The sequence below is a fragment of the Mesorhizobium sp. WSM4823 genome (assembly GCF_055811195.1).
Map to the genome: position 1 here is coordinate 91,616 of NZ_JBVVQL010000003.1, position 46,260 is coordinate 137,875.

At 62.4% G+C, this 46,260-nt stretch carries 45 protein-coding genes and 1 tRNA gene; 27 read left to right on the plus strand and 19 right to left on the minus strand.

Features of this window, described 5'->3' with window-relative positions:
- The first annotated feature begins 749 nt into the window (after positions 1-749).
- From AC0L26_RS09090 to AC0L26_RS09110, 5 genes are all read left to right on the plus strand, one after another.
- Positions 750-962, plus strand: coding sequence for a hypothetical protein (locus tag AC0L26_RS09090; RefSeq protein ID WP_473632236.1), 213 nt, complete (start codon positions 750-752; stop codon positions 960-962).
- A gap of 209 nt (positions 963-1,171) precedes the next feature.
- The gene (locus AC0L26_RS09095; protein WP_473632237.1) at positions 1,172-2,662 is read left to right on the plus strand and encodes a DUF6895 family protein; all 1,491 of its coding nucleotides are present in this window, start codon (positions 1,172-1,174) and stop codon (positions 2,660-2,662) included.
- Positions 2,663-3,061: 399 nt separating this feature from the next.
- Positions 3,062-3,358 (plus strand): 50S ribosomal protein L28, encoded by a 297-nt coding sequence (gene rpmB, locus AC0L26_RS09100; RefSeq protein WP_006328411.1) that lies wholly within the window; start codon positions 3,062-3,064, stop codon positions 3,356-3,358.
- A 78-nt stretch (positions 3,359-3,436) separates the two neighbouring features.
- Entirely contained in the window at positions 3,437-4,117 is a 681-nt protein-coding gene (locus AC0L26_RS09105) for a queuosine precursor transporter (RefSeq protein ID WP_473632238.1), read from the plus strand.
- A gap of 108 nt (positions 4,118-4,225) precedes the next feature.
- Positions 4,226-4,927: a spermidine synthase gene (locus AC0L26_RS09110; RefSeq protein WP_473632239.1), complete on the plus strand. Its 702-nt coding sequence runs from the start codon at positions 4,226-4,228 to the stop codon at positions 4,925-4,927.
- Between the two features lie 13 nt (positions 4,928-4,940).
- On the opposite strand, the gene AC0L26_RS09115 is transcribed toward AC0L26_RS09110, so the two are convergent.
- The 4 genes from AC0L26_RS09115 to AC0L26_RS09130 all read right to left on the minus strand — a co-directional run bounded on the left by AC0L26_RS09115 (position 4,941) and on the right by AC0L26_RS09130 (position 9,618).
- Positions 4,941-5,972, minus strand: coding sequence for an esterase-like activity of phytase family protein (locus AC0L26_RS09115; protein ID WP_473632240.1), 1,032 nt, complete (start codon positions 5,970-5,972; stop codon positions 4,941-4,943).
- A complete protein-coding gene (gene cobT, locus AC0L26_RS09120) occupies positions 5,969-7,867 on the minus strand; it encodes a cobaltochelatase subunit CobT (protein WP_473632241.1) in 1,899 nt (632 codons plus the stop codon). Before cobT ends, AC0L26_RS09115 begins: the two co-directional genes overlap by 4 nt.
- An 11-nt stretch (positions 7,868-7,878) precedes the next feature.
- A complete protein-coding gene (gene cobS, locus AC0L26_RS09125; protein ID WP_473632242.1) occupies positions 7,879-8,865 on the minus strand; it encodes a cobaltochelatase subunit CobS in 987 nt (328 codons plus the stop codon).
- Between the two features lie 123 nt (positions 8,866-8,988).
- A complete protein-coding gene (locus tag AC0L26_RS09130) occupies positions 8,989-9,618 on the minus strand; it encodes a J domain-containing protein (RefSeq protein WP_095485929.1) in 630 nt (209 codons plus the stop codon).
- Positions 9,619-9,811: 193 nt separating this feature from the next.
- Between AC0L26_RS09130 and AC0L26_RS09135 the strand changes: the two genes are divergently transcribed.
- Positions 9,812-10,114, plus strand: coding sequence for a BolA family protein (locus tag AC0L26_RS09135; protein ID WP_354494293.1), 303 nt, complete (start codon positions 9,812-9,814; stop codon positions 10,112-10,114).
- Positions 10,115-10,242: 128 nt separating this feature from the next.
- On the opposite strand, the gene AC0L26_RS09140 is transcribed toward AC0L26_RS09135, so the two are convergent.
- The 4 genes from AC0L26_RS09140 to AC0L26_RS09155 are packed head-to-tail and all read right to left on the minus strand — an operon-like array spanning position 10,243 to position 13,704.
- Positions 10,243-11,046 (minus strand): alpha/beta hydrolase, encoded by an 804-nt coding sequence (locus AC0L26_RS09140; protein WP_473632243.1) that lies wholly within the window; start codon positions 11,044-11,046, stop codon positions 10,243-10,245.
- 2 nt (positions 11,047-11,048) lie between these two features.
- Positions 11,049-11,942 (minus strand): HlyC/CorC family transporter, encoded by an 894-nt coding sequence (locus AC0L26_RS09145; protein WP_473632244.1) that lies wholly within the window; start codon positions 11,940-11,942, stop codon positions 11,049-11,051.
- Positions 11,939-13,102, minus strand: coding sequence for a 3-dehydroquinate synthase (gene aroB / locus AC0L26_RS09150; RefSeq protein ID WP_473632245.1), 1,164 nt, complete (start codon positions 13,100-13,102; stop codon positions 11,939-11,941). The genes AC0L26_RS09145 and aroB overlap by 4 nt, the downstream gene beginning before the upstream one ends.
- Entirely contained in the window at positions 13,099-13,704 is a 606-nt protein-coding gene (locus AC0L26_RS09155; RefSeq protein ID WP_473632246.1) for a shikimate kinase, read from the minus strand. Before AC0L26_RS09155 ends, aroB begins: the two co-directional genes overlap by 4 nt.
- Before the next feature lie 276 nt (positions 13,705-13,980).
- Here AC0L26_RS09155 and AC0L26_RS09160 point away from each other — a divergent pair, with 276 nt between their 5' ends.
- The 5 genes from AC0L26_RS09160 to AC0L26_RS09180 all read left to right on the plus strand — a co-directional run bounded on the left by AC0L26_RS09160 (position 13,981) and on the right by AC0L26_RS09180 (position 17,908).
- On the plus strand, positions 13,981-14,133 hold the full coding sequence (locus tag AC0L26_RS09160; protein WP_095485924.1) for a histidine kinase: 153 nt from the start codon (positions 13,981-13,983) through the stop codon (positions 14,131-14,133).
- Between the two features lie 27 nt (positions 14,134-14,160).
- Positions 14,161-15,078, plus strand: a complete 918-nt coding sequence (locus AC0L26_RS09165) for a site-specific tyrosine recombinase XerD (protein ID WP_473632247.1) — start codon at positions 14,161-14,163, stop codon at positions 15,076-15,078.
- A gap of 99 nt (positions 15,079-15,177) precedes the next feature.
- Positions 15,178-16,128: an acetyl-CoA carboxylase carboxyltransferase subunit alpha gene (locus AC0L26_RS09170; RefSeq protein WP_473632248.1), complete on the plus strand. Its 951-nt coding sequence runs from the start codon at positions 15,178-15,180 to the stop codon at positions 16,126-16,128.
- 199 nt (positions 16,129-16,327) lie between these two features.
- A complete protein-coding gene (locus AC0L26_RS09175) occupies positions 16,328-17,659 on the plus strand; it encodes a L,D-transpeptidase family protein (protein WP_473632249.1) in 1,332 nt (443 codons plus the stop codon).
- A 9-nt stretch (positions 17,660-17,668) separates the two neighbouring features.
- The gene (locus AC0L26_RS09180) at positions 17,669-17,908 is read left to right on the plus strand and encodes a sulfurtransferase TusA family protein (protein ID WP_473632250.1); all 240 of its coding nucleotides are present in this window, start codon (positions 17,669-17,671) and stop codon (positions 17,906-17,908) included.
- 43 nt (positions 17,909-17,951) lie between these two features.
- On the opposite strand, the gene AC0L26_RS09185 is transcribed toward AC0L26_RS09180, so the two are convergent.
- On the minus strand, positions 17,952-19,058 hold the full coding sequence (locus AC0L26_RS09185; RefSeq protein WP_473632251.1) for a CobW family GTP-binding protein: 1,107 nt from the start codon (positions 19,056-19,058) through the stop codon (positions 17,952-17,954).
- Between the two features lie 4 nt (positions 19,059-19,062).
- On the minus strand, positions 19,063-20,235 hold the full coding sequence (locus tag AC0L26_RS09190) for a D-alanyl-D-alanine carboxypeptidase family protein (protein ID WP_473632252.1): 1,173 nt from the start codon (positions 20,233-20,235) through the stop codon (positions 19,063-19,065).
- 230 nt (positions 20,236-20,465) lie between these two features.
- Between AC0L26_RS09190 and AC0L26_RS09195 the strand changes: the two genes are divergently transcribed.
- Positions 20,466-21,629, plus strand: coding sequence for a M20 aminoacylase family protein (locus AC0L26_RS09195; RefSeq protein WP_473632253.1), 1,164 nt, complete (start codon positions 20,466-20,468; stop codon positions 21,627-21,629).
- Between the two features lie 103 nt (positions 21,630-21,732).
- Here the strand turns inward: AC0L26_RS09195 and AC0L26_RS09200 are convergent, their stop codons facing one another.
- Together AC0L26_RS09200 and AC0L26_RS09205 are read right to left on the minus strand one after the other, a co-directional pair.
- The gene (locus AC0L26_RS09200; RefSeq protein ID WP_164547102.1) at positions 21,733-21,879 is read right to left on the minus strand and encodes a glycine zipper domain-containing protein; all 147 of its coding nucleotides are present in this window, start codon (positions 21,877-21,879) and stop codon (positions 21,733-21,735) included.
- 78 nt (positions 21,880-21,957) lie between these two features.
- A complete protein-coding gene (locus AC0L26_RS09205) occupies positions 21,958-22,257 on the minus strand; it encodes a hypothetical protein (protein ID WP_473632254.1) in 300 nt (99 codons plus the stop codon).
- 148 nt (positions 22,258-22,405) lie between these two features.
- Here AC0L26_RS09205 and AC0L26_RS09210 point away from each other — a divergent pair.
- Positions 22,406-22,482: transfer RNA gene (locus AC0L26_RS09210), tRNA-Arg, on the plus strand.
- Between the two features lie 296 nt (positions 22,483-22,778).
- Here AC0L26_RS09210 and AC0L26_RS09215 read toward each other — a convergent pair.
- A complete protein-coding gene (locus tag AC0L26_RS09215) occupies positions 22,779-25,214 on the minus strand; it encodes a mechanosensitive ion channel family protein (protein ID WP_473632255.1) in 2,436 nt (811 codons plus the stop codon).
- Between the two features lie 841 nt (positions 25,215-26,055).
- On the opposite strand from AC0L26_RS09215, the gene AC0L26_RS09220 reads away from it, so the two are divergent.
- A complete protein-coding gene (locus AC0L26_RS09220; RefSeq protein ID WP_473632256.1) occupies positions 26,056-27,984 on the plus strand; it encodes a hypothetical protein in 1,929 nt (642 codons plus the stop codon).
- 114 nt (positions 27,985-28,098) lie between these two features.
- Here AC0L26_RS09220 and AC0L26_RS09225 read toward each other — a convergent pair whose 3' ends face one another.
- From AC0L26_RS09225 to AC0L26_RS09240, 4 genes are all read right to left on the minus strand, one after another.
- Positions 28,099-28,479 carry a hypothetical protein gene (locus tag AC0L26_RS09225; protein WP_473632257.1) on the minus strand — a complete coding sequence of 127 codons (381 nt, stop codon included), beginning with the start codon at positions 28,477-28,479 and terminating at the stop codon, positions 28,099-28,101.
- A 613-nt stretch (positions 28,480-29,092) separates the two neighbouring features.
- Entirely contained in the window at positions 29,093-29,404 is a 312-nt protein-coding gene (locus tag AC0L26_RS09230) for a TOBE domain-containing protein (RefSeq protein WP_473632258.1), read from the minus strand.
- Positions 29,405-29,430: 26 nt separating this feature from the next.
- Positions 29,431-30,759, minus strand: a complete 1,329-nt coding sequence (locus tag AC0L26_RS09235) for a D-tagatose-bisphosphate aldolase, class II, non-catalytic subunit (protein WP_473632259.1) — start codon at positions 30,757-30,759, stop codon at positions 29,431-29,433.
- A complete protein-coding gene (locus AC0L26_RS09240; protein ID WP_473632260.1) occupies positions 30,756-31,703 on the minus strand; it encodes a sugar kinase in 948 nt (315 codons plus the stop codon). The genes AC0L26_RS09235 and AC0L26_RS09240 overlap by 4 nt, the downstream gene beginning before the upstream one ends.
- Before the next feature lie 248 nt (positions 31,704-31,951).
- Here AC0L26_RS09240 and AC0L26_RS09245 point away from each other — a divergent pair, with 248 nt between their 5' ends.
- Positions 31,952-32,968, plus strand: coding sequence for a LacI family DNA-binding transcriptional regulator (locus AC0L26_RS09245; RefSeq protein ID WP_473632261.1), 1,017 nt, complete (start codon positions 31,952-31,954; stop codon positions 32,966-32,968).
- On the opposite strand, the gene AC0L26_RS09250 is transcribed toward AC0L26_RS09245, so the two are convergent.
- Both AC0L26_RS09250 and AC0L26_RS09255 read right to left on the minus strand, forming a co-directional pair.
- Positions 32,956-33,933, minus strand: a complete 978-nt coding sequence (locus tag AC0L26_RS09250) for an alpha/beta hydrolase (RefSeq protein WP_473632262.1) — start codon at positions 33,931-33,933, stop codon at positions 32,956-32,958. The genes AC0L26_RS09245 and AC0L26_RS09250 overlap by 13 nt on opposite strands.
- A 16-nt stretch (positions 33,934-33,949) precedes the next feature.
- On the minus strand, positions 33,950-35,098 hold the full coding sequence (locus AC0L26_RS09255; protein WP_473632263.1) for a Gfo/Idh/MocA family protein: 1,149 nt from the start codon (positions 35,096-35,098) through the stop codon (positions 33,950-33,952).
- 166 nt (positions 35,099-35,264) lie between these two features.
- On the opposite strand from AC0L26_RS09255, the gene AC0L26_RS09260 reads away from it, so the two are divergent.
- The 12 genes from AC0L26_RS09260 to AC0L26_RS09315 all read left to right on the plus strand — a co-directional run bounded on the left by AC0L26_RS09260 (position 35,265) and on the right by AC0L26_RS09315 (position 46,105).
- Positions 35,265-36,611 (plus strand): ABC transporter substrate-binding protein, encoded by a 1,347-nt coding sequence (locus AC0L26_RS09260; protein ID WP_473632264.1) that lies wholly within the window; start codon positions 35,265-35,267, stop codon positions 36,609-36,611.
- 4 nt (positions 36,612-36,615) lie between these two features.
- Complete coding sequence (locus AC0L26_RS09265; protein ID WP_473632265.1) at positions 36,616-37,545, plus strand: carbohydrate ABC transporter permease; 930 nt, start codon at positions 36,616-36,618, stop codon at positions 37,543-37,545.
- Positions 37,542-38,378, plus strand: a complete 837-nt coding sequence (locus AC0L26_RS09270) for a carbohydrate ABC transporter permease (RefSeq protein ID WP_473632266.1) — start codon at positions 37,542-37,544, stop codon at positions 38,376-38,378. The genes AC0L26_RS09265 and AC0L26_RS09270 overlap by 4 nt, the downstream gene beginning before the upstream one ends.
- A 21-nt stretch (positions 38,379-38,399) precedes the next feature.
- Positions 38,400-39,221 carry a sugar phosphate isomerase/epimerase family protein gene (locus AC0L26_RS09275; protein WP_473632267.1) on the plus strand — a complete coding sequence of 274 codons (822 nt, stop codon included), beginning with the start codon at positions 38,400-38,402 and terminating at the stop codon, positions 39,219-39,221.
- A gap of 10 nt (positions 39,222-39,231) precedes the next feature.
- Entirely contained in the window at positions 39,232-40,308 is a 1,077-nt protein-coding gene (locus tag AC0L26_RS09280; RefSeq protein ID WP_473632268.1) for a Gfo/Idh/MocA family protein, read from the plus strand.
- Entirely contained in the window at positions 40,308-41,126 is an 819-nt protein-coding gene (locus AC0L26_RS09285) for a sugar phosphate isomerase/epimerase family protein (protein ID WP_473632269.1), read from the plus strand. Before AC0L26_RS09280 ends, AC0L26_RS09285 begins: the two co-directional genes overlap by 1 nt.
- On the plus strand, positions 41,126-41,959 hold the full coding sequence (locus AC0L26_RS09290; protein ID WP_473632270.1) for an alpha/beta fold hydrolase: 834 nt from the start codon (positions 41,126-41,128) through the stop codon (positions 41,957-41,959). Before AC0L26_RS09285 ends, AC0L26_RS09290 begins: the two co-directional genes overlap by 1 nt.
- Positions 41,956-42,678 carry a ribulose-phosphate 3-epimerase gene (locus tag AC0L26_RS09295; RefSeq protein ID WP_473632271.1) on the plus strand — a complete coding sequence of 241 codons (723 nt, stop codon included), beginning with the start codon at positions 41,956-41,958 and terminating at the stop codon, positions 42,676-42,678. The genes AC0L26_RS09290 and AC0L26_RS09295 overlap by 4 nt, the downstream gene beginning before the upstream one ends.
- Positions 42,678-43,703 (plus strand): ROK family protein, encoded by a 1,026-nt coding sequence (locus tag AC0L26_RS09300; protein WP_352938242.1) that lies wholly within the window; start codon positions 42,678-42,680, stop codon positions 43,701-43,703. The genes AC0L26_RS09295 and AC0L26_RS09300 overlap by 1 nt, the downstream gene beginning before the upstream one ends.
- Positions 43,696-44,787, plus strand: coding sequence for an ABC transporter ATP-binding protein (locus AC0L26_RS09305; RefSeq protein ID WP_473632272.1), 1,092 nt, complete (start codon positions 43,696-43,698; stop codon positions 44,785-44,787). The genes AC0L26_RS09300 and AC0L26_RS09305 overlap by 8 nt, the downstream gene beginning before the upstream one ends.
- Before the next feature lie 144 nt (positions 44,788-44,931).
- Positions 44,932-45,102, plus strand: a complete 171-nt coding sequence (locus AC0L26_RS09310; RefSeq protein ID WP_473632273.1) for a hypothetical protein — start codon at positions 44,932-44,934, stop codon at positions 45,100-45,102.
- A 13-nt stretch (positions 45,103-45,115) separates the two neighbouring features.
- Positions 45,116-46,105, plus strand: a complete 990-nt coding sequence (locus tag AC0L26_RS09315) for a sugar ABC transporter substrate-binding protein (RefSeq protein ID WP_473632274.1) — start codon at positions 45,116-45,118, stop codon at positions 46,103-46,105.
- Positions 46,106-46,260 lie beyond the last annotated feature (155 nt).

Sequence of the window (46,260 nt, forward strand, 5' to 3'; positions counted from 1 at the left end):
ACGTTGCCGTCGGCAGCGCGGCGGCAAGCATGGCAGCAAGAGCATGAGACAAACGAAGCATGGCGGGGGATCGATCCTCGATTTTCGGCTGGAGAAAGGCAACTCCGGCCTGGCATCTCCCTGTGCGACCGCTTATAGGCTGAATTCCGGCCTTTATGTGAAGGCGCTGTCATACCGCGCGGAAGCCGGAGCTTGACGCAAGTCCGGACAGATGTGAGACGGGAAGAGTTGAGAAAGGGTCGCGGTCTCCGAAGCTGAAGTGCGAGGACCCGACTCCAGGAGAAAACCCGATGCAGGTTTTCGGCCTGCCGTGCGATGTATCGGAGCCGGTGCTCTGACGTCACCGATCGCGGCGGATTCCCTGGCGAATGAAGCCGCGATCCGCATGGGCGCCGTCAGGCGATGGCAAGGAGCGCCCCGCCGGCCAGTCGGCAGATGATGCGGCACAAGCCGTTGGCGTCTCGCGCGCCATGCTCTACCGCTGGGCAGAACCGCCCGAACCCAAGTCGCGGCGCTCGCCACGGCGCTCTCAGGGGCGCGCTCGCAAGCGGCTTCGCTCATGCCGAGCTACAGCAATCCAGGGGACCCAGGTCAGACCTCCATGAGCGCTGAGTGCAAGATTCTATGCCGGCAGCAAACATGTGTAAGCTACTTGTAAGTCCGTATCTGTCAGCCTTCCAAGCGATCAGTTCACAAGTGTTCTGATCGATTAACTCCTTCAGGACTCAAACCTACGAAAGGTCTCCAAAATGGCACGCTCGATCACTCCAACTGATCTAAGTCAACTCGCGAACTCGCTCCAGGAACAGGGCATTCTCGATCTTGACGTCCCATTCAAAAAGCTGCTGCAGTTGCAAGGACTTTCTGCGATCGAGGGTTCGCTCGCCGAGGACCCAGACTCAGACGAAGACGCGCGTTGGTACATCGGCGGTGGCAGCGGATACGTCGTGGTCTGCAAGTAGTTCGTTGGCAGTCATCGGAAGTTCGGGAGGATACCCGGAACCGGTCCAACACCTGTCGGCACGACAGGCCTGACTTCCTTCGCCTCGATCCGGGAGCTCGGCCGTTGCTTCTGGCTGAACATGTCAGCGGCGCGTGTAGCCCGAGTCTCTCGGATCTGATCGTTCCAATTAATCTATATATTTTCTCCCAGAGTAGCGGATCTGTATAAATGAACCAGGTAAAGATCCAAGTTAGCCCGTTACACCGGCTTGAGAGGGACGCTCTTGATTTGGCGCTGACTGAGATTCTCCGCTATGCCGGCGAAGGATTGGCGCAGCTTTCCGACCGCGCTCGCTTTTGGCGCGACAATGGCAATGGCAACGTCCTCATGACCTTTGCGGATAAGGTGGTCGCGGAGACCGCCTTGTTGATCCTCTTAACCGACCGCGTGCCTCATCGCTCGGTCGCCTTGCGCAAAGCACAGTCGGATCTCGCTCATCAGCTTGTTCCATTTGCCCGCAGTGATCGCCTGAAGTTCCTCATCCTTCGGTACCCGCAGATGGCGTGCTCACTCGGATTTGCGCATACTGCACTCACGGCCTCCGGGCACTCGGATGAGGCATTTGATGGAGTAGTTGGAAGTGCCTTTCGATCGGGGTTCGCTTACGCTACCGAGCGACTGCCCTTCCGCTTCATGGACGTGCGATGGCAGGAAACTCTTAGGTCTTCGAACCCGCTGGCTCCCAGTCAGCATCCACTGGAGGGATCAATTCTCATCGCCAACCCCTCGCCATCGCCATGCTCTTCGCTTCGCGAAGACGCCTACGCTCTCACGCACGCTGTCTTCTATGCCACCGACTTCGGTCGACGTCCGCTTCCGAAAGAGGTGGATCGAGAGCGTCTTCGATCCACTCTGGACGGCATGCTAGTATGGCGGATTGGCGTTGAAGACTTCGATCTTATTGGAGAGCTTCTGATCTCCGTTTGTTGCTGTAACATGGAATGGTCGCCTTGTTGTCAGCTCGCATGGCACGTGCTAGCCGAAGCCCGAGAAAAGCTCGCCGAGCTCCCCAGCCCGAATTTCGACCACTCGCATTTGGACGCCCTATCTCCAGCCGAGGCGAGCGCGTATACATACCAACACACGTACCATACCACATACGTTTTTGGCTTGGTCTGTGCCCAGCTGCTCGGTTGGCCAACGTCTGCGTCACCTGTCTGCTCACGGACGGCCGTTGGTGCTCAAAAGAGAGTGGCTCGACAGGACGCCGCGTCGACGGACTTCAGCAAGTGTGGCGACCCGATTGGCGGCTTACTACATTTTGCCGGCGCAGACGCGGACCGGCGTTTTCTGCGAAACGCGGCGCTTAATGCTGCGGTGGACAGAAGCGCTGTGGCCGGGATCCTGATCGATTGCGCTTTGATCAAATCAGCACGAGCCTATGAGCTCGCCGCGATTGCTCATGGACTTCTCGAGTTGGTGCGCCTCTCGCTTCCCGTGTCGAGAGTGTCTCTCGACGCATGGCAATTTCTGGCTCGACAGGAATTCGGACTGAATGCTGGCCAGCCCTCACCGACCCTGTTCCAAGCAATCCCCGACTTGCCCAAATTGAAGGAGTTTATCGCCTCGTCACTTTCTCTCTTCATTCGGTTTGTGCGTGAGAACGGCATCGCGTGGGATGTGGCCCAAATCAAAGAATCGCGGCACACCTCTGCCTAATCTTAAGGGCGATCTCGGCCGTACACCCCGGGCAATACCTCCTTGCAGCTTTGGTGGCTGCGCTGGCAGAGCACGGCTTTGTAGAGTAGTACGGAATTATGCACTCCCGGCGGCACGCCGATCATGAACGCAGAGCGCTTTTGTGGCGGCAGACGTTGCCGTCGGCAGCGCGGCGGCAAGCATGGCAGCAAGAGCATGAGACAAACGAAGCATGGCGGGGGATCGATCCCGGCCTTTATGTGAAGGCGCTGTCATGCCGCGCGGAAGCCGGAGCTTGACGCATCGGCGAAATGCAACTATGGAACGCCAACTTTTTCCATAAGGCCGCCTGACCGAAACCGCGCGCCACCCGGCGCGGGTCGAATGTTTGGCCCGACCGAGAACTGAAGGTTTAGAACCATGTCCCGCACCTGCGAACTCACTGCCAAAGCAGTCATGTCCGGCAACAATGTGAGCCACGCCAACAACAAGACCAAGCGTCGCTTCCTGCCGAATCTCGTCAATGTGACGCTGATCTCGGAAGCGCTGAACCAGAATGTGCGCCTGCGCATTTCGGCCAATGCGCTGCGTTCGGTCGAGCATCGCGGCGGCCTTGATGCGTTCCTGGCCAAGGCCGACGCCAAGGAACTGTCGCAGCGCGCGCGCCTGCTGAAGAAGCAGATCGCCAAGAAGCTGGCCGAACAGCCGGCCGCTTAATTCAGGCTGCCGCCTTCCAAGGAGTGTCGTCCGAATTCGGCATGACACCCCGCTGGTTCCATTACCCAGGATAAAAAAATGAGTTTTTCTTCTCGATATCTACCCTTTGTTGCGGCCATGGCGCTTGTCGTGGTGGCCTCGAACGTTTTCGTGCAATTCCCGGTGCAAGGCGCGATCGGCGGCCTATCGCTGGCCGACATCCTGACCTGGGGCGCCTTCACCTATCCCGTCTCCTTCCTGGTCACCGATCTTGCCAATCGCCGTCACGGTCCGGCCGTAGCGCGCCGGATCGTCTTTATCGGCTTCTCCACGGCGGTGATCTGCTCGATCCTCGTCCCGTCCCTGCTGTTCCGCCACGGCCTGATCGAATTTGAGACGGCCGCCGACCGGCTGGTACGCATTGCGGCGGCTTCAGGCGCGGCGTTCCTGATCGCGCAATTGCTCGACGTGACCGTGTTCAACTGGCTGCGCCGGCAGAGCTGGTGGCGCGCTCCGATCGTCGGCACGCTGGTCGGCTCGGTGTTCGACACCGCCGTGTTCTTCACCGTCGCCTTTTCGGCGGCGTTTGCCTTCGCTGGCCCAAACGATGGCTTCGCGCTCGAAACCGCACCGTTGATGGGCGTGCTGCCGGTCGAGACCATGCGCTGGGTGTCATGGGCGCTCGGCGACCTCGGCGTGAAGCTGATTATCGCGGTGGTGGCGCTGATCCCCTACCGGCTGCTTGCCGCACGCTGGAGCCAGCCGGCAGTGGCGGCATAGATAGGACATGGTCCCGAACCGAAGGTCCGCGTCAGCGAAAACTGGGAACCGGTTTTTGCTATCGCTGACCTTCGGTTCGGGAAAGATCATGCTCACAGGTTCTCGAGCATGATCCCATGGGTCCAGCTCGACACCGCGAAAACACCTGACGGTGGACAGGAGCTTCGCCTGAAACGGCGCGGCGCCGAATTCTCGATCATGCTCGGCTCGAACGAGCTGATGAACAGCCGCCTCAGCGGCTCCGAGGAGGCGCTGGCCAGACTGTCCTGCCAAAGGATTGCCGGCCGCCGGCAATCCAAAATCCTGATCGGCGGGCTAGGCATGGGTTTTACGCTGCGCGCGGCCCTTGCCGAGCTTGGCGCCGATGCCGGTGTCGTTGTTGCCGAGTTGGTGCCAGCCGTCGTGGCGTGGGCACGCGGCCCGATGGCGGCGGTGTTCGGCGGTTGTCTCGACGATCCGCGCGTCAGCATTCGCGAGGCGGATGTTGGGCAGCTCATCAAGTCGGGCGCGGCAAGCTATGACGCCATCCTGCTTGACGTCGACAACGGTCCCGAAGGGATCGTCCACAAGGCCAATGATGCTCTTTACAGCATAGCCGGGCTGAACAGCGCGAGAGCAGCGCTTAGGTCCGGCGGCGTTCTGGCGGTCTGGTCGCAGGGACCCGACAGCGGCTTTACCCGCAGGCTCAAGCAGGCAGGCTTCACGGTCGAGGAGGCCAAGGTGCGGGCCAACGGCAAGCGCGGGGCGCGCCACATCATCTGGCTTGCCACCAACGGAGCCCAGGCCGCAGCAGCCGGCGCGAAGCTCTAGACTGTACCGCCTCTCAGTCCTCGTGCAGGATGAACTCCAGGTAGAGGTTGCGCTGTAGCATCGAGTGGTTGTCGTCGGAGATCAGCGACACCATCACCGCGCCGTCATCGCGGGTCCAGACGTCGAGCCCTTCCATGTTGTCGATCTGGTAGGCCATGTCGGCTTCCATCAGCACCGGCCCATCGGCAACGGCGCCCTTCTCGACGCTCTCCCCATAAATGCGCCTCAGCCGCATCTTGACGCCGCCGGCCATCGAAAAGCTGCGCTCCAAAAGTAGAAGGTCGCCATCCGGCAGGAAGGCGCCGTCGGTGATGTCGAAATCACCGTTGCGCTTGACGGTGAAGACGCCTTTGCGCGGACCTTCGATGACAGCCGCATAGATGTTGCCCGATTTGTCGAGGCTCTTCTCCGAGACCACGACCAACCCGCCTTCGTGTTGGCCGTTAGGGTTAGCATAGGTGACGGTCTCGAAGCCACGATTCTGGCGGAGTTCCCAGGCCGGAACCAGGAAGTCCAGCTGCCTGAACGGCGGCTTCATGTCGTCCGGGTCGATGCTGAACTGCGCGACACGGTGGTTGCGCTCGAAGCTGACCGTGGCAATGCCGTCCTTGACCGCAAGGCCTTCGGCGTCGACCTCCCATTTCTCGTCGGCCAGATGGCCTGATGCGTCGACCATTTGCTGCATGCGGAAATTCTGGATGCCCGATGGGCGTTTTTCGGCATCGTGGGTAATCGTGCCGAAAAACCAGAAACCGGTATCGGCGACGCCGATGAAATCATTACCGGGCTTGACGAAGCGAAACGCCGACAGCGCGCCGAAATCGCGTGACGGCGACGTCATTTCCAGCCCGCCGACGAATTCGAGCGGGCCAAACTGCTTGTCGTCCCGGCCGATGTGAAACCGGTTTATCGGCCGTGCCGAGATTTCGACCGGATCGACCGAAACCGGGCCGGCGGCGATGGAAGGCCACAAGGCGATGCCGGCAACGAACAGCGCTGCGGCGGCGAAGAGCGTCTGCCGAAAGCCGCCCCGCGAAAAAATCATCCGGCGCGCCGCATGCCGCCGCGTCGCGTGTCCCGCGCGCTTTCCTCGCCGAACAGCGAAGCGAGCTGCTCGGTCATGGCGCCGGCCAGTTCCTCGGCGTCGACGATGGTGACGGCGCGCCTGTAATAGCGGGTGACGTCGTGGCCGATGCCGATGGCCAAGAGCTCGACCGGCGAGCGTGTCTCGATCAGTTCGATGACGGCGCGCAGATGCCGTTCGAGGTAGTTGCCAGGATTGACCGACAGCGTCGAATCGTCGACCGGCGCCCCGTCCGAGATCATCATCAGGATCTTGCGCTGCTCCGGCCGGGCGATCAGGCGGTTATGCGCCCACAGCAGCGCCTCGCCGTCGATGTTTTCCTTGAGCAGGCCCTCGCGCATCATCAGGCCGAGATTGCGGCGTGCCCGCCGCCACGGATGGTCGGCGGATTTGTAGATGATGTGGCGCAAATCGTTGAGCCGTCCCGGATTCGGCGGCTTGCCTTCCTTCAGCCATTTCTCGCGCGCCTGCCCGCCCTTCCAGGCACGGGTGGTGAAGCCGAGGATCTCGACCGAGACGCCGCAGCGCTCCAGCGTCCGCGCCAGAATGTCGGCGCAGGTGGCGGCGACCGTGATCGGCCGGCCGCGCATCGAGCCCGAATTGTCGAGCACCAGCGTCACCACCGTGTCGCGGAATTTGGTGTCGCGTTCCTGCTTGAAGGACAGCGGCTGCATCGGGTCGATGACGACGCGCACCAGCCGCGCCGGATCGAGATAACCCTCTTCGAGATCGAAATCCCAGGAGCGGTTCTGCTGCGCCATCAGGCGGCGCTGCAGCCGGTTGGCCAGCCGGCCGACGACGCCCGACAGGTTGGTGAGCTGCTTGTCGAGGAAGGCGCGCAGCCGATCCAGCTCTTCCTCTTCGCACAGGTCCTCCGCACCCACGGTCTCGTCGAAGGCGGTGGTGAAGACCTTGTAGTCGATTTCCTTGGACAGATTGGTGAAGGGATTGTCGTTGCGGCGCGCCTCGCCGGGCGTCTCGGCATCGGCGTCGTCATCGTCGGACAGGTCGTCGGCGGTGGCATCTGATGCCTCCGTCTCGGCCGATTGCTCGTCGTCGGATGACGCCTCGGTGTCATCGGACTGCGACTGCTCGGAGCCGGAATCGTCCTCGCCGCCCTCCTCGCTCTGCTCCTCGCCTTGCGGCTGGTTGTCGTCATTGTCCTCGGAGTCTTCGGTCTCCTGGTCGTCACCGAGTTCTTCGGCCATTTCCATGGAAGCCAGCATCTCGCGCACGACACGGGCGAATGCCTGCTGGTCGTCGAGCTTTGCCGACAGCCCGTCGAGATCGGAGCTGGCCTTTTCCTCGACCCAAGGGCGCCAGAGGTCGACCAACCGCTCGCCGCTCTTCGGCACGGCGCGGCCGGTCAGCTTTTCGCGCACCATCAAGGCCAGCGCTTCCTCGATCGGCGCGTCGGCCTTGTCCTTGACGTCGACGAGGTTGGCCTTGGCGTATTTGTCCTCGAGCATCGAGCCGATGTTGTCGGCCACGCCTTGCATGGCGCGGCTGCCTATCGCCTCGACGCGGGCCTGCTCGACCGCATCGTAGATCGCGCGGGCCTGCTTGCCCTCCGGCGCCAGCCTGGTGTGGATGCGGGTGTCGTGACAGGCGCGCTTCAGCGCCATGGAATCACCGAGGCCGCGGGTGATGGCGATATCGGCCCTCGACGCTTTCTTCGGCAGTTCCGGTAGCCGCGCCCGGCTGCCGGCGAGCGCCGGCCGATCTTTGGCGAAACCGACTTCGAGCTCCTTGTCGCCGGCAATCGCGCGCATACAAACGGTGACGGCGCGTTTGAAGCTGTCGGCTTCAGAACCCGTCTTCGACTTGTTGCGCGTGTTGTCGCCCGGACCCGCCATCGAGACTCTGCTTAGCCCAGCACCACATTGGCTGCCGATTCAGGCAGCTCTTCGCCAAAGGCGCGCTGGTAGAACTCGGCCACGAGCGAGCGTTCCAGCTCGTCGCACTTGTTGAGGAAGGTCAGCCGGAACGCCATGCCGATATCGCCGAAGATCTCGGCATTCTCAGCCCAGGTGATGACCGTGCGTGGGCTCATGACGGTCGAAAGGTCGCCGTTGATAAAGGCCGAACGCGTCATGTCGGCGACGCGCACCATCTTGTTGACGATCTCCTTGCCCTTGCCATCGCGATAGTGCTTGGCCTTGGCCAGCACGATGTTCACCTCGTTGTCGTGCGGCAGATAGTTCAGCGTGGTGACGATCGACCAGCGGTCCATCTGTGCCTGATTGATCTGCTGGGTGCCGTGATAGAGACCGGTGGTGTCGCCGAGGCCGACCGTGTTGGCGGTCGAAAACAGCCGGAACGCCGGATGCGGGCGGATGACCCGGCTCTGGTCGAGCAGCGTCAGCCGGCCGGACGATTCCAGCACGCGCTGGATGACGAACATCACATCGGGGCGGCCGGCATCGTACTCGTCGAAGCACAGCGCGACATTGTGCTGGTAGGCCCATGGCAGGATGCCGTCGCGAAATTCGGTGATCTGCAGTCCTTCCTTGACGACGATGGCATCCTTGCCGACGAGGTCGATACGACTGACATGGCTGTCGAGATTGACGCGCACCATAGGCCAGTTGAGGCGGGCGGCGACCTGCTCGATATGCGTCGACTTGCCGGTGCCGTGATAGCCCGACACCATGACGCGGCGGTTGTAGGCAAAGCCGGCGAGGATCGCCATCGTCGTGTTCTTGTCGAACAGATAGTCCGGATCGATGTCGGGCACGTGCTCTGATGTCACCGAGTAGGCCGGCACCACCATCTTGGATTCAAAGCCGAATTTCTCCTTCACCGACACGGTGGTGTCGGGCAGGTTGGCGATGTCGCGATCGACCTTGTTCATCACTATCAACGTCTCCACGGGCGAAACGCCTGATTTCGCCGGCAATCGATTTTGTTCGGGGGCGGTCTTAAAGCCTTTTCCAACCTTATGAAAGTTGGAAAACGACACGAACCGTAAGGTCGCTCAGCACAATCCTGCTTGCTTGAGCACGCGATAGGCCTGGAGCACATCGCGGAACCGGTCTTCCGAACCTCTGTCGCCGCCATTCGCATCCGGATGGTGGCGTTTCACCAGTTCCTTATAGCGCGCCTTGATGTCCTTGCCAGTCGCCTTTGTATCAAGGCCAAGCGTTTCCAGCGCCTTGGCCTCAAGCGGTTTGGCCTTGCGCTCGCGGACCTCGCGCGGATCCTTAGGACCTTTGAACAGGTCGAACGGATCGCGCATGCGGTTGTAGTAGCCGGCGCGGCCGGAACGCTGCTGGGCGAAATCGGGCGAAGAGCGCGTCGAGGCACCATTGACGCCCATCTTCCATGTCGGCCGGTGGCCGGTCATTGCTTCCTTCTGGAAGCGGGCGATCTCGGTGTCGGGGACGCCGGAGAAATAATTGAAACCCTTGTTGTACTCCCGCACATGATCGAAGCAGAACTGAAAATACTCGCCCTCCTTCATGCGCCCGACCGGCGCGCGATGGGTGCCGGCCTCCTTGCAACCGTCCCACTGACAGATCGGCGAACGCGACTTCAGCTCCGCATCCTTCTCCGGGCGGATGCGAATTTTTTCGAAATATTTGGGGTACGGTTTCATCTCACCCATTTATGGGCTGTTCGCTGGCGCGAAACAAGAATTGACATTTTCGCGATGATCGCCCTAACCGCTGAATCGCGGCATAAAGCGGGCGATCGGCGAATTTTGTCGCGGCGGCAGTATTGCGCATCCTCCTGGACGCGCAAAGGGTACCGATTTTCGGGGATCATGCGCCAGCCATATGTGGTGAAGGAAAGTAAGAATGTCCATACAGTCAACGATGGAAAGCAAGCTGAAGAAGGCGTTCTCGCCGGAGCGGCTGGCCGTCATCAACGAAAGCCACCTCCATGCCGGTCATCATCATCTGGATTCCGGCCATCACGCCACCTTCGACGGCAGCGGTGAGACGCATTTCCGCGTCCGTATCGTCGCGCCCGCCTTTGCCGGCATGAGCCGCGTCGAGCGCCATCGCGCCGTCAATGCATTGCTGGCCGAAGAGTTGAAGGCAGGTGTCCACGCGCTGGCGATCGAGCCGGCCGCGCCGGACGAAAAGACCAGGTGGTAGTCATTAGAGCAATTCCAGGAAAAGTGTGAAACGGTTTTCCCGGGAAAAGCGCTTAGCGCTTTCCCTAGGGAATTGCGCAAAACAAAGAGATAGAGCGGCTCGGCATTTCTGCGAAACGATTAACCGCTCTATCCGAGCGCTGCCTTCAGGAAAATCATCACCGCACGGGTCAAGGCATCGCCTTCGTCGCCGAAATCACGATTGATCGACATATGCGAATAGGCGCTGCCGTCGAACAAAATGACTTCCGTTCCGGTCGCCCGCAGGCGCTCGGCGAAGGCCTGTGAGGCTGCCGCACGATCCGCTGCGCGCGAATAGGCGATGAAGGTCGGTGGATGTTTGCGGCTCCCGACATGAAAGGCCGGTGACAGTGTGCGCCACTGCGCCGGATCGGGAAAGGCCCCGGCATAGGCCCGCGTCATGCCGCCGCTTCTCGCAAGCGCCTCCAAATCGTAGGCTCTGGTATCATTCAGCATCAGCGCCACGACGCCGGGCAGACCGCCGCGCAGCCCGGTCAGTGCGGCGAGATGACAGCCGGCCGAATGGCCCATGATCGCTATCCGGTTCGGATCGCCGCCGTATCTGGCGATGTTGGCGCGCACGTAGCGATATGCCTCCTCGACATCGTCGGCCTGGATGGCGACATCGGCCTTAGGCAGCATCCGGTAGTCGATGGAAACGAAGCAGAAGCCCTTGTCGAGCAGGAAGCCTGGCTTGACGTCGACGCTGGCGCGATCGCCGGCCCGCCAGGCGCCGCCATGGATGAAAAAGACCACTGGCAGGCCGCTTGCGCCATCGCGCGAATAGATGTCGAGCTTGGCCGGTCCATAGTCGAAGGTCTGCGGGGACGGCGAGCGCCGGGGCTGTGCCGCCGAAGCGCTGGCCGGCAACAAAGCCATCGACATCAAAAGCAGGGTTCGCCGACCGATCATACCTAAACGTCGCCAGCCGGCCTGATCCTCAGCCTTGCGATCCGGTTCTTATCGCGCTTCATGACGACGAAGCGCTTGCCGTGAAAGGTGAAAGCCTGCTTCTCGTCCGGGATCAATTGCGTCTCGTGGATGACGAGACCGGCTATGGTGGTGGCTTCCTCGTCCGGCAAGTCCCAGTCGAGCGCCCGGTTCAGGTCGCGGATCGGCACAGTGCCGTCGACGACGACGGAGCCGTCGGCTTCCTGCTTGACGCCCTGGATGTCGACATCGTGCTCGTCGGCGATTTCGCCGACGATCTCCTCGATGATATCCTCCAGCGTCACCAGCCCCTCGACCTCGCCATATTCGTCGACGACGATGGCGAAATGCGCCTTGCGGCGCAGGAAGGCTTTGAGCTGTTCCTGCAGCGTCGTGGTGTCGGGCACGAACCACGGTTTTGTCGCGATCTTCATCACGTCGATCTGGGAAAAGTCGTTGCCGACATCGTTCAGCGCGCGCAACAGGTCCTTGGCATGCAGCACGCCGACGATGTTGTCGAGTGAGCCCTTCCACAAGGGCATGCGGGTATGCGGGCTCTGCAGGATCTCGCGCACCAGCGCTTCCGGCGGATTGTCGGCATTGACCGAGCGCATGTTGGTGCGATGGACCATAACATCGGACACTTCGAGTTCATCGAGATCGGACAGACGGCCGATGCGGGCGCGATCTTCACGCGCCATCTGCCCGTCGCGAGGAAAATCGTCGACGGCGCCGCGCGATTCATCATGGTTCGAACGCTGCGGCTCGATGCGCCGTAGTTCATGGCCGAAGGCGGCGAGCAGGCGCTTGCGAAAGACGAAAGCGATAAGGCCGAGCCCGGCAAGGACGGCAGCGACGATCCAGCCGGCCTCGTTCATTCCGGGTGGCTTTTCTGTCGACCCGAATGGCTTTCCTGCGGATCCGGATGATTCTCCTTCAGAAACGACAGGACTTCCGACGCCGGCACGTCCCTGGCGACGAAAGCCTGACCGATGCCACGTGTCAGGATGAAGGTCAGGGTGCCGCGCGAGACCTTCTTGTCCTGGGTGATGAAGGCCAGCAGTGCCTCGGAATCAGGCAATTCGCCCGGAATGTCGGCCATGCGCCAGGGCAGGCCGACGGCGCGGAGATGCGCCTCGACGCGCGCCGCATCGTCGGGACTTGCCAGATTGAGGCGGGACGAAAAGCGATAAGCCAGCGCCATGCCGATGGCGACCCCTTCGCCGTGAACGAGACGGGCGCTGTCATAGCTGGTGGCGGCCTCGAGTGCATGGCCGAACGTGTGGCCGAGATTGAGCAGCGCGCGGTCGCCGGTCTCGAACTCGTCGCGGGCGACGACATCGGCCTTGGCGCGGCAGGCTTCGGCGATGGCCTCGGCTCGCTTCGGGCCGCCGGCAAACACTTGGCCCCAGTTTTCCTCCAGCCAGGCAAAGAAGTCGGGACGGTCGATGAGCCCATATTTGGCGAGTTCGGCATAACCGGCCCTGAATTCCCGGATCGGCAGCGTGTCGAGCACTTCGGTGTCGGCCAGCACCAGCCTCGGCTGATGGAAGACGCCGACGAGGTTCTTGCCGCGCGCACTGTTGATGCCGGTCTTGCCGCCAACCGAAGAGTCGACCTGCGCCAGCAGCGAAGTCGGGATTTGCACGAAATTCATGCCGCGGCGGACGATCCCGGCGGCAAATCCGGCCAGATCGCCAATGACGCCGCCGCCGAGTGCGATGACGACATCGCCGCGCTCAAGCCTGGCCGCCAGAACGCCGTCCACCACCTCCTCGAGATGCGTGAAACTCTTGGTCTTTTCCCCAGCCGGCAGCGTGATGACTGCAGGCTGGATGCCGCCCTTTTCAAGGCCGGCCTTCAACGCATCGAGATGTGCTGCGGCGACATTGACGTCGGTGACCACCGCGGCGCGCGTGCCAGGCAGGCGGCGCGAAATCTCGGTGCCGGCGCGCGAAAGCAGGCCGGAGCCGATCAAAATGTCATAGGCACGATCGCCGAGCCCGACTTCGACAGTGACTGTCGCATTGATGCTCACGATCGCACCTCGCCTGTCGCGGCGCCAACGCCGAAATACCCGCAAAGCGCGCCCACCACCTCGGCCGCAATGACCTCCTTGCGATCGTCGCGGGTCGGCACGGTGACATCGGCGGTTGCGTAGACCGGATAGCGTTCGGCCATCAACCGCTCGATTACGGCGCGTGGGTCGGCGCTTTTGAGGAGCGGCCGGTTCTGCTTCTTGGAAACGCGGTCCATCAAGAGGTCGATCTCGGCCTTCAGCCATACCGACACGCCATGGCCGGCAATGGCTTCCCGCGTCTGCGCGCTCATGAACGCGCCGCCACCCGTCGACAGCACCTGCGGGCCATGTTCCAGCACGCGCAGGATGACGCGCTGCTCCAGCGCCCGAAACTCGGGCTCGCCATAGCGCTCGAACAGTTCCGGGACGCTCATGCGCGACACGCTTTCGATTTCCTGGTCGCTGTCGATGAAAGGCAGCCCCAACATCGCCGACACCTTGCGGCCGATCGCCGTCTTGCCGGCACCCATAAGCCCGACAAAGACGATGGAACGGCTGCCCAGCCGATCGAGCAGCGCGGCATAGCTCTCATCAGGAGGATTTGCTGGTAGCGCGTTCATAACACCATGATGTTTCTAAGCAGGTTCGGCAAAAATATCCCGCGGTTTTGCGACAAGACCCTGCGACAAACCAAAGAATCTAAACAGGCATTCATGAACCAGTCCACGAATGCCTGCTTATGACCCTCTTTGCCGGCGTATCGACATCAAAAGCCTGTTTGCGTCAAGCGTGGCGCGCCCGGGTGTGGTGCGCGCTTCGTCCTTGAATTGGCCGGATTGGCGTCTCATAAAGGCACAGGGTTTGGAAACGCAGAACAAGAAGACGGGCGAAAATTGATGCCGACACTGTTTCGCTTTGTCGTGACGCTCACGATTCTGGCCGGCATTGTCTATGGCGCGATGTTCGCTCTGGCGATGTTTGTCGAGCCAAGAAAGGCCGAAATGAGCGTGCGCATCCCTCCCGAAAAGCTGAACCCCAAGAAAAATTGACCCAAAAGAAAAATTGACCAAAAAGAAATGAACAGCGCGGCCCGCATCGAAGCCTTTCTGGAAATGATGAGCGCCGAGCGCGGTGCGGCGGAAAACACGCTTTCCAGCTATCGCCGCGACCTCGAAGACGCGTCAGTCGAGATCGACGGCGGGCTTGCCGGTGCCGCCGCGGTCGATATCCGCGCCTATCTCGACGATATCGCCGCACGCGGTTTTGCCGCCACCTCGCAGGCGCGCAAACTGTCGGCGATCCGCCAGTTCTTCAAGTTCCTTTACGCCGAGGGCCTGCGCGGCGACGACCCGATCGGAACCCTGGACAGTCCGAAGAAGGGCCGGCCGCTGCCGAAGACGATGAGCGAGGCCGATACCGGCCGGCTGATCGACCGTGCAGCACAAGAGGCAAGTGAAGCCTCACTGAACGACGGCGACAGTCTGGCGGCGCTGCGCCTGCATGCGCTGGTCGAGATGCTCTACGCCACCGGCCTGCGCGTTTCCGAACTGGTCGGCCTGCCGGTGACGGTGGCGTTGCGCGACGATCGTTTCTTCATGGTGCGCGGCAAGGGTGACAAGGAACGCATGGTGCCGCTGTCGGCAAAGGCGCGCCTGGCGATGCGAGCCTGGCTCGCTGCCCGCGCAACAGTGCCGGCTCTCGCAGACAGCCCGTTCCTGTTTCCGGCAGCAGGCGATAGCGGCTATCTCTCCAGGCAGGTCTTCGCACGCGAGCTGAAAGGCCTTGCCGCGCGGGCCGGCATCTCAGCGGCGAAAATATCGCCGCATGTGCTGCGCCATGCTTTCGCCAGCCATCTCCTGCAGAACGGCGCCGATCTCAGGGCCGTGCAGCAGTTGCTTGGCCATGCCGATATTTCAACGACGCAGATTTACACGCATGTGCTGGAGGAGCGGCTGGTGCGGCTGGTCAACGAGCATCATCCGCTTGCCGACTAGGCGTCATATCGCTATGTGAGGACGACGTCCCGCCGCCCGGAGCCTCTATTTCCTAGGTTTCGCCAGTCATTGCCTTCCGATCTATCGGTCCGCTCAAGAATGTACAATTACCTCGATTTCGAAAAGCCGGTCGCCGATCTCGAAGGCAAGATCCTCGAGCTGAAGAAGCTCGCCGAGAATGGCGAGGCGGTCGATGTCGGCGATGAGATCAGCCGTCTCGAGAAGCGCGTGCGCGACGCGCTGCGCGACATCTACAAGGCACTGACGCCGTGGCAGAAGGTGCAGGTGGCCCGCCATCCGGACAGGCCGCATTGCGTCGACTACATCAAGGGCCTGTTCAACGATTTCACGCCGCTCGCCGGCGACCGCAATTTCGGCGAGGATCAGGCGATCGTCGGCGGCTTTGCCCGCTTTCGCGGCGAGCCGGTGGCGATCATCGGCCAGGAAAAAGGTTCGGATACGGCCAGCCGGCTGAAGCACAATTTCGGCTCGGTGCGACCGGAGGGCTACCGCAAGGCGGTGCGGCTGATGGAACTCGCCGACCGCTTCAATATCCCGTTGCTTTCGCTGGTCGATACGGCTGGCGCCTATCCTGGCGTCAACGCCGAGGAGCGCGGCCAGGCGGAAGCCATTGCCCGCTCGACATCGGCCTGTCTCGGCCTGAAAGTACCGTCCATCTCGGTGGTCATCGGCGAAGGCGGCTCGGGCGGCGCCATCGCGATCGCCACCGCTAACCGCGTCTACATGCTCGAGCACGCCATCTATTCGGTGATCTCGCCGGAAGGCGCCGCTTCGATCCTGTGGCGCGACACCACCCGCTCGAAGGATGCGGCGACCAACATGAAGATCACCGCCCAAGATTTGCTGGAGCTGAAGATCATCGATGCCATCGTGCCCGAACCGCTGGGCGGCGCCCATCGTGGCCCGGAAGCGGTCATCGCCGCGACCGGCGACCTCATCGCCAAAACGATGAAGGAGTTCTCCGGAGCTAATACCGATTTTCGTGAGCAGCGCCGCGAGAAGTACCTGGCTATGGGGCGAAACCTTTAGCGCCAATAGTCTTCAGCGCCGCAATATGGCTAGATTGAGCACGTCCGCCACAAAAATGCCGCGGCATTCGGTTCAATCAAATTGCCGTAAGGGGATGCGCCCAGCGCTTGCGGTAAGGAATTTTCAAGGTTAACGGGCTTAGGGTTGGACCTGATGGCGCTGATGCCTGTGGTCCGAAAGAAAAGACATAGCCATAATCATGTTTGCCAAGCTTGCCCGCACCGGACTTCTGATTGCCGCGATTGGCGTCGCCGGCTGCACCGATTCTTCGATGAAGGATTTCGCTCCCCAGGCCAGCAAGCCGCTGCCCGACAAGATCCTGGCCAGCATGAAGGCCAAGGGCATGACCCGCACCTCGCCGGTGATGGCCCGCATCTTCAAGGAAGAAGGCAAGCTCGAAATCTGGAAGGCCAAGACCAACGGCCGCTACGACTTGGTCGCCAGCTACGACATCTGCAAATGGTCGGGCAAGCTGGGTCCCAAATACACCGAAGGCGACCGCCAAGCGCCGGAAGGCTTCTATACGGTCCGCCCGGCGCAGATGAATCCGCGGTCGAACTACCACCTTGCCTTCAACATCGGCTATCCCAACGCCTATGATCGCGCCAATGGCCGCACCGGTTCCCATCTGATGGTCCATGGCGCCTGCTCGTCGTCGGGCTGCTATTCGATGACGGACGCGCAGATCGAGCAAATCTACGCCTTCGGCCGCGACGCTTTCCAGGGCGGGCAGACCGAATTCCAGATCCAGGCTTTTCCGTTCCGCATGACCGCCGCCAACATGGCGCGCTATCGCAAAGATCCGAACTACGAATTCTGGAAGATGCTGAAGGTCGGCTACGACAATTTCGAGATCACCAAGGTGCCGCCAAAGGTCGACGTCTGCGAGAAGCGCTACGTCTTCAACCAGGTCGCGGCCGACGGCGCGACGTTCGATCCGACCGGCGCCTGCCCTGCGACGACGCAGCCGGATTCGCTGAAGAGCGCCTTCAATGCCTACCAGAGCACCTACGAAGCGGCCTTCAACGGCGCGGTCAAGGCCAGCGTGCCGGCCCCCAAGCCGACCATTGCCGGGATCAAGGAAGCCAGCATCGTTTCCGAATGGTCCAAGAAGCGCGCCCGTGGCGAACGCGTGCCGATCGAGCCGCCGTCGCTCAACGCCGACGGCTCGTTGACGGCCACGGCGCGCATGGGCCGCATCGATTCGCCGGCCGGCCGCAAGATGGCCGCGCTCGATGCGGAAAAGGCCGCCAAGCAGAAGGCCGAGGAGCAACGGCTTGCCGCCATAGAAGCGGCCAAGGTCGAGAAAGAGGCGGCCAAGGCCCAGGCCGCGGCCGAAAAGGAAGTGGCCAAGATTAATTCGCTGGCCGAAGAAGGGGATGCCATAGCCTCGGGGGCCGAAGCGCCTGTCGCTACCGCGACGATCGCGCCGCCGCCAGAGGTCGCCGCGGCCGAAACGCAGGCGGCGAATGCCAATGAAAACAGGGTGACAAAGCTGAAGAACAAGCTGCTCGGCATGTTCGGCGGCTGAGGTTCTCGCTTGGCCAAGCCTACTTCCGTCTATGACCTCAAGGGCCTGAACTGCCCCTTGCCTGTGCTGAAAGCAAAAAAGCGGCTGGCTGCGATGAGGCCAGGCAGCAGGCTCTGGCTGGAGACCACTGACCCACTGGCCGTCATCGACATTCCCGCCTTCTGCTCCGATGCCGGCCACCAGTTGCTTGAAACTTCGCCGAGTTCCGGCGGCCATCGTTTTCTGGTCGAGCGCGGTAATAGCGCCTGACGCCGGCAGTTTTCGCGCTTCCGAATTGACGACAGAGACCGGCCTACCGCCCGGCAATGGCCAGCGGGTTGTTTTCCAGCGCTGCGCGGTCGGGTGTGTCGATCGACGGCCGGTTGGTGAAGGCGGCAAACAGCCGGCGGACGTAATCCTCCGGCATGTCGAGCGTGATCAGCACCAGCCTCGTGCCGCGTTGGCCGTCCGGCCAAGACGGCAGCCGCGCCGGCGGATGCAGGACTTTTTGCACGCCGTGGACGACCAGCGGCCGCGACGGGTCTTCCAGCAATTCGATGACGCCTTTCATGCGCAGCAGGCGCTCGCCATGTGCCGACCGTAACAGGTCGAGGAACATCTCGATTGCCGAAAACGGCACCGGCCCGTCATGAACGAGCGAGTAGGAGCGCACGCGGGAATCGTGCCGATGGTCGTGGTCATGGTCATGGTCGCCGTGGTCGTCATGATGGTGGTGATCATGGGCGGCGTCCTCGCCGAGCCAGCGTTGCACATCGGCGGACTTGGTGGCTGGGTTGTAGAGGCCGCAATCAAACAGTGCCGCGACATCGGTCCTCCTGTCGCCGGCATCGAGCAGCTCCGCACCCGGATTGATCTGTCGCAGCCGTGCCCGCAAGGCCGCGACATCGCGCGAATCGGTGGCCAGATCGGCTTTCGTCAGCACGATGCGGTCGGCGACGGCCGCCTGCTTCACCGCCTCGACATGGGCGTCGAGCGTCGCATTGCCGTTGACTGCATCGACCAGCGTGATGACGCCGTCGAGCCGAAAAGCCTGGACCAGCGCCGGATGCGCCATGATCGACTGCAGCACCGGCGCCGGATCGGCGAGGCCGGTGGTTTCGATGACGACGCGGGCAAGCCGGGCGATGCGGCCGGTCTGCAGCCGGTCGACGAGATCGGCCAGCGTATCGACCAGTTCGCCGCGCACCGTGCAGCAAAGGCAGCCGTCGGAGAGCTGGATGATGCCGTCCGAAGCCTGTTCGACCAGGAGATGGTCGATTGCCACCTCGCCGAACTCATTGATGATGACCGCGGTGTCGGCGAGCGCGGGATCCCTGAGCAGCCGGTTGAGCAGCGTCGTCTTGCCGGCGCCGAGAAAGCCGGTCAGCACCGAGACAGGGATGGGAAAGCCGCTGCTCATCAGGCTAGTTCAAGGCCTTGGCGGGCTGGCCGTCTTTGGCCGCCGTGGCGGAACCGATAACTGTCGGCTCGGCACCGGGCGGCGTCGGCAGGTCGGGGCGCCAGCTCGGCAGCGGCACGTCGGCATATTCCCGGCCCGATGCATCGAGCATCGCCTTCGGCTTCGGCCCGGTGGCGCCGCCAAGGCCGACGGCGACCAATGTCGGTACGTGGTCGAGCTTTTCCCGATAGGGCGATTTTGGCGCATCCTTATCGCCGACGGGGACGGCAGCTTCCGACTGCTCCTTAGCCGGCTTCTTCTTGCAAAGCTCGTCATGCATGTCGTTGACCGATGTCGTGTCGCCATAGGCAGGCAGTGCCGCGACCGTGACCCAGCTCGGCTCAGGCGCGGCGAAACCCTGGTCGAGCAATCTCGCCGCGGTCTCGGCACGGGTGATGGTCGACTGTTCGCCGAGCACCACCGCGACCAGCGTGCGGCCGTTACGCGTTGCCGAGCCGATCATGTTGTAGCCCGAGGAACAGACGAAGCCCGTCTTCATGCCGTCGGCGCCCGGATAGCGGCCGATCAGAAGATTGTAGTTCGAGATCTGCTTCTTGCCGACAGCGAGGCCCTCGATCGAGAACCATCCGGCATATTGCGGAAACTCCGTGCGGATCGCCATCACCAGCAAGCCGAGGTCGCGCGCCGTCGTATACTGGTCCGGCGAAAAGAGCCCGTTCGGGTTGACGAAATGCGATCCGGTCATGCCGAGCCGGCGCGCCTCGGTGTTCATGCGTTCGGCAAAAGCGGCTTGCGAACCGCCGATGTTCTCGCCGACGGCCATGGCAACGTCGTTGGCCGACTTGACCAGCATTATCTTCAGCGCATTGTCGAGCCGCATGACCGAGCCCGCCTTGAAGCCCATTTTGCTCGGCGGCTCGCTGGCCGAACGTTTCGTGACCTTGATCGGCGAATCGAGCTTGACCTCGCCGGCCGCGATCGCACGGAACGTCACATAGGCGGTCATCAGCTTGGTCAGCGAGGCAGGATACCAGCGCTTGAAAGCCTCCTGATGCTGGAGAATCTTGCCATTCTCCAGGTCGAACACAATCGTCGGATTGGCGAGAGCCGGTCCGGCCAGCACCGGAAGCGCCACGGCGCCCGCCAGCAATAGTCTAGGGAAATGCCTGTACCGCATGGTGGAATCCGAAATCGCCTCTTGCCGCAGTCGCCTCTGGCTCCGTAAGATTTGTTACGCGATCGCCAGCATGGTGATCCGGCCCTCTATCCGGATCGCAATCTTGCGGTGCTATTTAGCCTATGTGACGTCAAGATGGCAAAGTGCCTGAATGACAATTGTAAAACATCAGGCACAATTATAAAGCAGCAGGCAGAACTCGTCTGCTCCAACAGCGAGATGGAACCATCATGCCGATCCTCAACCGCGCCGCCGAAATGCAAGACGAGGTCGCCGGCTGGCGTCGCCATCTGCACCGGACGCCAGAGCTGAATTTCGACGTCTTCAAGACCGCCGCCTTCGTCACCGAGAAGCTGAACGCCTTCGGTTGCGACGACGTGGTGACCGGGCTTGGCAAGACCGGCGTCGTCGGCATCATCCGCGGCCGCCTGGGCGAAGGCACGACCATCGGCCTGCGCGCCGACATGGACGCGCTGCCGCTCAATGAGATCACCGGCAAATCCTACGCCTCGACCGTTCCGGGCAAGATGCACGCTTGCGGCCATGACGGCCACACCGCGATGCTCTTGGGTGCTGCCAAATATCTCGCTGAGACGCGCAATTTCGCCGGTTCCGTCGCGGTGATCTTCCAGCCCGCCGAAGAAGGCGGCGGCGGCGGCAACGAAATGGTCAAGGACGGCATGATGGAGCGCTTCGGCATCTCCAAGGTGTTCGGAATGCACAACATGCCGGGCCTGCCAGTCGGCCAGTTTGCGATCAAGCCGGGCCCGATCATGGCGGCAACCGCCGAATTCACCATCACCGTCAAGGGCCGGGGCGGGCATGCGGCGATGCCGCACGGCACGATCGACCCGATCGTCATCACCAGCCAGCTCGTCGGCGCTCTGCAGACGATCGCCTCGCGCAGCACCGATCCGGTCGAGGCTGTCGTGGTGTCGGTGACAAAGTTCCACGCCGGCGACGCCTACAACGTCATCCCTGAGAGCGCCGAGATCGCCGGCACCGTGCGCACGCTGAAGAAGGAGGTCGCCAGGAAGGCCGAAGAGCGCGTGCGCGCCATCTGTGAGGGAGTGGGCGCGGCCTTCGGCGCGACGATCGAGGTCGACTACAATGCCAACTATCCCGTCACCTACAACCATGCGGAAGAGACAGTCTTTGCCAGTGACGTCGCGGCTGATATCGCCGGCGAGGCCCATGTGCACCGTGCCATTCAGCCGGTGATGGGCGGCGAGGACTTCTCCTACATGCTGGAGGCGCGGCCTGGCGCCTTTATCTTCATCGGCAATGGCGACACCGCCGGTCTGCACAACCCGGCCTACGACTTCAATGACGAGGTCATCCCGCACGGGATGAGCTATTGGGTGAAGCTGGCGGAGACGGCGCTGGCGGCCTGATGAATGTGCCTGAGCCCGTCCTTGCTTGACCTGAGGGTGCGCTGCTGCGATTTTGAGATGGCGACAAGGCCATCGAGCTCAGGACGTGGCGATGCTCCGATCGTCACTTCCGACCGGACGGCTTCCGCGCAAGACCGAAGGCAATGCCTAGCGCAATGCCGATCCCTATACCCGCAATGATGTTGTCCAACGCGACGCCGATTGCCACGCCGATTACAACGCCGAGTGTGATGTGTTTGGCATCTATCATGTCTGGTCATGTAGAGTGGAAGGGGAGAGCCGCAACCGCTGGTCATCCGCCGGCTACTAACCGATGTTGCCTGGATCGCTACGGGCCGCTCTTTGGGTCGTCGACCTTCAGCGCCTCCATGACGGGCGCCAGATCACTCTCTTCGGCCGGGTCCGTAGCCTGTGGCTGTTCGCCTGTCCGGGCCTTGTGCAGAGCTCTCTCGATGGCCTCTTCGATGTCGCCGATCTCGTCTTCGCGTACCTCGTGACCGTAGCCGGCCGCGTCGGCATCTTGCTCGAATTGCTGAGCCAGGACCGCCACGCTCACTTCGCTTTCAGCGGGCAGGTCGCCGACGTTCTCCTGGAGCCAAGTTTCAAAGAACTCTTTCGTGGCGCTCATGCGACATCTCCTTCGGCACACTAAAGCGCGTGGTGGTCCGAAGTTCCGCTATCCCCAGGTTTCTTTGCGATCCACTCGCAACCGACCGATCTGCGCCAAACCTGCCTCTTGGCGAAACGATCCGAAGCGGCTATGTGTCGGGCCGCGTGGTCCCGTAGCTCAGTAGGATAGAGCGGCAGATTCCTAATCTGTAGGTCACAGGTTCGATTCCTGTCGGGATCACCACTCAGTCACAGCAAAAACGGCCCAAATCAGCAGGCTCGGAATTCAGTTGACATATCCGTGGGTTAGCTAGGGATTTCTCCGACAATCGGGCAGAGCCGGCCGACTGGTCTCTGTTTCCGCAAAGAAAGTTTTTACGACCCGTCTCGGGAGACTCTTCGCGCTTAGGCTGATCTCCAGTGATTAAGCGTGCCTCATTTCCACGCCTCTGAATCCGGCATGCGACGTAATGACGGTAACATTGTGGGCCTGTGCCACGATGACAGCTTGTTCGGAGCTTGTTGCATCTCGCAGCTTTCCTACTCCGTTGTGCTAGCTTTTTTTCTGCGCCGATTGGTGTGCGACTGCGCCACAGCCATTTTCAACTCGGGTGTGATCTCCAACGGCGCATTCTCTGCTTCATGCGGGTTCTGCAGCCCCTGAACATGGACGGTCGGAAATGGGAGTTCGATACCCTGCTCCTTGAAGACTTGGCGCAGGCGTACATAGAATTTGCGTTTCATACCGAAGGCGCCTCCCGGTCTGGTTGTGGCCTTGACCCTCAATACGATGCCGTACTCGCCGAACTCCTGTACGCCCTGCATCTTGATCGGGTCGATCACCCAGTGTTTGAACTCGGGATCTTCCGCCAGTTCGAGGCCGATCCGCTTGATCAGCTTGCGAGCGAAGTCGATATCGGTGTCATAGCCGACGGTGATGTTGAATTTGTCGATAACCCAGTCACGGCTCTGGTTCTGGACTGCCCCGAGTTCACCGAAAGGTATTGTGAACAGCGGACCGCGATGGTGGCGCAGCTTCACCGAGCGCAGCGAAAAGCTTTCCACAGTACCCTTGTAATTGCCCGAGGAAATATATTCGCCGACACGAAACGCGTCATCGAGCAGAAAAAACACGCCTGAAATGACGTCCTTAACGACGGTTTGTGCGCCAAATCCCACAGCGACACCAACGACGCCAGCACCGGCGATCAGTGGACCGATCTGGATACCCATCGAGGCCAGCATCATCAGCACCGCCATCACGATGATCAATGCGAGCAGCATGTTCTGGAGGATCGGCAAGAGCGTGCGCAGCCGCGCCTGCTGCGGATCGAGGATCGGCACGTCCTCGTCGCTGATCACAGGGTGCGGTGTTTCAATGCCCAGCTTTCGTTCGATCAAGGCTTTGATGATCGACCAGCCGAAATCGGCTGCGAGGGCTATGACCACGACATTGATCAAGCCGCGCAATATGAACGCCGCGGTCGCATTGCTATCCTGCATGGATTGCATGTTCAGGCCCCAGACACGCGCGAGAAAGTAAGCCGCCGCCAGGATCAAAATCATTCGGATGCCGCGATCGATGACAGCGATCGTCACCGCCGGGATCGTAGGCCGGCCGGCATCTTCAGAACCCGGCCGCAGGACGAAATTAACCCCGCGCTGCGTCAGCACGATTGCCAAAGGCAGGAAGAATGCGGCGAAGGTAAACCAGAAGATTATATAAAGGCCGGCGTTGCGTTGCAGGAACAGAAGGACGAAATAAGCGGTCAACAACCATGTCGCTCCCGTGTGACCACTTTGGTCCCCGTCTCGCTGCGTTCTTGGCCGACGCCAAACGGCAAGCAGCAAGAGCAACAGCAGTACGAAATCGGCGCCCACTGCCAGGACCATCATTCCGTCCTGATCGATGCCGAGACCTGGCAAGAGGATAAACGCGGCGCCGAAGAAGGCGAAGACGCCGACGATCCGGGGTAGCCAATAGGACCAATGGTCAGCCGCTTCGTTGGTGATCGGCAAAGCACGAACCTCGACGGCGTTCTCGACGTTCATGAAGGAAGGGACGAGCATGGCCATGACGTACATGCGCACACCCCATGTAACGACTGCCGCCATCAGAAATGTCAGTACAATCTCGCGGATAAGCATTGGCCAGTCGAACAACATGAACGCGCCGGCGCTGCCCAACGCGAACGAGACGATCAGCATGCTGGAATAAAGCAGGCGGCCACCAATCTTCTTGGCTCGCCCGACGGGCGTATCTTTCGGTTGCGCGATAACCCAAAGACGAAATGGACGGGTGACTTTGTACGTTGTCCAAGTGAGCGCCAGGCCGGCAGCGATGAACATCGCAATCAGCATAAATACGCTAGCAGCCCCCTTGCTGGACATATCCTCCATGGTCTGTGCCCGAACGCGCGCGAACTGGCTTGGCAGCAGGGGCAAAGTTTGCACGATTTTTTCGATATGATGCCTGACCCGATCGAGCGTCGAGGACGCCATCGTATTCATCTGGCCTGATGCGGCCACGGCGCCGGACGATGCGTCGCTCGGCGAAGCTCCTGTCTCTGCAGGCGCTCCCGTTGAGCCGGTATCGTGATTTCGTTGTTCGGCCACCCAGGCCTTCACTGACGGATCGTCGAGAAGCTCGAACAGCTGTTTGACCCTTTCAGGAGGGGCGGTCGCCGGCGCCTGCGCATGTGCCGGACCGGCCAACAGGAGGACGACACCAAAGACGAGCGGCCCGGCAATCAGGACAAACATCGCCGTCAGATCTCCAAGACGTCGTGCCGGGCGCGCCAGATTCCTGGCTTCCAATCGTCGAATGGTGAGTGGCATTGTGCTGTTAACTTTCCGGTCAAATCGGCGAGCAACGACATCTATGTCCGTTGTTGCCCTACTTTGAAGAAACCGATGTTGCCCTGCAAGACGCCATCGTAGGGCATTCCGACGTCGGCCCAGGCCCCATAGAGGCACGGCGGGACCGACTCCGGGCCTTGCCCTCGACCTAATGGAAAATCTTGGAGCCGGGCAGGTGCGACATTCAGGGCTCGCACTTGTAGTAAATGACTGGCATCTCGGGAAATTGAGGATCGAAGCGCTCGAATGCGTCTTGTCGAGGACACGAAACGATACCGAAAAACTGCTGAACAGGATTGCATCCGAACAATTCAGCCGGACGGAGAAATGATCACCCTTTTTGACCGTTCATCGTCCATGCGCCCTGCAAAGCTTCCATGGAAGCAGCGGCGACATGACTGGCTCCCGCGGCCAGCGAGAAGACAGACGCGATTGCGAAAAAAGGTCTCCCGATCATGATCTCACCAGTCCCAACGCATTAAGTTTTCGATTAGCATTTCCAGTGTCCAAGCACGGCATTGCCTTCAGGAAGGAAAGATCACTTTCCAGCGGGCGCTACGATAGCCGTTTTGCATGGCCGAAGTGAGCGACAGTTGACCCAGAAGGTCTGTGACCTAGCTTAAAGTCGGAAGGGCCGACCAGAGCTGGAATTAGCGAACGATCCGCACCGTGTGGGAGAACTCACGGGACATTGAGGTACAGAGGTGCAAGTCGGCTTTCAGAGCCTGGACGACCTTGGCGGTCGACAATCGGCGGCTTCAAACGGAAGTCATCTGCGCCGGCATGTCTATCAGCGCGACAGGCGCTCCGCCATGCAACAACAATTGGATCATTTGGAGGGACCTCGAGGAAAGTGAAAGCTTTGACAGCGATCAAGGGCTTTAGTCAGCACCAAGGCAAGGGACAAAACACCGCTTCACGAGCTTGAGAGTACACACAACAACGCACGGGCACGGCAATGCCAGATCACCTTGCCGAAATTTACGCAAACTACGCAGCTCTCACCGTCCTGGGTGGGATAGCAACGCTCGCATCCGTGGGCGTCTATCTTGTGCTCCGGCATATCCTTATCGCTGTGCAACGGCGTCGCGGGGAACCAGATCAGGACCTGAGCGAAGGCATCTTCGATGCCCCCGAGGGGTCCTCTTGGGATTGGGAAAGTCCGGTCGACCTCGCGACCGAGCCTGCTTCTTCTTCTTCTTCTCAGCCTGCCGTCCCCTCCGACACGGCAGGCCTGGATGTTCGTCCTCAGGGTGCCAATTGCCTTCGGTTTGGGGTGCGAGTCGAGTATTTTGACGTGATCTCCGAACCTTGCGAGAGATCGTCGGTGAACCCGACTACCGCTTTCGCTTCCGCTACGGGCATACCACGATCCAGCCGATTTGCGACATTGATCAGGGAAATCGCTGATTATGTCTGCAGGCAGGTGGCGGCTAAACTTGCGGCTCCGAGTAATCCAATGTTGATGGCTTCGAGCCGTATGCTGACAGAACTCGTCGTCGCGAAACGTGGGAAGCAGATTTGCGGGTCAGCATGGGACCAATTGCGTCATATGGCTTTCCCGCTCGAGGTCGCTCAGTTGGCCAGTCCGGCGCGTCGCGGTTTCAAGGTTAAGGCTCAAAGCCCGACCGCCAAAACTGCGGCCTCCCCTCGCGTTGGAAGGCCGATCGGCCTTGTGTACCGCTTGGGCCTTGCCGCCATCTGTCTGGCCGTGCCGCTTGGCTATGCGATGACGAGACAAACCTGGGTCGAAAGCGGCCCCGCCATTTCGCTGGCTTCAGGCTATGTCTATCGAGACCGTTCGCGCCCCTTCGAGCTTCAGGCGAGTGCTGCACCAGACCAGCCAGCCCACGGAGACGAGCGCACGAGTGTCGAATTGCTCAGCCCGGAGCCTACGGCTACGCGAGCGCAATTGGGGGCAACTGGTGCTCAGGCAGCTGCTGTGAGGGAACCGGCCGGCCAGGAGCACCGGGTGACGGAAGGCGAGCGCGCCAGGAGCGCCGCTTTGCAGAGAGCGCTTCTCGAGTCGCACAAGCAGATCAATTCTCTGAGGACAAGCCTGGCAGCAGCCGACAAGGCACGCGAGGAACAGTTGCGCAACGAGCTTGAGGCAGCGCGCGCACTTGACGGATTGCGGCGCATTGCCAGAGATGCCCGCGAGCTGCTGCGCGAAGCCACCAACTATGTCCTTACGGAAATGCCGGCTGCTCATCTGGAGCGTCAGCGAACCGAACGGCTGACGCGCGATCTATCGCGAGCACGGGTACAGATTGAACAGCTTGAGGCCGAGGCCGCCGAGGATCGCGACAAGGCCAAGGCTTCGCTGGCGCAAGCGAACGGAAAGCTCGAAGACGAGCGCCGGAAATCAGAGGACCTTCGTGGCGATCTCGCCGGAATGAAACTGGCCAAGGCCGCGCTCGTGAAGCGCGCGGACGCGGCTGAGCAGGAACGAACCGGAGCAGTCGCAGCGAGAGAGCGTGCCGAGCAGACCGCAGCCGAGACAGCGCAGGCTCTGGCAGAAGAACGCGCTGCGGTATTCTCGGCCCATGAAGACCTCGACAAAGCTCGCCTCGAGCGCGACGCCGCCCGCGCACTTTTGGTACAGATCGCCAGGCTGAAGGAGGCGCTGGACAAACAGCGTGAAGCCGCTGTTTCCCTTGCCCGCGAACTGGCCGCAGCGCGCGCGGACAATGACAGGCTCAAGGCTGAACGTCGCAGCGCGCAGATGGAGCAGCCGCGGAAGCCGCGCGCTGGCCGCGCAGCAGCCGCTACCGGCCGGGTGAAGGCTGTCAGCCAGAAGACTGCACGCAGCAGGGTTCGCAACCCGTCGCGGGTTGCCCGGGTGCGTTCTATCCCGCTTCCCAATTCCCTCAGGCCAGATACCTGACGTTGGAATGAACGGACTGCGCAGTTCTCCTGTTGAACGCCAGGCTCCTTGAGATTACTGCGTTGCGCCCCTCTCGCAATACCTCCTGCTCTCGCCGGCGAGTGGCGCGATTCGCTATACCAGCCCGGTCACTCTGCCTTTCGCGTTCAATTCGCATTTGATCGGCGCCTGCCGCGTCTCCACTTTGCTTCGCCTTCCATAGTCGATGCTGACCTTGATGGGAGCCGAAATCATATCTGGGCTCAACTGACGTATGAAGCCTGCGCTGCTGACGCGCACACTGGTCGCGCCAAACGGAGCGGCGGCCACCTCGATTGCTTCGCGGCAGGCGCGAACGACTTCATTCGGGACGCCCGGCATCGCTTTGCCTGGACTGGCGGTTGATGGACTCTTGTCAGAAGGACGGAGCGCGGACGGGAGCCCGAGCGACTGTCCGGCCTCTACGGACAGGTCGACGTTGACGGCAGTGGCGGCCGCAGTGCTGGTCTCGTCCACGTCCACCGGTGTATCGCTAGGATTGGCGCCAACTCCTTTGCGGGCGCCACCTTTTCGGCCTTCACCGTGATGGCTGCCAGCACCATGGCCTCCGCCATTGTGGTTGCCAGCGCCATGGCCTCCGCCGTGCTGGCCGCCAGCGCCATGCCCTCCGCCGCTCTTGGCGCCAGCTGCAGTTCCTGCGCAAGCTACCGCGATAGCGCAAGCGAATGCGAAATATGTCCAATTGGATCTAGGGAATTGACGCACGACGGCCTCCATAAGCGCGTCGGTCCCACCGTCCTTCCGCGGCATGCAGTCAGAACGGCGCAACCGCCGTTGCCCCAGGCAAACTCACGACCAGGGCACCCACGGAAGTAAGTAGAGGATGATTCCGGTGTATCAAGAGCGCGGTACGTGGGGGTGGCCGGGATCAGCAGCGACTTCAGCAACGCATACTCCGCATGGCCGCCGTCGAATTCAGACCAGCGTGGCATCGGCCGCCGCCATGCTATTTCGGCCCCGGTCCACGGACACTCGGGCGATCAAGAAGGATGCGACCGACAGCATCGCGAGCATCCGCATCAGCGTCGTCATGCTTATAGCCGGTCTTGCGCGGTTGCGGCCGCGCCGATCAGATACACCGACCGGTTTTCGCGTCGAAGAGGTGGGCGCATGCGCGATCGATCTCGATCCGCACCGGCGCGCCCTGCTTGAGCGGCAGCCGTTCGCGGAAAAGGCGGGAGATTTCCTCGCCGGCGCAGTCGACCTTGGCAAAGATTTCCGAACCCTTGGCTTCCAGAAGCGTGACCGTGCCTGGCGTTCCCCCGGCGGTTGCACGGATATGTTCGGGGCGGATGCCATAGACAAGTTCGCGTCCTGCAGCATCAGCCGAGCGAACGTCTTCCGGCAGCGGCACGATCAGCCCGCCGGCGCTGCGGAACACGCCGTCCTCGATGCGCTATCATCAGGCTAACATGTTAGCCTGATGATAGCGGCGTCCTTTTCGAAACGACGCCCCCCCGTCGCGTCCGCGTAGATGTCGAGAACACGGGTGATGCTTCCGATCAGAAGGTCGTGCGCGAACGGTTTGACCCGGCCTTCTGCAACCTCGGCGTCGAGTTGCCCCAGATACTGGCTGATCAGAGGCCGGGGAATATCCTTCTCGCCCAACACATCCAGAAGCGTCTGTGTCGCGCGTTGCGCGTCCGGCGTCGGCCAGTAATAGCGGATGCGGTCGCTGAACGAAAAATGCCGCTGCACGCGCTGCTCGTCCGGCGTGCCGGGATAGTACTTCTGCCAATTGTCCGGCGCCGCCAGCATGATGCGTTCCATCGCGGCGGGCAGGCTTTCGCGCGAAGGGTCCGGCGCGAGCACATCGGCGATGTGGCTGAGCCCGTACAGCGCCTCGCGAAGCGCAAAGGTCAACCAGGGGCCGACCTTAAGGATGGCAAAACCGTCGCGAACGAGAGCGGTAAGCGCCTCTGTCGGCTGGTAGTCGGTCGAATGCGCCTCAAAAACGAACTGCGGCATGTGGTCGAGCACCGCCACCAGTCCCGCCGCCTTGTCCGGCGCATAAGAGACGACCTCAGTATTGCCGAACTCGACGCCGGGCTGGACGACGACGCCGATCGCTCGGGCAAAAGCGTCATCGAGGCCGGCGCGGGAAAACGCTCGAGCGTGAACCTCGACGGTGCGCAAGGCGTCGCTGGGCTCGGTCACATGTAGGTGGTCGAGCGCTTCCAGAGCGCCGCCCGGCACCGGCACTTCGGTGCCGATGATATAGACGGGCTTTTCGCCGCCGGCGCGCTCGACCGCCGCCTCGGCGATTTCAGCAAGTTCGGCCGCACGCTCGGCGATGGTTTCATCGGCAAGTGCGGCTGGATCGTCGGCGCAGGCCATGCTCGTGTCCAGATGCATCTTGGTGAAGCCGGCGCTCGCATAGGCCTCGATCATCGCCGCGGCGTTCTTCATGGCGGCGGCGGCAGCCATATGTTTCCACGGATTGGGTCCAAGATGATCGCCGCCGAGGATCAGGCGATCAATTGAAAAACCCGCCTTCTGCGCGTGCGCCTCGACGAAGCTGCGGAAGGCGGACGGCGTCATCCCGGTGTAGCCACCCTCGTGGTTGACCTGATTGCAGGTGGCCTCGATCAGCACATCCGCGTCCCACGCCGCGCCATGGCGCAGGGTGGCTTCGATCACCAGCGGATGCGCCGAGCAGACCGAGGCGATGCCGCTCCTCTCGCCGGCAGTGCGCCTGGCCGCAATATTCGCAAACCGGTGCGTCGCGGCACTCACTGTGTGTTCTTGCCTGTGGCGATGAAGGCCTCGACCGCTTCAAGCGGGAAAATGCCCTCCATCGGCCCCTTGCGGGTGACGGCGAGCGCTCCGCAGGCGTTGGCAATTCGCAATGCGTCTGCGGGAGCCGCCCCGCGCAACCAGAACGAGACGAAGGCAGCACCAAAGCAGTCGCCGGCACCCGTCGGATCGACCTCGTCGACGGCAAAGCCGGGTGAGGTGATTGTGCCCTGGCGATCATGATAGGTGGCGCCTGCGGCGCCTTTCTTCAGGACGATGCAGGACAGGCCACGGGCCAGCAATTCCTCGACCGCGCCCTTCTCGTCCCTGGCGGATGAAAACAGGAAGAGCTCCTCACCGCTCGGCAGGAAGATGTCGGCTCGCTCCAGCACATGGTCGAGCGCCGTGCGCATGCCGGAAGCCTGTATGATCTCCCGGCGGATGTTCGGATCGAAGGACACGGTTCCGCCGCTCGCCTTCACCGTCTCGATCGCCGACAAGGTCACCTCGATGGCGCGGTCGGAAAACAGCGACGAGCCCATGATATGGACGTGATCGGCACCGGCGAGCAGCTTTGTTGCCGCCCCGTCGGTCTCGATCAGGCCGGAGGCACTGTTACGGATGTTGAAGACGAAATGCCGGCTGGCGTCGGCCCGGTAGGTGACGAAGGCCGTACCCGTCGCATGGCCCCTGTGAACCGCAATCGCCGACACGTCGGCGCCCAGTGCCCGCAGCCGCTCGATATTCAGCCTGCCGAAATCATCGTCGCCGACGGCGCCGATAAGGCCGGCCGGCTGGCCGAGCGCCGCCGCCTGGCCTATGAAGATGGCGGGCGCTCCGGACGGGTAGGGTCCCAGCAGCGGACCAGGCTCAAGAAAGCTCTGACCGATCCGCTCGGCCATGATCTCGACGAGTATCTCGCCGGCACTGACCAGCTTTTTCATTCTGCGGAATTCCTCCCGGCGTTCGCCCGGCCTCGCTTAGGATAAGCCGCGCGAGCACGTTCCGGGTAATACGAATTTCGAATTCACCCACGGCAAGTGAATACGGCTTGTGCTTTTTCGCGTCAAATAATAAATTTACGCATGGAAACCGTTGAAATTCTGTGTAAAGTTTCGGCTTGCGGTTGCACGCTGGCGCGCCTTTGTAGGAACCGGGCAGCGCTGAGGAACGGCGCGAGGGACCACTGCCGATGACGCATAAGACGATGGAGGATTTCGCCCGCTCTTGCGGCGTTTCCAGGCCAACGCTGTCGAAATATTTTGATGATCCAACCAGTGTCAAGCCGGCGACACGGCAGCGGATCGAGGTTGCGCTGCGCGCGTCCGACTACCAGCCCAATCTCTTTGCGCGCAACCTGAACCGAAAGCGAACCCGTAGCATCGGCATCATGGTGCCGACGGTCGCCGATCCTTTCTATTCCGAGATGGTCAGCCGCATCGAACTCAGGCTGCGCGACGAGGGCTACTGGCCCATCGTGATCTCTTCGCACGGCTCGCGCGAGCTCGAAGTGGAAGCGACGCGAACCATTCTTTCGCTAAAAGTTTCCGGCGCGCTGATCGCGCCGCTCGGCCTGCGCTCGGACCATCGCACGTTGGAGAAGCTGACGCAGGCGATACCGATCGTCTATTTTGACAGCTATCTCGAGGGCGATACGCCATTTGTCGGCAACAACAATGCCCAGAGCGTTTCGACGATTGTCGATTATCTCTGCCGTTCCGGCGATCCCCCGGTCTATTTCGACATCCCGCATGTCAACCACAACTCGCCAGAACGAGTGAACAGCTATATCGCCACCATGCAGCGGCTCGGCCATGAGCCTGTCATCATCGGCAACACCGAAGATTATACGTGGGATTTCGAGCGGATCGGCTACGAGCAGACGGAAAAGATGCTCGATAACGGTGGCCTGCCGGGCAGGACTATCCTGTGCGCCAACGACCGTCTCGCCTTCGGCGTGATGGCCGCTGCCTACTCGCGAGGCCGCAAGGTCGGCCGCAAGGGCGATTGCGATCTGCGGGTCGCGGCCCATGACGATCATCCGCTGAGCCGCTATACCTGCCCTGCCCTCACCACAATGGCGCAGGACTTCGCTTCGATGGCGGGACGCAGCGTCGAGACGCTGCTGACCTTGCTGGACGAGGGCGACGCGGCGGTTGCCGCCAAGGTCAATCTCGACGCGACCCTGGTTATGCGTCAGTCGGCCTGAGTGTTAGCAATGGCTGGATCGAAGCCGCGCCATGCGGCAACCGCTGCGCCGACCGCTTGCCGCGCCGACGGACCATGGCGGCCCATCGAGACGAAGCCGTGGATCTGGCCGGGCCAGCGCCGCAGGACGACCGGCACACCGTCATCCAGCAGACGCTTGGCATAGGCCTCGCCTTCGTCGGCGAGAATGTCATGACCGGCGATTGCGACAAACGCCGGTGCTATGCCGGCAAGGCTTGCGGCCCTGAGCGGCGACACGCGCCAGTCGTCGATATCCCTGGCATCCCTGATATAGTGGTCGCAGAACCAGGCCATGGTCGCCGAAGTCAGGCCATAGCCGTCGGCGAAGCGGCGATAGCTGTCCGCCGCCTGCGACGCGTCCGTGTTCGGATAGAACAGCAGTTGCGCGGTCGGCGGGGTCTTGCCGCCGCGCGCAAGCAGGCAAAGCACGGCGGCGAGATTGCCGCCGGCGCTGTCGCCGGCGACAGCAATCCTTCTCGCGTCGATGCCGAGATCGCCCGCGCCATTTTGCATGAAGGAGAGTGCGGCTCGGCAATCTTCGATGGCGGCCGGAAATTTGTGCTCCGGCGCCAGCCGGTAGCCGAGAGAGACGACGACGCAGGCCGCCATGTTGGCAAGCCAGCGGCAAATCTCGTCATGGGAGTCGAGATTGCCGATCACCCAGCCGCCGCCATGCAGATAGAGCAGCGCAGGAGCACCCGTCGCGGTCGCTCCTTGCCCGCGATAAATCCTGAGCGTCAGCGGACCGCCGGGCCCGGCAATGGCGCGCTCGGTCAGCGAAGCGACCGGTTCGCGCTCGCCTTGCAGTTCGGGAAAGCTCAGATCATAGGCGCGGCGCGCCTCTTCGGGCGTGCCGCTTTCGAACGGCGGGGCTGCCGCTTCTCGCCCAAGGTCGAGTACATGCCGGGCCTCTGGATCGAGCAAGGGCGAGAGCGCTGTCGTCATTGTAAGCCCTCCTGTATCAGGCAAGCAGGCTGGCCGCTTCGTCTTCCTGGAGGAGCGGCGGCTGATCGACCGTTGCGTTGACTGCGACCGACTCGCGGCTCTCCCCCGATACGAGGATCGCCTCCATGATCTCCAGCACATGGAGGGCAAGATCGCCTGACGCCCGGAGCTTTTTGCCCGTCGCGAGCGCCCGCGCAAGATCGGCGACGCCCAGCATGCGGTAATTGGCGCGGTCTGGCGCGGCGAAGGGCCAATTGCGCGCACCGTAAAGCTCGCTCTCGCTGGCAAAGTCGGCCCAGTCGGCGCCCCGCTCCGACAGTGAGACGGTGCCGCCGAACGTGTCCGGATCGGGCAGCCTGAGCGAGCCTTCGGTCCCATGCAGTTCGATTGGGTGGTTGGAGTGCCTGAAAACATCCCACGAGGCACCGAAAGTGATGGTGGCGCCCGAGCGGAACTCCAGCAGCGACAGGACGTTGGTCGGCGTGCCGACCTTGAAACTGGTATTCTTGTACGGGCCTTCGGCGGTGATCAGACGCTCTTCCTGGCCTCGCGTCGCCATCGCCATCACGCGAGCCACCGGTCCGAGCAAATTGACCAGCATCGTAAGGTAGTAGGGACCCATGTCGAAGACCGGGCCGCCGCCCGGCTGATAGTAGAATTGCGGATTGGGATGCCAGTGCTCCATACCGCGGCCCATCATGAAGGCGGTGCCGGTCACCGCGCCGCCGATCGCGCCCTCGTCCATCAGGCGGCGTGCTCGCCGTCCGGCAGCACCGAGGAAAGTATCGGGGGCCGAGCCGAGCAGCAGCCGGCGCCCCGCCGCCTCGGCGACAAGGCGGCGGCCGTCTCTAGCCGAGGTCGCCAGCGGCTTTTCGGTGAAGACATGCTTTCCCGCCGAAAGCGCCGAAAACGAAACGTCGAAATGCGCCGCCGGAATGGTCAGGTTGAGGACGAGGTCGATCTCCGGGTCGGCCAGAAGCGCGTCGACGCTGAGAGCCCGGATGCCGTATTCGCTGGCGCGCAGAGCCGCCATGTCGGGCGAGATGTCGGCGCAGGCGCGCAGCTCGACCTCGCCGAACAGAGCCGCATTGCGCAAATAAGTCATCGAGATATTGCCGCACCCGACAACGCCGATGCCGAGTTTAGCTGTTGATTTTCCTGGCATTTTCTATTTCACCTCCCAACGTCGCGATAGTCCGGCTGAACCCTTACACCAGCAACGGATCATATTCGGAAGCCGCTATACAGGATTTTAAATATTGACGCGCGTAAAATTTTTATGGAACATGCGGAAATGCTGGCTGGGAGGCTGCCAGCGCAAGGAGGAGAAAATGACTGACATCAAAAAAGGGCCGGTCTCCGGCTCGAAGCCGGTTGCGCATGTGACGATCACCGACCGCCGGCAGTTCCTCATTGGAAGCGCCGGACTGCTGGGTGCGGCGACACTTGGGCTCGGTACTGGACTGGGCGTTCGCCGGGCTCGCGCGCAGTCACGCGCCGAAATCAGCTTTGCCAGCGCCGCCTTCTTCGGCAAGGAAACCTTCGGCGACCTGATCAAGGCCTTCAACGAATCGCAGGACCGCGTTCTGGTCAAGAACATCGAGCTGCCGCCGCCGAGTTCCTCGACGGAGGTCTACCAGGGCCTCGTCCAGCAACTCGCCCGGCGCACCGGTACGCCCGACGTGTTCAGCCAGGATGTGATCTGGATCGCCGGCTTTGCCGCCGCTGGCTGGGCACTGCCGCTCGACGAGTACTTTCCGGCGGACAAGCGCAGCGCCTACTTCTCCGGAACCCTCAACGCCTGCACCTATGACGGCAAGCTGACCGCCCTTCCCTGGTTCATGGATTCGGGCATGTTCTACTACCGCAAGGACGTGCTGGAGAAGCATGGCGGCAAGGTGCCGGAAAACTGGGCCGACATGGCAACCATCGCCGCCGCCGCGCAGAAGGCCGGCGATGTCGATTTCGGCTATCTCTGGCAAGGCAAGCAGGCCGAGGTTCTGGTCTGCGATGCGGTCGAGATCATTACCTCCAACAACGGCGCGATCCTTGCGCCTGACGGCACGTCGTCGCTGATCAACCAGAAGGCGGCGGTCGACGCGATCCAGTTCCTGCACGATACCATCAACAAGACCAAGATCAGTCCGCAGGACGTGCTGTCCTGGGACGAAGAGCCTTCGCGCCAGCCGTTCACCTCGGGCAAGGCGATGTTCATGCGCAACTGGTCCTATGTCTATCCGATCGCCCAGGACGCCAAGGCCTCCCAGGTGGTCGACAAGGTCGGTGTCGCGCCGCTGCCGTCTTTCCCCGGCGGCAAGAGCTCGGCCTGTCTCGGCGGCTACCAGCTCGGCGTCAACGCCAATTCGAAGCAGCGCGAAGCCGCGATCGAGTTGCTGACCTGGCTGTCGTCGACCGAAATCCAGCATCGCATCGCCCTAAACTTCGGCCTCGCGCCAACGCGCCCGGCACTGTTCCAGGACGACAAGATCAAGACCGAACAGCCGTTCATGGCGAGCCTCGAAAAAGTATTCACCGGCGCCACAGCCCGTCCGATCACACCCGAATATGCGAAGGTGACGCTCGCCTTGCAGTCGGGCATCTCCAAGGCGTTGGTGTCGGGCAATGTCCAGGCCGAGATGGACGCGCTAGCCACGCAAATCAACACGATCGTCGGCTGAACCAATGTCCGCAGCGGCCACTGTTTCTGGCATTGGCCGGCCGCGGCTTGGCAAGGCGCTTCCCAGCGCGCTCTGGGCCTTGCTCCTGCTGACGCCGGCCTTCGTGTCCCTGGCGTCGGTTTCGTTCTACCCGATTATCAACGGGCTCTATCTCTCGCTCACCAACACCTCGCTGATCACCCAGGAGAACGAATTCTCGGGTTTCTCCAACTATGTGCAGCTCTGGGGCGACGCCCAATTCTGGAATGCCTGGTGGCACACAATGTGGTTCACCACGGCTTCTACGATACTGGAGACCGTCATCGGGCTCGGCATGGCGCTCATCCTGTGCGAAGCCTTCAAGGGACGCGGCCTCGTGCGCGCGGCCATGCTGGTTCCCTGGGCGATGCCCACCGTCGTCACCTCCAAAATGTTCGGCTGGCTGTTCGATGGCCAGAACGGCATTATCAACTACATCCTTCTGCATGCCGGGCTGATCGACCAGAAGATCAACTGGTACGGCTCTCCCGACACCGCGATGACTACCATCATCATCGCCGATGTCTGGAAGACGACGCCGTTCATGGCGCTCCTGCTTTTGACCGGGCTGCAGACGGTGCCCAATTCACTGATCGAGGCGGCGCGCATGGATGGTGCGAAAGGCTGGATCACCTTCTGGTACATCCGCCTGCCGCTGCTCATGCCGACCTTGCTGATTGCCGGCCTGTTTCGCGCGCTCGACGCCTTTCGCGTCTTCGACCTCGTCTATGTGCTGACCGGCGGCGGTCCGGCCGATTCGACCGAGACGCTGTCGACACTCTCCTACAAGGTGCTCTTCTCGACGCTGCAATTCGGCTATGGCTCCGCCGTTTCGACAGCCATGTTCGTCACCGAAGGCCTCATAGCGCTGGTCTTCTGTCTTTATCTCATCAGGCAGATCAGGAGGGCGCAATGAACGACACGCGCTCACCGCTGCAGACGATCGCGATCTATTTCGGCGCCCTGCTGATCCTGGTCTGGTCCGGCGGCCCGTTCATTTGGCAGTTCTCGACCTCGTTCCAGCTCGACAAGGCGCTCACGTCGGGCTCGCCATCGCTGATCCCCGATCCCTTTACGCTCGAGCACTACTACAACGCCTTCGTCGAGAAAGAGCTTCACCGCTATGTCTGGAACTCGCTGGTGGTCTCGCTGGCGACGACGTTCCTGTGCCTCTTCGTCGGGTCGCTGGCCGCCTTCGCGCTGTCCAGGCTCAACGTCAAGGGCCGCTTCGGCATCCTGATGGTCATCCTTTCAGTGTCGATGTTTCCGCAGATTGCGCTGGTCGGGCCGCTCTATCTGGTGGCGACCAATCTCGGCCTGCTCGATACCTACACGGCGCTGATCATCACCTACCTTGCGCTCGGCCTGCCGCTCGTCACCTGGGTGCTGTTCGGCTATTTCGAGACGCTGCCGCGCGAGATCGACGAAGCGGCGCGCATGGACGGCGTCAGTATTCCCGGACTGCTCTGGCACATCATCCTGCCAATGTCGCTGCCGAGCCTGGTGACCACTGGCCTGCTCGCCTTCATCACTGCCTGGAACGAATTCCTGTTCGCCCTCGCCTTCACCTCCAACATCGATCGCCAGACGATCCCCGTCGGCATCGCCAATTTCACCAACCAATATTACGTGCCCTGGGGCGACATCGCCGCAGCTTCGGCCGTCGTCACCGTTCCTTTGATCGTGCTGGTGCTGTTCTTCCAGCGCCACATCATCGAAGGGCTGACCCAAGGTGGCATCAAAGAATGAGCGGCATCAAGGAATGAAAGGATGATCGTGAAAGACCTGAAAGTCGGCTGCCAGACCTTTACCTGGGAAATGCTCGGGGACCGCTTTGCCGGCGGTCCGGACGACCTCATCAAGGCGATCGCCGATGGCGGCTATGCCGGCATCGAGATCACCGACACGATGATCGGCCGCTATGCCGGCAAGTCGGCGGAATTCGCCGCCGCGCTGAAGTCGGCTGGCCTCACCCTGGTTTCCTTCGCCTTCGGCTCGGAAAGCGGCTTCACGCTGAAGGAGAAGATCGGCGCCGACCTCGATACCGCGAAACGCTGGATCGATTTTGCCGCTGCCTTTCCAGGCGCGCTGGTGTCGATGGGCTCGGCCACCGTCGTGTCCGACGGCCCGCGCGACGACAAATTCACTATTGCGGCAGAGGTCTACAACAAGGCCGGCGAACTCGGCCGCGAGGCCGGCGTCGATGTCGCCGTTCATCCCAGTTCCCATCACAACACGCTGCTGTTCGACCGCGCCGACTATGACCGTATTTTCGCGCTGATCGATCCATCGCTGGTCGGCTGGGTGCCCGACACCGGTCACATCTTGCGCGGCCACGCGGATATGGCCGACACGCTCACCACCTACCGCGACCGCATCCGCTATATCCACCTGAAGGACGTCGATGCCAGCGGCACATGGGCGATGCTCGGCAAGGGCGTCTGCGACACGGCAAAGGTGATCGAGATCGCCAGTGCCGCGCCACATTTCAACGGCTGGCTGGTGCTGGAAGAGGAATCCGAGACCGCCGCCACCGATCCGGCAGCCGCGGTCAAGACCAACCGCCAGACCATGCGCGGCTACGGCGCGTGAGGACACGATCATGATCCGGAAGCAAGACCGTCGCCTTCGTGTCGGTGTGCTCGGCTGCGGGCCGATCGCGCAGTTCGCCCATCTGGAATCCTGCGTAAAGGCAGCCAATGCCGATCTCTATGCGATCTGCGATGCCGCACCCGACCTGCTGGCGCGCATGGGCGCGACCTATCAGCCTGAGAAGATGTATGCCGATTACGACGAGATGCTCGCCGACCCGCAACTGGAGGCGGTGATCGTCGCCACCTCGGACGCCTATCACGTTCCGATGTCGATCAAGGCGCTGGAGGCCGGCAAACACGTGTTGTGCGAAAAGCCGATCGGCGTCTCGGTCGAGGAAGGTGAGATGCTCGCCGATGCGGTCAAACGCTCCGGCAAGGTGCTGCAGGTCGGCCATATGAAGCGCTTCGATCCGGCGCTGGAGGCGGCGCGCGATTTCGTCCGCGACGAGATGGGCGAAATCCTGGCGCTGAAGGCCTGGTATTGCGATTCCACCCATCGCTACACCAACACCGACGCGGTGCAGCCGCTGCCGGTCACCAGCAAGCTGGCGAAGAAGCCGGGCGGCAATCCGAAGGCCGACCTCAGGCAATATTTCATGCTGGCGCACGGCTCGCATCTCATCGACACGGCGCGCTTCCTGTGCGGCGAGATTACCGCCGTACGCGCGCGGCTCAATGAGCGGTTCGGCGCCTATTGCTGGTTCGTCGAGACGGAGTTCGCCAACGGCGCGCTCGGCCATCTCGACCTGACCGTAGCCGTCCGCATGGACTGGCACGAGGGTTTTCAGCTCTATGGGGAAAACGGCTCGGTGATCGCGAAGACTTTCAATCCCTGGTATTTCCGGGCGAGCGAGGTCGATATCTTTCACGAGAAGGATGCGACATCGCGAAAGCCGCTCGGCGCAGACGGGCATTTCTTCAGGCGCCAGCTCGAAGGGCTCGCCGAGACAGTCCTTGACGGCAAGCCGATGCGCGGCGCCAATGTCGAGGACGGCCTCGCCTCGATCCGCGCCATGGTGGCGATCGCCCGCTCGGTCGAAACTGGTGATCGCGTCGAGATCGCTTCCGTCACGGGAGCGGTCTGATGCAGATAGGGGTGTTCGCCAAGACCTTCCCGGGTAGCGAGCCGACCGGCGTGCTGGCGGCGGTCAGCGACGCGGGATTTGCCGTCACCCAGTTGAACCTGGCCTGCGCCGGCTTGCCGTCGATGCCGGATGCGGTCCCTGACGACTCCATCAGCGCCATCGCGACTGCGTCTAAGGCTTCCGGTGTCGCCCTGGTGGCACTGTCCGGAACCTATAATATGGCCCATCCTGACAGAGCGGTGCGCGATGACGGCCTGCGCCGGCTTGCGGCTGTAATCGAGGCCTCGGCAGCGCTTTCCATTCCACTCGTCACGCTCTGCACGGGTACACGCAACCGCGATGACCAATGGACATACCACCCCGACAATACCGATCCCTCGGCATGGGCCGACATGGCAAGCGAGATGGAAAAGGCGCTTGATCTCGCCGAACGTCACGGTATCGACCTCGGCATCGAGCCCGAACAGGCCAACATCGTCACCTCGGCCGAAGACGCTATGCGTCTCATTGCCGAGATGGGGTCGAAGCGCCTGCGCATCGTGCTCGATCCGGCAAACCTGTTCGAGCAAGCCAACGCGGAGCAAGCCCGCGCCATCGTGGCTGCCGCTGTCGAACGCACAGCCGGCCATGTCGCCATGGCGCACGCCAAGGACCGCTTCGCCGATGGCCACTTTGCCACCGCCGGCCGTGGCGTCGTCGACTTTCCGGATTTCGTCGCCCGCTTGAAAGCATCAGGCTTTGATGGGCCGCTGGTGACGCACGGACTTTCGGCCAAAGAAGCGCCCGGGGTTGCCCGCTTCCTCAAGGAGTTGGCTTGATGGCACGCCCGACCACCTTGGTCCGTGATGACGCCACGCTGCGCGTTTCCGATACGGGCGACGGGCTGGCGGTCGTGTTCCAGCACGGATTGGGCGGCAGCGAGGCGCAGGTCGCCCAGGCCTTCCCCGCCGGCGCCGGCCTCCGGCGCCTCACCCTGGAATGCCGCGGGCATGGTGCCTCCGGGCTCGGCGGTCGCCGCCCGTTTGCCCTTGGTATGTTCGCCGACGATGTCCTGGCCGCCGCGGATCAAGCCGGCCTCGAGCGTTTCGTCGCCGGCGGCATTTCGATGGGCGCCGCGATCGCCTTGCGCCTTGCCTGCCGGCACCCGGACCGCGTGGCCGGCCTACTGCTCGTGCGCCCCGCCTGGATTTTCGGCAGCGCGCCGGCAAACATGCAACCGAACGCCGAGGTCGCCAGCCTCATCCTCGGTCACGGCCCCGACAAGGCAAGAACGATCTTCGCGCAATCGCGGACAGCCGCGCGCCTCAAGCGTGAGGCGCCCGACAATCTCGCATCGCTGTTGGGTTTTTTCGACCGGCCCAATGCCGCGACATTCGCGGAGGTTCTCGCCGACATCGCCGCCGACGGTCCGGGCGTTTCTGAAGGCGACGTAGCCGGCCTTGGCATTCCGACGCTGGTCGTCGGCAATGCCATGGATGCGGTGCATCCCTTGTCGGCTGCCCACAAATTAGCCGCCACCATTCCTGGCGCGACCTTTGCCGAAATCCCTGCCAAAGCGCTCGACAGCGCCAGGCATTTCGCCGAGCTGCAGGTCGAGATCACGGCCTTTCTTCACGCCCACGCCAATTTCCGGAGCCTTATTCCCTCATGACGACCAAATCCCTATCCGGCCCCGCCGCTATCGCCGCCCTGCCGCGCAACCGGCTGCTCGGCGAATTTTCCTTGTGGTCGGCCGATCTCGCCAATATGGAACGCGACCTGAAGCGCATAGAACCTCATGTCGACCTGCATCACATCGATGTCGCCGATGCCCGCTTCACCCCCGGCTTCCTGTTCTTCCCAGACCTGGTCGCGCGGATCGCCGGGCTGACGACAAAGCCGATCCATGTGCATCTGATGGTCGAAGCCGAGATCGTCGAGGAGCAGACGCGCCAGTTCATCGAGGCCGGTGCCGACCTGATCAGCGTCCATGCCGAAAACGGCGAGGCCGGCCTGCGCGCCGCTCGGCTGGCGCATGAGCTCGGCGCCGAGGCCGGCGTGGTGCTCAGGCTGGAGACGCCGGTCGCGGCGGTCACGCCATTCCTGTCGCAAGTGGCGTTCGTGACGCTGCTCGGCACCTCCATTGGCGTCAAAGGCCAGAGCCTTTCCGAGCAGGCCTGCGCCCGTTTGATCGAGGCACGCGCGCTCATGAAAAAGGCAGGACGCGAAGCCGACATCATCCTGGCCGCCGATGGCGGCATCCGCCACGAGACGGTGCCGCGCCTGCGCGCCGCAGGCGCCGAGACCGTGGTGCTGGGATCGCTGGCTTTCGGCGACCCCGACCTTGCCCAGCGCATGGCCTGGCTGCACGGGTTGAAGGTCGCTGCCTGATGACAAAACTCGCGCTTGCCTTCGATCTCGGCGGCACGGAGCTGCGCGGCGCGCTGGTCGAGCGCGGCGGCCGCGTTGCCGCCCGTGTTTCGGCGCCAACGATGGCGGGTGCGGGATCGGAAGCCGTGATCGGCCAGATTATTGCCCTAGCTGGAACCCTGCTGGCGGAGCACCCGCAGGCAAAGGTCGCCGGCATCGGCATGTGTGCGCCGGGACCGCTCGATCCCAAAGCGGGGATCGTCATCGGGCCGCCGACCCTGGCAGGCTGGCACGACGTGCCGTTGATCGACATTCTCGGCCGCCAATTCGGCCTGCCGGTGCGGCTGGAGAACGACGCCAATGCGGCGGCTCTCGGCGAATGGCGCCTGGGCGCCGGCCGTGGCAGCGGCTCCCTGGTGTTCGTCACCGTGTCGACCGGCATTGGCGGCGGCGTGGTTGCCGACGGCCATATCTATCACGGCCGGCGCGGTCTGGCGGCCGAGATCGGCCACATGACCATCACCGGCGAAGGCGACCGCTGTTTCTGCGGCGCCGTCGGCTGCTTCGAGGCCGTCGCATCGGGCACCGCGCTCGGACGCCGTGCCACGCGGCTGACCGCACCAGGCGACGGCTCCCTGCTTCGGCGCTTCTCCGGCGATGGCGACGTCTCGGCTAGGCACGTCGTCGAGGCCGCGCGCGCCGGCGATGTCAGTGCGCTCGAACTGATCGAGGCGGAAGCCAGGTGGCTCGGCATCGGCTTCACCAACCTGCTTCATCTCTATTCGCCGGACCTGATCGTCATGGGCGGCGGCCTCGCCAATGGCTTCGACCTGCTGGCGCCAGAGATCCGGGCCACCATCGAGCAGCGGGCGATGCCGGCCTATCGCGACGTGCCGATCGTGCCGGCGGAGCTCGGCGACCGGGCCGGGCTGATCGGCGCGGCAAGTCTTATCCTGTGGGAGGGGGAACCGGGCGCGCCGCTAGCGATCGCGCAAGACGAAGACAATGGCGCGAGCAAGCGTGCCAGGGAGGCAAGCCATGGCTGAACTCAAGCTGCGCGGCGCGCGCAAATCCTACGGATCCGTCGAGGTTATCAAGGGCCTTGACCTCGACGTCGAGGACCGCGAATTCGTTGTCTTCGTGGGCCCGTCCGGCTGCGGCAAGTCTACACTGCTGCGCATGGTCGCCGGCCTGGAAAAGATCACTGCCGGCGACTTGATGATCGATGGCGTGCGCGCCAACGACATCGATCCGTCCGAGCGGGGACTGGCCATGGTGTTCCAGTCCTACGCGCTCTACCCGCACATGACGGTGGCCGAGAATATGGGCTTTGCGCTGAAGATCGCCGGCGTCTCCGCTGCCGAAAAGGAGCGCAAGGTGCGAGAGGCCGCCGAGGTGCTGCAGCTTACGCATCTCCTCGACCGGCGGCCGAAGGCGCTTTCGGGCGGCCAGCGCCAGCGTGTCGCCATCGGCCGCGCTATCGTGCGCAACCCCAAAATTTTCCTGTTCGATGAGCCGCTGTCCAATCTCGATGCCGCCTTGCGGGTGAGCATGCGGCTGGAGCTTATGCGGCTGCACGAGCAACTCAATGCGACGATGATCTATGTCACCCATGACCAGACCGAGGCCATGACCATGGCCGACAAGATCGTCGTTCTGAACGGCGGCTCGATCGAACAAGTCGGCTCGCCGCTCGATCTCTATAACAAGCCGGCAAACATCTTCGTCGCCGGCTTCATCGGTTCGCCGAAGATGAACCTTTTGCGGCTGAAAGTAGCTTCGGTTGGATCCGAAGGCGTCTCCGTGAGCTTGCCCGGCGGACAGACTTTGACCGTGCCGGTTGAAGCGGGTGCGGTCAAGGCCGGCGACGAACTGCTGCTCGGGATGCGGCCGGAGCATCTGCGCATCTCTGCCGATGGCCGCTTCAAAGGACAAGCCGCGTTGGCGGAGCGGCTGGGCAGCCTGACCATCCTACATGTTGAGGTCACGCCCGACATCACGCTGGTGGTGCAAACCGAAGGCGGTGATACGACACCGCTGCACAGCCCGATCGCGCTCGACGTCGCTCCGTCTCTTTGCCACCTGTTTCGCACGGATGGACCGGCGCTGACGCCTTTGCATTCCGTGTGAGCCGCCCCTTTCTAGCGAGTTTGATGTGCTGCACCGCAGCACATCAAAAGCCGCTGCACACCATTTTAAATCTTGACGCGTGTTAAATTTTTCTAAAACATGCGGAAATGCTGATCTGTATCGATCGGCACTCTGGGAGGAGAAATGCCTGATACGAAAAGTGGCCTGACCCAGGCCCAGAATCTGCGAGCCATGTGGCAATCGCCGATCGGTCGCCGGCCCACCGTCGCAACCGCCGCGCCAGCCATTGCCGCGCGCCGCACAGGCATTCCAGTCGTCGAGAAGCAAGCCGGATTCAACACAACCAACAATTAGGAGGAGGAAGAACATGCGCATGTTCAATTGCCTGACGCTTGGCGCAGGTCTGTTTGCAACCGCGATTTCAATGCCGACCCATGCCGAAGACGCGGCGAAGGTCGCGGCCATCGTCAAGGGCCTCGACAATCCCTTCTTCCAGTACATGCACCAGGGCATCGAAGAGCAGGCCAAGGCCGACGGCGTTGGCGTAACCGTCCAGGCGGCCGCCAATATGGGCGACGCCACCGGGCAGGCCGATCGCCTGACCGCCATGGCCATGCAGGATTTCGATTGCTACCTGGTCAATCCGATCAGTGTTTCCAACCTCGTCCAGGCGCTGGTTCCGGTCGCTCAGAAGAAGAAGCCGATCGTCAACATCGACAGCACCATCGACGCCGAGCAGGCCAAGGCGGCCGGCTTTGCCATCTCGACCTATATCGGCACCGACAATGTGGCCGCCGGCGTGCTGGCCGGCGAGGAGATGCTGAAGCTGGTTCCTGCAGGCTCCAAGGTCGCGCTCGTGGCCGGCATCGTTGGCGACGTCGGCTCGAACGCCCGCATCAAGGGCTTCAAGCAGGCGGTCGAAGGCAAGCTCGAAGTCGTGGTGATGGTCAGCGCCGACTGGGACCGCGAGAAGGCCCTGACCGCGGCCACCGATATCCTAGCCGCGCATCCCGATCTCGCCGGCTTCTTCGCCGCCAACGACATCATGGCGCTCGGCGTACAGCGCGCCGTCCAGACCTCGGGCAAGGACGTCAAGGTGATCGGCCTTGACGGCATCGTCGATGCGCTGAAATCGGTTGCATCAGGCGAACTCTCCGCCACCGTCGCCCAATATCCCTATGTCGTCGGCGCCATGGGCGTGGAGGCCTGCAAGGCGGCGGCCATGGGCAAGGAACTGCCCGCCAACGTGCCGGCGCCGGTGTTGCTGATCAACAAGGACAATGCCGAAGCCTCGTTGAAGAATTTCCCGCGCCCAGGCGGCGACTATCCCGATCCTTTCCGCGAGATGTTGAAGTGAACACGCCTGAACAAAACGCGCCCGTGCATTCCGCGGGCGCGGCGGGGGGGGGGGCGCCCCCCCCCGGGGGGGGGGGCGGGGGGGGGGGGGGGGGGCGGGGCCGGGGGGGGCGCGGGGCGCGCGGGGGGGGGGGGGGGGGGGGGGGGGGGGCGGGG

Excerpts from the sequence above, each read along its gene's own strand:
- AC0L26_RS09135 (WP_354494293.1), top strand. The coding sequence starts at position 9,812 with ATGTCCATACAGTCAACGATGGAAAGCAAGCTGAAGAAGGCGTTCTCG.
- AC0L26_RS09245 (WP_473632261.1), top strand. The coding sequence starts at position 31,952 with ATGACGCATAAGACGATGGAGGATTTCGCCCGCTCTTGCGGCGTTTCC.
- AC0L26_RS09255 (WP_473632263.1), bottom strand. The coding sequence starts at position 35,098 with ATGCCAGGAAAATCAACAGCTAAACTCGGCATCGGCGTTGTCGGGTGC.
- AC0L26_RS09280 (WP_473632268.1), top strand. The coding sequence starts at position 39,232 with ATGATCCGGAAGCAAGACCGTCGCCTTCGTGTCGGTGTGCTCGGCTGC.
- AC0L26_RS09305 (WP_473632272.1), top strand. The coding sequence starts at position 43,696 with ATGGCTGAACTCAAGCTGCGCGGCGCGCGCAAATCCTACGGATCCGTC.
- AC0L26_RS09175 (WP_473632249.1), top strand. The coding sequence starts at position 16,328 with ATGTTTGCCAAGCTTGCCCGCACCGGACTTCTGATTGCCGCGATTGGC.
- AC0L26_RS09105 (WP_473632238.1), top strand. The coding sequence starts at position 3,437 with ATGAGTTTTTCTTCTCGATATCTACCCTTTGTTGCGGCCATGGCGCTT.
- AC0L26_RS09250 (WP_473632262.1), bottom strand. The coding sequence starts at position 33,933 with ATGACGACAGCGCTCTCGCCCTTGCTCGATCCAGAGGCCCGGCATGTA.
- AC0L26_RS09275 (WP_473632267.1), top strand. The coding sequence starts at position 38,400 with ATGATCGTGAAAGACCTGAAAGTCGGCTGCCAGACCTTTACCTGGGAA.
- rpmB (WP_006328411.1), top strand. The coding sequence starts at position 3,062 with ATGTCCCGCACCTGCGAACTCACTGCCAAAGCAGTCATGTCCGGCAAC.
- AC0L26_RS09145 (WP_473632244.1), bottom strand. The coding sequence starts at position 11,942 with ATGAACGAGGCCGGCTGGATCGTCGCTGCCGTCCTTGCCGGGCTCGGC.
- AC0L26_RS09155 (WP_473632246.1), bottom strand. The coding sequence starts at position 13,704 with ATGAACGCGCTACCAGCAAATCCTCCTGATGAGAGCTATGCCGCGCTG.
- AC0L26_RS09170 (WP_473632248.1), top strand. The coding sequence starts at position 15,178 with ATGTACAATTACCTCGATTTCGAAAAGCCGGTCGCCGATCTCGAAGGC.
- AC0L26_RS09130 (WP_095485929.1), bottom strand. The coding sequence starts at position 9,618 with ATGGGTGAGATGAAACCGTACCCCAAATATTTCGAAAAAATTCGCATC.
- AC0L26_RS09205 (WP_473632254.1), bottom strand. The coding sequence starts at position 22,257 with ATGAGCGCCACGAAAGAGTTCTTTGAAACTTGGCTCCAGGAGAACGTC.
- AC0L26_RS09195 (WP_473632253.1), top strand. The coding sequence starts at position 20,466 with ATGCCGATCCTCAACCGCGCCGCCGAAATGCAAGACGAGGTCGCCGGC.
- AC0L26_RS09115 (WP_473632240.1), bottom strand. The coding sequence starts at position 5,972 with ATGATTTTTTCGCGGGGCGGCTTTCGGCAGACGCTCTTCGCCGCCGCA.
- AC0L26_RS09185 (WP_473632251.1), bottom strand. The coding sequence starts at position 19,058 with ATGAGCAGCGGCTTTCCCATCCCTGTCTCGGTGCTGACCGGCTTTCTC.
- AC0L26_RS09165 (WP_473632247.1), top strand. The coding sequence starts at position 14,161 with ATGAACAGCGCGGCCCGCATCGAAGCCTTTCTGGAAATGATGAGCGCC.
- AC0L26_RS09200 (WP_164547102.1), bottom strand. The coding sequence starts at position 21,879 with ATGATAGATGCCAAACACATCACACTCGGCGTTGTAATCGGCGTGGCA.
- AC0L26_RS09300 (WP_352938242.1), top strand. The coding sequence starts at position 42,678 with ATGACAAAACTCGCGCTTGCCTTCGATCTCGGCGGCACGGAGCTGCGC.
- AC0L26_RS09095 (WP_473632237.1), top strand. The coding sequence starts at position 1,172 with ATGAACCAGGTAAAGATCCAAGTTAGCCCGTTACACCGGCTTGAGAGG.
- AC0L26_RS09190 (WP_473632252.1), bottom strand. The coding sequence starts at position 20,235 with ATGCGGTACAGGCATTTCCCTAGACTATTGCTGGCGGGCGCCGTGGCG.
- AC0L26_RS09315 (WP_473632274.1), top strand. The coding sequence starts at position 45,116 with ATGCGCATGTTCAATTGCCTGACGCTTGGCGCAGGTCTGTTTGCAACC.
- AC0L26_RS09220 (WP_473632256.1), top strand. The coding sequence starts at position 26,056 with ATGCCAGATCACCTTGCCGAAATTTACGCAAACTACGCAGCTCTCACC.
- AC0L26_RS09310 (WP_473632273.1), top strand. The coding sequence starts at position 44,932 with ATGCCTGATACGAAAAGTGGCCTGACCCAGGCCCAGAATCTGCGAGCC.
- AC0L26_RS09285 (WP_473632269.1), top strand. The coding sequence starts at position 40,308 with ATGCAGATAGGGGTGTTCGCCAAGACCTTCCCGGGTAGCGAGCCGACC.
- AC0L26_RS09265 (WP_473632265.1), top strand. The coding sequence starts at position 36,616 with ATGTCCGCAGCGGCCACTGTTTCTGGCATTGGCCGGCCGCGGCTTGGC.
- AC0L26_RS09290 (WP_473632270.1), top strand. The coding sequence starts at position 41,126 with ATGGCACGCCCGACCACCTTGGTCCGTGATGACGCCACGCTGCGCGTT.
- AC0L26_RS09295 (WP_473632271.1), top strand. The coding sequence starts at position 41,956 with ATGACGACCAAATCCCTATCCGGCCCCGCCGCTATCGCCGCCCTGCCG.
- cobS (WP_473632242.1), bottom strand. The coding sequence starts at position 8,865 with ATGAACAAGGTCGATCGCGACATCGCCAACCTGCCCGACACCACCGTG.
- AC0L26_RS09270 (WP_473632266.1), top strand. The coding sequence starts at position 37,542 with ATGAACGACACGCGCTCACCGCTGCAGACGATCGCGATCTATTTCGGC.
- AC0L26_RS09090 (WP_473632236.1), top strand. The coding sequence starts at position 750 with ATGGCACGCTCGATCACTCCAACTGATCTAAGTCAACTCGCGAACTCG.
- AC0L26_RS09260 (WP_473632264.1), top strand. The coding sequence starts at position 35,265 with ATGACTGACATCAAAAAAGGGCCGGTCTCCGGCTCGAAGCCGGTTGCG.
- cobT (WP_473632241.1), bottom strand. The coding sequence starts at position 7,867 with ATGGCGGGTCCGGGCGACAACACGCGCAACAAGTCGAAGACGGGTTCT.
- AC0L26_RS09110 (WP_473632239.1), top strand. The coding sequence starts at position 4,226 with ATGATCCCATGGGTCCAGCTCGACACCGCGAAAACACCTGACGGTGGA.
- AC0L26_RS09240 (WP_473632260.1), bottom strand. The coding sequence starts at position 31,703 with ATGAAAAAGCTGGTCAGTGCCGGCGAGATACTCGTCGAGATCATGGCC.
- AC0L26_RS09140 (WP_473632243.1), bottom strand. The coding sequence starts at position 11,046 with ATGATCGGTCGGCGAACCCTGCTTTTGATGTCGATGGCTTTGTTGCCG.
- AC0L26_RS09160 (WP_095485924.1), top strand. The coding sequence starts at position 13,981 with ATGCCGACACTGTTTCGCTTTGTCGTGACGCTCACGATTCTGGCCGGC.